This window comes from Subtercola boreus, assembly GCF_003399625.1.
GTDB lineage: Bacteria > Actinomycetota > Actinomycetes > Actinomycetales > Microbacteriaceae > Subtercola > Subtercola boreus_C.
This window is the reverse complement of the sequence record NZ_NBXA01000025.1, coordinates 1-51,508: the sequence shown is the minus strand read 5'-3', so window position 1 is coordinate 51,508 and position 51,508 is coordinate 1. Positions and strand designations below refer to the sequence as shown.

General features: G+C 67.6%; 47 protein-coding genes and 1 tRNA gene. 26 read left to right on the top strand and 22 right to left on the bottom strand.

Annotation, left to right across the window (positions count from 1 at the left end; all coding sequences use genetic code 11):
* Positions 1 to 240 precede the first annotated feature (240 nt).
* Positions 241 to 645, bottom strand: a complete 405-nt coding sequence (locus B7R21_RS19740) for a hypothetical protein (RefSeq protein WP_147305889.1) — start codon at positions 643 to 645, stop codon at positions 241 to 243.
* 58 nt (positions 646 to 703) lie between these two features.
* On the opposite strand from B7R21_RS19740, the gene B7R21_RS13385 reads away from it, so the two are divergent.
* From B7R21_RS13385 to B7R21_RS13375, 3 genes are all read left to right on the top strand, one after another.
* Entirely contained in the window at positions 704 to 1,909 is a 1,206-nt protein-coding gene (locus B7R21_RS13385) for a Fic family protein (RefSeq protein ID WP_116283756.1), read from the top strand.
* Between the two features lie 107 nt (positions 1,910 to 2,016).
* The gene (locus tag B7R21_RS13380; RefSeq protein ID WP_116283755.1) at positions 2,017 to 2,241 is read left to right on the top strand and encodes a helix-turn-helix domain-containing protein; all 225 of its coding nucleotides are present in this window, start codon (positions 2,017 to 2,019) and stop codon (positions 2,239 to 2,241) included.
* Complete coding sequence (locus B7R21_RS13375) at positions 2,238 to 3,533, top strand: HipA domain-containing protein (RefSeq protein ID WP_116283754.1); 1,296 nt, start codon at positions 2,238 to 2,240, stop codon at positions 3,531 to 3,533. The genes B7R21_RS13380 and B7R21_RS13375 overlap by 4 nt, the downstream gene beginning before the upstream one ends.
* Here B7R21_RS13375 and B7R21_RS13370 read toward each other — a convergent pair.
* On the bottom strand, positions 3,520 to 4,080 hold the full coding sequence (locus tag B7R21_RS13370; RefSeq protein WP_116283753.1) for an ATP-binding protein: 561 nt from the start codon (positions 4,078 to 4,080) through the stop codon (positions 3,520 to 3,522). The genes B7R21_RS13375 and B7R21_RS13370 overlap by 14 nt on opposite strands.
* 47 nt (positions 4,081 to 4,127) lie before the next feature.
* On the opposite strand from B7R21_RS13370, the gene B7R21_RS13365 reads away from it, so the two are divergent.
* A complete protein-coding gene (locus B7R21_RS13365; RefSeq protein ID WP_116283752.1) occupies positions 4,128 to 4,325 on the top strand; it encodes a hypothetical protein in 198 nt (65 codons plus the stop codon).
* Between the two features lie 89 nt (positions 4,326 to 4,414).
* On the opposite strand, the gene B7R21_RS13360 is transcribed toward B7R21_RS13365, so the two are convergent.
* Positions 4,415 to 4,798 (bottom strand): DUF1304 domain-containing protein, encoded by a 384-nt coding sequence (locus B7R21_RS13360; RefSeq protein ID WP_116283751.1) that lies wholly within the window; start codon positions 4,796 to 4,798, stop codon positions 4,415 to 4,417.
* Between the two features lie 98 nt (positions 4,799 to 4,896).
* Here B7R21_RS13360 and B7R21_RS13355 point away from each other — a divergent pair, with 98 nt between their 5' ends.
* The 3 genes from B7R21_RS13355 to B7R21_RS13345 all read left to right on the top strand — a co-directional run bounded on the left by B7R21_RS13355 (position 4,897) and on the right by B7R21_RS13345 (position 7,585).
* Complete coding sequence (locus B7R21_RS13355) at positions 4,897 to 5,154, top strand: BatC protein (RefSeq protein ID WP_116283750.1); 258 nt, start codon at positions 4,897 to 4,899, stop codon at positions 5,152 to 5,154.
* 114 nt (positions 5,155 to 5,268) lie between these two features.
* Positions 5,269 to 6,507: a cupin domain-containing protein gene (locus B7R21_RS13350; RefSeq protein WP_116283749.1), complete on the top strand. Its 1,239-nt coding sequence runs from the start codon at positions 5,269 to 5,271 to the stop codon at positions 6,505 to 6,507.
* Positions 6,508 to 6,613: 106 nt separating this feature from the next.
* A complete protein-coding gene (locus B7R21_RS13345; protein ID WP_216364235.1) occupies positions 6,614 to 7,585 on the top strand; it encodes a sucrase ferredoxin in 972 nt (323 codons plus the stop codon).
* A gap of 13 nt (positions 7,586 to 7,598) precedes the next feature.
* On the opposite strand, the gene B7R21_RS13340 is transcribed toward B7R21_RS13345, so the two are convergent.
* Entirely contained in the window at positions 7,599 to 8,618 is a 1,020-nt protein-coding gene (locus B7R21_RS13340; protein WP_116283748.1) for an NUDIX domain-containing protein, read from the bottom strand.
* A gap of 229 nt (positions 8,619 to 8,847) precedes the next feature.
* Between B7R21_RS13340 and B7R21_RS13335 the strand changes: the two genes are divergently transcribed.
* Positions 8,848 to 12,486 carry an AAA family ATPase gene (locus tag B7R21_RS13335; protein WP_116283747.1) on the top strand — a complete coding sequence of 1,213 codons (3,639 nt, stop codon included), beginning with the start codon at positions 8,848 to 8,850 and terminating at the stop codon, positions 12,484 to 12,486.
* Between the two features lie 128 nt (positions 12,487 to 12,614).
* Here B7R21_RS13335 and B7R21_RS13330 read toward each other — a convergent pair whose 3' ends face one another.
* The 4 genes from B7R21_RS13330 to B7R21_RS13315 form a co-directional block, all read right to left on the bottom strand.
* Positions 12,615 to 12,848, bottom strand: a complete 234-nt coding sequence (locus B7R21_RS13330) for a hypothetical protein (RefSeq protein ID WP_147305888.1) — start codon at positions 12,846 to 12,848, stop codon at positions 12,615 to 12,617.
* Positions 12,845 to 13,306: a large conductance mechanosensitive channel protein MscL gene (mscL, locus tag B7R21_RS13325; RefSeq protein ID WP_116283745.1), complete on the bottom strand. Its 462-nt coding sequence runs from the start codon at positions 13,304 to 13,306 to the stop codon at positions 12,845 to 12,847. The genes B7R21_RS13330 and mscL overlap by 4 nt, the downstream gene beginning before the upstream one ends.
* 25 nt (positions 13,307 to 13,331) lie before the next feature.
* Entirely contained in the window at positions 13,332 to 13,673 is a 342-nt protein-coding gene (locus B7R21_RS13320) for an FmdB family zinc ribbon protein (protein WP_116283744.1), read from the bottom strand.
* Between the two features lie 62 nt (positions 13,674 to 13,735).
* A complete protein-coding gene (locus tag B7R21_RS13315) occupies positions 13,736 to 14,314 on the bottom strand; it encodes a 5-formyltetrahydrofolate cyclo-ligase (protein WP_116283743.1) in 579 nt (192 codons plus the stop codon).
* Positions 14,315 to 14,398: 84 nt separating this feature from the next.
* Between B7R21_RS13315 and galU the strand changes: the two genes are divergently transcribed.
* From galU to B7R21_RS13295, 4 genes are all read left to right on the top strand, one after another.
* Positions 14,399 to 15,289 carry a UTP--glucose-1-phosphate uridylyltransferase GalU gene (galU, locus tag B7R21_RS13310; RefSeq protein ID WP_116283742.1) on the top strand — a complete coding sequence of 297 codons (891 nt, stop codon included), beginning with the start codon at positions 14,399 to 14,401 and terminating at the stop codon, positions 15,287 to 15,289.
* 39 nt (positions 15,290 to 15,328) lie between these two features.
* Positions 15,329 to 15,982, top strand: a complete 654-nt coding sequence (locus B7R21_RS13305) for a GNAT family N-acetyltransferase (protein ID WP_116283741.1) — start codon at positions 15,329 to 15,331, stop codon at positions 15,980 to 15,982.
* 154 nt (positions 15,983 to 16,136) lie between these two features.
* Positions 16,137 to 17,339: a hypothetical protein gene (locus tag B7R21_RS13300; RefSeq protein WP_116283740.1), complete on the top strand. Its 1,203-nt coding sequence runs from the start codon at positions 16,137 to 16,139 to the stop codon at positions 17,337 to 17,339.
* A gap of 73 nt (positions 17,340 to 17,412) precedes the next feature.
* A tRNA-Ala gene (locus B7R21_RS13295) sits at positions 17,413 to 17,485 on the top strand.
* Positions 17,486 to 17,547: 62 nt separating this feature from the next.
* On the opposite strand, the gene B7R21_RS13290 is transcribed toward B7R21_RS13295, so the two are convergent.
* Positions 17,548 to 19,371 (bottom strand): M1 family metallopeptidase, encoded by a 1,824-nt coding sequence (locus B7R21_RS13290; RefSeq protein ID WP_216364234.1) that lies wholly within the window; start codon positions 19,369 to 19,371, stop codon positions 17,548 to 17,550.
* Positions 19,372 to 19,920: 549 nt separating this feature from the next.
* Complete coding sequence (locus tag B7R21_RS13285) at positions 19,921 to 20,949, bottom strand: alpha/beta hydrolase (protein ID WP_253259812.1); 1,029 nt, start codon at positions 20,947 to 20,949, stop codon at positions 19,921 to 19,923.
* 129 nt (positions 20,950 to 21,078) lie between these two features.
* Here B7R21_RS13285 and B7R21_RS20155 point away from each other — a divergent pair, with 129 nt between their 5' ends.
* Both B7R21_RS20155 and B7R21_RS13270 read left to right on the top strand, forming a co-directional pair.
* Complete coding sequence (locus tag B7R21_RS20155; protein WP_172592174.1) at positions 21,079 to 21,948, top strand: DNA adenine methylase; 870 nt, start codon at positions 21,079 to 21,081, stop codon at positions 21,946 to 21,948.
* Between the two features lie 72 nt (positions 21,949 to 22,020).
* The gene (locus B7R21_RS13270) at positions 22,021 to 22,452 is read left to right on the top strand and encodes a hypothetical protein (RefSeq protein WP_116283737.1); all 432 of its coding nucleotides are present in this window, start codon (positions 22,021 to 22,023) and stop codon (positions 22,450 to 22,452) included.
* A 29-nt stretch (positions 22,453 to 22,481) separates the two neighbouring features.
* On the opposite strand, the gene B7R21_RS13265 is transcribed toward B7R21_RS13270, so the two are convergent.
* Positions 22,482 to 23,321, bottom strand: coding sequence for a helix-turn-helix transcriptional regulator (locus tag B7R21_RS13265; RefSeq protein WP_116283736.1), 840 nt, complete (start codon positions 23,319 to 23,321; stop codon positions 22,482 to 22,484).
* Between the two features lie 102 nt (positions 23,322 to 23,423).
* Between B7R21_RS13265 and B7R21_RS13260 the strand changes: the two genes are divergently transcribed.
* Positions 23,424 to 24,176 (top strand): SDR family oxidoreductase, encoded by a 753-nt coding sequence (locus tag B7R21_RS13260; RefSeq protein ID WP_116283735.1) that lies wholly within the window; start codon positions 23,424 to 23,426, stop codon positions 24,174 to 24,176.
* A 507-nt stretch (positions 24,177 to 24,683) separates the two neighbouring features.
* Here B7R21_RS13260 and B7R21_RS13255 read toward each other — a convergent pair.
* Positions 24,684 to 26,054 carry an LLM class flavin-dependent oxidoreductase gene (locus tag B7R21_RS13255; RefSeq protein ID WP_116283734.1) on the bottom strand — a complete coding sequence of 457 codons (1,371 nt, stop codon included), beginning with the start codon at positions 26,052 to 26,054 and terminating at the stop codon, positions 24,684 to 24,686.
* 143 nt (positions 26,055 to 26,197) lie between these two features.
* Between B7R21_RS13255 and B7R21_RS13250 the strand changes: the two genes are divergently transcribed.
* Genes B7R21_RS13250 through B7R21_RS13240 form a run of 3 tightly spaced genes read left to right on the top strand, consistent with a single transcriptional unit; the run spans position 26,198 to position 28,732 of the window.
* A complete protein-coding gene (locus B7R21_RS13250) occupies positions 26,198 to 27,043 on the top strand; it encodes a MetQ/NlpA family ABC transporter substrate-binding protein (protein WP_116283733.1) in 846 nt (281 codons plus the stop codon).
* 4 nt (positions 27,044 to 27,047) lie between these two features.
* Positions 27,048 to 28,049, top strand: coding sequence for a methionine ABC transporter ATP-binding protein (locus B7R21_RS13245; RefSeq protein ID WP_116283732.1), 1,002 nt, complete (start codon positions 27,048 to 27,050; stop codon positions 28,047 to 28,049).
* On the top strand, positions 28,046 to 28,732 hold the full coding sequence (locus B7R21_RS13240) for a methionine ABC transporter permease (RefSeq protein WP_253259811.1): 687 nt from the start codon (positions 28,046 to 28,048) through the stop codon (positions 28,730 to 28,732). The genes B7R21_RS13245 and B7R21_RS13240 overlap by 4 nt, the downstream gene beginning before the upstream one ends.
* A gap of 36 nt (positions 28,733 to 28,768) precedes the next feature.
* Here the strand turns inward: B7R21_RS13240 and B7R21_RS13235 are convergent, their stop codons facing one another.
* Positions 28,769 to 29,635: an Fpg/Nei family DNA glycosylase gene (locus tag B7R21_RS13235; RefSeq protein WP_116283731.1), complete on the bottom strand. Its 867-nt coding sequence runs from the start codon at positions 29,633 to 29,635 to the stop codon at positions 28,769 to 28,771.
* Between the two features lie 387 nt (positions 29,636 to 30,022).
* Positions 30,023 to 31,021, bottom strand: coding sequence for an LLM class flavin-dependent oxidoreductase (locus B7R21_RS13225; RefSeq protein ID WP_116283730.1), 999 nt, complete (start codon positions 31,019 to 31,021; stop codon positions 30,023 to 30,025).
* 204 nt (positions 31,022 to 31,225) lie between these two features.
* Here B7R21_RS13225 and B7R21_RS13220 point away from each other — a divergent pair, with 204 nt between their 5' ends.
* The 5 genes from B7R21_RS13220 to B7R21_RS20150 are packed head-to-tail and all read left to right on the top strand — an operon-like array spanning position 31,226 to position 37,860.
* Positions 31,226 to 32,569 carry a biotin/lipoyl-binding protein gene (locus B7R21_RS13220; RefSeq protein WP_172592173.1) on the top strand — a complete coding sequence of 448 codons (1,344 nt, stop codon included), beginning with the start codon at positions 31,226 to 31,228 and terminating at the stop codon, positions 32,567 to 32,569.
* Positions 32,562 to 33,299, top strand: a complete 738-nt coding sequence (locus B7R21_RS13215; RefSeq protein ID WP_216364232.1) for an ABC transporter ATP-binding protein — start codon at positions 32,562 to 32,564, stop codon at positions 33,297 to 33,299. The genes B7R21_RS13220 and B7R21_RS13215 overlap by 8 nt, the downstream gene beginning before the upstream one ends.
* Entirely contained in the window at positions 33,296 to 34,528 is a 1,233-nt protein-coding gene (locus tag B7R21_RS13210) for an ABC transporter permease (RefSeq protein WP_116283727.1), read from the top strand. The genes B7R21_RS13215 and B7R21_RS13210 overlap by 4 nt, the downstream gene beginning before the upstream one ends.
* 51 nt (positions 34,529 to 34,579) lie before the next feature.
* On the top strand, positions 34,580 to 35,647 hold the full coding sequence (locus tag B7R21_RS13205) for a hypothetical protein (protein WP_116283726.1): 1,068 nt from the start codon (positions 34,580 to 34,582) through the stop codon (positions 35,645 to 35,647).
* On the top strand, positions 35,644 to 37,860 hold the full coding sequence (locus B7R21_RS20150) for an HlyD family efflux transporter periplasmic adaptor subunit (protein ID WP_172592172.1): 2,217 nt from the start codon (positions 35,644 to 35,646) through the stop codon (positions 37,858 to 37,860). Before B7R21_RS13205 ends, B7R21_RS20150 begins: the two co-directional genes overlap by 4 nt.
* 84 nt (positions 37,861 to 37,944) lie before the next feature.
* Here B7R21_RS20150 and B7R21_RS13190 read toward each other — a convergent pair whose 3' ends face one another.
* Complete coding sequence (locus B7R21_RS13190; RefSeq protein WP_116283724.1) at positions 37,945 to 38,313, bottom strand: protealysin inhibitor emfourin; 369 nt, start codon at positions 38,311 to 38,313, stop codon at positions 37,945 to 37,947.
* Positions 38,297 to 39,445 carry a M4 family metallopeptidase gene (locus tag B7R21_RS13185; protein ID WP_116283723.1) on the bottom strand — a complete coding sequence of 383 codons (1,149 nt, stop codon included), beginning with the start codon at positions 39,443 to 39,445 and terminating at the stop codon, positions 38,297 to 38,299. The genes B7R21_RS13190 and B7R21_RS13185 overlap by 17 nt, the downstream gene beginning before the upstream one ends.
* 106 nt (positions 39,446 to 39,551) lie before the next feature.
* On the opposite strand from B7R21_RS13185, the gene B7R21_RS13180 reads away from it, so the two are divergent.
* The 3 genes from B7R21_RS13180 (at position 39,552) to B7R21_RS13170 (ending at position 43,392) form a co-directional block, all read left to right on the top strand.
* On the top strand, positions 39,552 to 39,917 hold the full coding sequence (locus tag B7R21_RS13180; protein WP_116283722.1) for a hypothetical protein: 366 nt from the start codon (positions 39,552 to 39,554) through the stop codon (positions 39,915 to 39,917).
* A 99-nt stretch (positions 39,918 to 40,016) separates the two neighbouring features.
* Complete coding sequence (locus tag B7R21_RS13175) at positions 40,017 to 41,564, top strand: HNH endonuclease signature motif containing protein (RefSeq protein ID WP_116283721.1); 1,548 nt, start codon at positions 40,017 to 40,019, stop codon at positions 41,562 to 41,564.
* Between the two features lie 274 nt (positions 41,565 to 41,838).
* Positions 41,839 to 43,392: a DUF7059 domain-containing protein gene (locus B7R21_RS13170; RefSeq protein WP_116283720.1), complete on the top strand. Its 1,554-nt coding sequence runs from the start codon at positions 41,839 to 41,841 to the stop codon at positions 43,390 to 43,392.
* Between the two features lie 16 nt (positions 43,393 to 43,408).
* Here the strand turns inward: B7R21_RS13170 and B7R21_RS13165 are convergent, their stop codons facing one another.
* The 6 genes from B7R21_RS13165 to B7R21_RS13140 form a co-directional block, all read right to left on the bottom strand.
* Positions 43,409 to 44,857: a threonine/serine ThrE exporter family protein gene (locus B7R21_RS13165; RefSeq protein ID WP_116283719.1), complete on the bottom strand. Its 1,449-nt coding sequence runs from the start codon at positions 44,855 to 44,857 to the stop codon at positions 43,409 to 43,411.
* A gap of 71 nt (positions 44,858 to 44,928) precedes the next feature.
* Entirely contained in the window at positions 44,929 to 45,711 is a 783-nt protein-coding gene (locus tag B7R21_RS13160) for a dienelactone hydrolase family protein (protein ID WP_172592171.1), read from the bottom strand.
* Between the two features lie 10 nt (positions 45,712 to 45,721).
* Positions 45,722 to 47,467: an ABC transporter ATP-binding protein gene (locus tag B7R21_RS13155; RefSeq protein ID WP_116283717.1), complete on the bottom strand. Its 1,746-nt coding sequence runs from the start codon at positions 47,465 to 47,467 to the stop codon at positions 45,722 to 45,724.
* Positions 47,464 to 48,522: an ABC transporter permease gene (locus B7R21_RS13150; protein WP_116283716.1), complete on the bottom strand. Its 1,059-nt coding sequence runs from the start codon at positions 48,520 to 48,522 to the stop codon at positions 47,464 to 47,466. The genes B7R21_RS13155 and B7R21_RS13150 overlap by 4 nt, the downstream gene beginning before the upstream one ends.
* Positions 48,523 to 48,524: 2 nt before the next feature.
* The gene (locus B7R21_RS13145; RefSeq protein ID WP_116283715.1) at positions 48,525 to 49,625 is read right to left on the bottom strand and encodes an ABC transporter permease; all 1,101 of its coding nucleotides are present in this window, start codon (positions 49,623 to 49,625) and stop codon (positions 48,525 to 48,527) included.
* 102 nt (positions 49,626 to 49,727) lie between these two features.
* A complete protein-coding gene (locus tag B7R21_RS13140) occupies positions 49,728 to 51,368 on the bottom strand; it encodes an ABC transporter substrate-binding protein (RefSeq protein ID WP_116283714.1) in 1,641 nt (546 codons plus the stop codon).
* Positions 51,369 to 51,508: the final 140 nt, after the last annotated feature.

Sequence of the window (51,508 nt, the reverse complement as noted above, 5' to 3'; positions counted from 1 at the left end):
AACCGCCGCCGACGCCAACGAGCGCTCGGAAAACTCACCCCCGTCGAGTTTGAGACAATTTACACAACCGCAAACGCGGCCTGAAAACCATCAACCCCCAGTGACAACCAAACTCTGGGCAGACCCGAAGGCCAAGAGAAAGAACCGGCTTCGAACTCTGAAGCCCGGCCCGCACCTGCGGATGAATCGAGCCCGACAGCTTCTGTTGACGAGCCATTCCACCGACAGGTCGGGTTCTCTTCATGCCAACGCAGTTTTCACCGTCTTCGGATCTCGCCCCATCTTTCGCCCGATCGCATTCAGCGAAAGCCCCTGACCGTGAAACTCTCGAGCCTGAGTCACCTCACTGCAATTGAGCGGTTGTTTCCCAACCTGCAAGCCTCGCCTCTTCAGGTGGAAGGCGATCGTAGAGCGATGAACTCCATGACGTTCTTGTAGCTCATAGACCGTCGCGCCATCTCGGTATTCATTGACGAGTTGATCGAGCAACTCGGGAGAGACACGTGTTTGAGACACGAAACCGGTCCGTTGCTCTAGAGGTTGCTTTACAAGCAAAGCGCTGAATTCTGCCGAATCCACGAGCCTCAGCAGTGAAATAACAGGGGTCACCGGGTTCTGAAGCGCCTCGCTTAGGGGCACCTTCACGACAACGTGGATCTGTCTTACCGATGGTTGTGGTTGTAACCATCGGTAAGATACGAGAATGATGACGGTAGATGGACCCGGGTGGCCTGCGGTCGGCTTCGAATCCGTCGAGTGGCACGCTTCGGTTGAACCGGGTGTGTCCCGGCGTGCCGCGCTGAAAGCCCGAGGGCCGTACGACGCGGCGATCCCCCCTCTGATCGCGGGCCTGCCCATTCCGCCGCTCGACTCCGAAACGGTGACTGCCGCCGAAGACGCTGTGCTCGAACTGGCCCGGTTCGACAGTGAGGTCGGGGCGATTGCGGCTCCGTTCTCCGTTATTCTCCTCAGGAGCGAGAGCGCTGCGAGTTCGGAGATCGAGAATCTGACAGCGTCTGCGAAGAACATCGCCCTGGCCGAGCTCGGCCGGAAGACCGGGGGCAACTCGCGCCTCATCGTCGGCAACGTGCGCGCCATGGAGGCAGCGATCGAGATGGCCGAAGAGCTCGATGTCGCGACCATCATCAGCATGCAGTCGGCGCTTCTGCGAAACGACCAGCCTGAACACACGGGCGCGTGGCGCGATCAGGCCGTCTGGATCGGCGGGGGGTACGCGAACAGTCCGCATTCCGCGTCGTTCGTTCCGCCCCGGCACGAACGCCTGGCTGAACTCATGGACGACCTGGTTGCGTTCGCTCGGAGAACAGACCTGCCTGCGATGGCCCAGATCGCGATCACGCACGCACAGTTCGAGACCATTCATCCCTTCCCGGATGGCAACGGGAGAACAGGGCGAGCGCTGATCCAGGCCATGTTGAACAGGCTGGGCGTGACGCGGCAGGTCACCGTGCCCGTCTCAGCGGGACTACTGCGCGACACATCCGCGTATTTCGCAGCGCTCACCGACTATCGCGCAGGACAGGTCGTGCCGATCATGCGTGCTGTCACCGATGCCTCGCTGGAGGCTGTGGTGAACGGGCGGAGACTCGTCGCCGATCTCACCGCGATTCGTGCGCGCTGGGAGCGGGATGCCACCCCTCGAGCGGGGAGTGCGGGCCGCCGGCTGCTCGATTTTCTGCAGCAACAGCCCGTCGTCGACGCACATGCGGTCGGAACTGCCCTCGGGGTCAGCGAGCGGAATGCACAGAACGGTATCGACCGGCTGGTCGGTGATGGCGTCCTGCACCAGATCGGATCCGCCTCGCGGATGCGCGCGTACGAGTCGCGCGAGGTGCTCTTCGCCCTTGACGCGTTCGCGGCGCGGGCGAAGCGACGAGGCCGACCCTGACGGGTGGCGAACGTCTGTGGGGTCATCGGGTGTGCGTACGGCGACATCTGATAATGTGTGCGTACGGCGATAAATCGAATTGACGCCGTACGGCGACAGGAGTTCGGATGAGAACCGTTCGGGAGGCCGCAGCCGTGGTGCGCGAGCTGCGCGAACAGCAGCGCCTGACGCAACAGCAGCTTGCCGGTCGGGCCGGAGTGTCCCGGTCGTTCATCGCGGACCTTGAAGGCGGCAAGCCCACTGTCGAGGCGGGCAAGTTGATGGATGTGTTCCAGGCGCTCGGATTTGAGATGTCGCTCCGGGTCGAGTCATCCGGCGAGGTGCGCTGGTGACGGTGCTGGACCTCTACCTCGATGGAGCGCTGTGCGGTTCGATCGAACAGGCAGGGGGAGGCAACCTCCTCTTCCACTATGACGCCGGCTACCGGGTTAGGCCCCACCCGACGCCGCTCTCGTTGTCGATGCCCCTTGCGGCGGGAGTTCACAAAAAGCGCACCGTACTTCCCTTCCTTCAAGGACTCCTGCCGGACAACGACGAGGCGCTTGGGGCGATGGCCAGACGGTTCGGTGTCTCAGCCCGAAGCCCGTTTGCCCTGCTCGAGCATGTCGGCTCTGACGTTGCGGGCGCGGTCGAGATCGTCGGTGCGGGAATCGATGCAAGTGACGCCGATCAAGGGGGTAGCCGGGTGCGACCTGTTGACCGTGCAGAGATCGGCCTGATGCTCTCCCATGTGGTGTCTGAATACACCGACGGCGTACCGTACGACGATCCGGCCGGCCGATTCAGCCTCGCGGGAGCCCAGCCCAAGATCGCCTTGCATCGCTTCGGCGACGGCAGTTGGGGTGTTCCCGAGGATTCGACGCCGACCACGCACATCCTGAAACCTGCGGTCGGGCAGATCCGAAGACTCGACGTCGTCGAACAGCTGACCATGCACGCTGCAGCGTACCTGGGACTGGATGTCGCGGAGACTGAGCTCGAAACCATTGCTGGGTGGGACGTTTTCGTGACGCGCCGTTACGACCGCGCGTATCGGGATGGTGTCTGGCGGCGCCTTCACCAGGAGGATCTCTGCCAGGCGTTGGCAGTCACGCCGGCGAAGAAGTACCAGCACCGTGACGGGGGACCCGGTCTCTCCGAGATCGCCAAGCTGCTTCGCTCGTTGCCCTTCGAAGCGGATCGGCGAGCTGCGGGTCAGGCTTTCTACCGCGCATTCGTCTTCAACGTCGTGGCCGGCTGTACGGATGCTCATGCCAAGAACTACTCGCTGATGCTCGAGGGAGCATTCGTTCGCCTCGCGCCGCTGTATGACCTAGCGACGTACGCGCCCTACTGGAATGGTGTGTCGCCCCTGAACAGTGCGATGAGTGTCGGCGGGGAGTATCGATTCGATCGGATAGGCGGGCAGAATCTGGCGGCGGCAGGTAGACAGTTCGGGGTATCGCCGGAGGATGCCCGGGACATTGTGGAGGCAACCCGCGAGGGTGTAGTTGAGGGTTTCGAGTACGCGATCGCGCACCTCGCGGCAGTCGGACCCGAAGTCATGCTCGCTGTCGATGACCTGATGCGGGGGCTGCGCCGGCTGCCGCTGGTGCCCGCAGCGGGAGGCCTCAGGGCTCGGTGAAGACGACGTCGGCGAGGGAGCGCGGGTTCTCGCGGGCGAGGAAGGCGCGCTCCTGGGTTGCCCAGCGCTCCCAGTGCGGTGCGTAGGTGTCGCCGTCGCGGGCGAGGGCACGCTCCTTGCGGGTCGCGTCGTCGAGCTCGACCCAGATGCGAAGCGTGGCGAGTGAGGCGTTCGCTCGGCTCAGACTGCCTGCTCCCTCGACGATGAGCGGCACGGTGGGATCCACCGGCGTCCATTCCGTGCTGAGTCCCGAGATCCAGTCATGGCGCTGCCAGCGAGGCTCGGCTGCGGCGAGGATGTGATCGTGAACGTGAGTGGTGGCGGCGTCGAGCCCGTCCCATCCGGGATAGATATCGTCGAGACGCACGAGGGTGACGGGGCCGGGCCATCGGGCGGCGAGGGCCGTCGCCAGCTCCGACTTACCCGATCCGGAGCGGCCGTCGATCAACACGACGGGGACCCGGAACACGGTGGACGCAGAGGCCGTGAAGAGTCCCGGACGCGAAAGCAGTGCATCCGCCCTCTCTTCCGCCACCTTTACAGTCATATGAGCAAAGATTACCCGACTAGCCGATCTTCATGAATAATGGCTGGGTGCCATCGACGACTCGTAGAACGACCCGCAGATCCCGCTCCTCGGGGCGCCAGAGCCGCCCCGACTTCTCCCGCCCCGAACTCACCACACCGTGGCAGAAGTTCACCCGCAACACCGCTGTGCGAGTCATCGCCGCGCTGGCGCTGGTCGGCGGCACCGGCACGCTGACCTGGATCGCGGTCAGCACCACTCTGTAGAGAGAGCGCATGCCCGGACGATAGTGATTCACCGGGCTCTTCGCAAGGCTGAACGGGCGACCCGTGGGCTCTCGACCGGCGGGCCGGGCTCAGCCGGCCAGGAGAAGGAAGACCAGGCCGAGTAGCGCTGGCGTGCCCTGAAGCAGAGCGGAGCGGAGCCGGTCCCGGCCCGTCGAGAGCAGAACCACGGCCGCGAGCAGGATCGAGGCCATCGTGAAGACGGCAAGCGTGAATCCCGCCTCGTGCGCGGGCGTGTAGAGCAGCACCACTCCGAGCGCGGCACCGATCGCGAGGAAAAGGTTGTAGAAGCCCTGGTTGTACGCGAGCGGCGCGGTTGTGTCGGCGTCTGTTTGGGATGCGAGACCGAAACGTTTCCAGACGCGCGGCTGGCGCCACTGGATGCTTTCCATCACGAAGATGTAGACGTGAAGGAGCGCCGTGATGCCGACGAAGACAGACGCAAGGATACTCATCTCGCCAGTCTAGGCAAGCACTTCTCGGTGTCGGATGATCGGCGTAGGCTGAAGCCGCTTCCGGCAAAGACCGCCGGGCGGTACCGAGAGGATGACCTATGGCTATCGACGACGACGACATCACCACCGAACAGGGAGCGGGCGGAGAGGGTCCCGCGGATGGCGGCGCAAACCCGAACGGGCACGATGGCGGAGCCGATGGTTCTGCCGACGCAGGAGAAGGTCCAGCTGACGGGGGCGCGAACCCCGGTGGCCACGACGGCGGAGCCGATGGCTCAGCCGATGAAGGGGAGGGTACCGCCGATGGCGGAGCCAACCCCGGTGGCCACGACGGCGGAGCCGACGGCTCGGCATAGTGCCTGACTTCGAGCGCGGGCCGGGGAACTGGTCCGCGCTCTCTCACGTCTGAACGAGCGATCCGTTCCCGGGCGGGCAGGTGCAGCCAGCCCCGTGTCACACAGGAGAGACCGATGGATGAACGCCCCGCCCTGGCCCGGATGGTCGGCGATGAGGCTCCGCAGTTCGCCGGGGAGTACTGGGCGAGAAAGCCCCTCCTGAACGAGGCCGGTTCGGGAGAAAAGCATCGTTTCGACGACCTGTTCACCGCCGCCGCGGTCGACGAGCTCGTGTCGGAGCGCGGACTCCGCACGCCCTTCATGCGCATGGCGACCGAAGGCTCGGTGCTTGCGCCGAAGTCCTTCACGGCCCCCGGTGGTTTCGGCGCCGAGGTCGGTGACCAGGTGTCGAGCGAGAAGGTGTTGGCTGAGTTCGCCGCCGGCGCGACGATCGTGTTGCAGGGGCTGCACCGCACGTGGCCGGCCCTGGTCGACTTCACGCGCGCGCTCACCGACGACCTCGGGCATCCGGCGCAGGTCAACGCCTACATCACCCCGGCCTCGAACCGGGGATTCGATCCCCACTACGACGTACATGACGTGTTCGTGCTGCAGATCAGCGGGGAGAAACACTGGCGCATCCACGAGCCGGTGCATGTCGCGCCCCTTCGTGACCAGCCGTGGAGCGATCACCGCGAGGCCATCGCATTGCGGGCCTCCGGAGCCGCGTACATCGACCATGTGCTCCGGCCCGGTGACGCGCTCTACCTCCCGCGTGGCTGGATCCATTCGGCCGAGGCCCTCGGCGGAACGACGGTGCACCTGACGATCGGCGTGGCGGCGTACACGCGCGCCGACGTCGCAACCGCGCTGCTCTCGGTCATCGGCGAGACGGAAGCGCTCCGCGCGTCGCTGCCCCTCGGGCTCGACTTCGGTGATGCCGCCGAGCTCGGCCCGATCGTCGAACAGGTACTGGGATCGCTTCAGGCTGCGCTGGCGGTTCCGGATGATCGCGCGGCGGCAGAACGACAGGTCGACGCCGTGGCGGCGGCGCTCTCGAGGCGTCTCGCTGCGGACACCCGGCCCGAGTCGGTGTCGCCGCTCAGAACGGTCGAGGCGCTGGCGACTCTCGGCCCCGACACCGTTGTGCGCCTGAGGCGCTCGCTGCGAGCCCGCATCGAGGTCGCCGGTGAGAACGTGCGGATCGTCGCCGGGCCGAAGACGCTCTCGCTCCCCATTGAGGCGAAGCCGGCGCTGGAGCGCCTGCTCACGGGGGAACCGGTTGTCGTCTCGGATCTCCCCGGGCTCGATGCCGGATCGGCGGTCGTGGTTGTGCGCCGGCTGCTCCGTGAGGGAGTCGCGGTGCCGGCGTGAGCCGTCGCGGAGTGCGGGACGTTCGGGAGGAGCTGCAGGTTCGGCACCCTCGGCGAGTGCGGCGAGTGCGGCGGATGCGGTGTCGAACCCGTGACGGACGAGGGCTGTGACGCCGGGTCTGGAGGTCCCGCTCTCGTCGACTCGTGAACTCGGGGCCGGACTTCCCGAGTGGCGACCGTGCAGCGACCGGTCGCGTGAGCGGCAGGATCCGCTCTGGGCGACAGGCTCCCGTGGGCTGCAGTGGTTCCTCGTCGAGATCGAGGGCGCGTGGGGCGCGAACGCCTTCACCTCCTCTGCCCTCGGGCGCATCCTCGGCCAGCAGCTCGTGTCGCGCATCGAGGCGGCAGGTCTTCGGCCGCTCGCGATCCGGCAAACGGGGCGACGGGATCCCGGAGCGCCGACCCGCTGGCGCTGGGCGTTCGTCGATTCCCGGCCCGGCTTCGAGGAGGTGCGGTGGGGGGAGGTGGATGCTCCGCAGGAGCTGCTCGATGTTCCGCTCGACGGGTCGTCGGGCATCCACTCGGCGGAGCCGATCTACGCGGTGTGCACGCACGCGAAACACGACCGGTGCTGCGCCGTGCGCGGGAGGCCGGTCGTGGGGGCCCTCGCGGCGACGTTCCCCGACGAGACCTGGGAGTGCTCGCACCTCGGCGGGGACCGGTTCGCCGGCACGATGGCGATCTTCCCCGAGGGTCTCTACTACGGGCGGGTCGACGATGCGTATGCGGTGCGGGTGGTGGAGCTCGCGAGGGAGGGCCGGGTCGAGGAGCGATTCTTCCGCGGCCGCAGTTCTCTGACGCACCCGGTGCAGGCCGCGCAGCACTTTGCGCGGGTGCAGTCCGGGATCGACCGGCTCGGGGCGTTTGCGCCCCTCGCCGAGCGCCCGGGTGCGGTGGATGGCGTCACGGTCGTGACGCTCGCGATGGTGGCGCCCGGCGCCGATGAGGTGGACGCCCCGGATGCCCGGATCGAGGTGACCGTCGCAGAGAAGCTCTCGCAGCCGCTGCTGAGCACGTGCGGTACGACACGCTTCGGGCGGGTGCGTGAATACACGCTCGTGTCGCTGACGGGCACGTGACCCGCGGCACGACTCAGGTTTCGTCGAGCAGGGCGAGCAGCCAGCCGGGGCCGAGCACGCTCGCGCCGAGCGCGGTCACGCGCGCGCCGAGTTCGCGATCGGCCGTCACGACGAGGATGCGCGCAGCGGCTCTGACGGCGGCCGCGGCTGAGACGGCATCGACGATTGCCTGGTCGCCGTCGTGCTCAGCGGGCAGGAGTCGGATGCTCGCCGCGATGTCGGCCGCCACCGTGCCGTCGGGAGATCGCGGGGCTCCGGGCCCCGGGGCCCCGCGATCGTCGAGTCGTGCGGCGCGGGCCTGGCCCTCGGTGACGAGAACCGTGTCGGGCCACCAGTGGGTGCCAGCGAGGCCGTCGTCTTCGACACCAGCGCCGCCGCCGAGCCCCAGCGCCGCGGCGCTGAGCCCCCGCCGCGCAAGCAGCGACAGGCGGCCGGCCAGGCGCTCCGTGGCGCCCACCCGGTCTTTCCACCAGCCGTCGGGGCGGGATCCCACCACATTGGCCGAGTCCACGATGAGAACGGTGCGGCGCTCGAGCTCGGCCTGCAACACTGGCCAGCTCGCCTCGAAACCGGGGTGGAGCGGCAGGGAGGCGACTTCGGCAACGGGAACCCAGCGCACCTCGATGCTCTCGGCGTCGGTGACGGCAGCCTCGAACGGGGTCGTGACGTCGACGACGACGGTGGTGTAGCTCCAGAATCCGAGGTCGAGGGTCGACGTCATCCGGATGCGGAGGGCACCCGCGTCGATGCCGGCCTCCTCGGTGGCTTCGCGCACCGCGCCCTGAACGGCCGTCTCGCCCTCGTGGCGGGCGCCGCCCGGCAGGCCCCACGTTCCGCCGAAGTGGCTCCAGTTGGCACGGTGCTGCAGCAGGATGCCGCGGCCCGGGTCATGCGCGAGCAGGCCCGCGGCGCCGAACCGGCCCCAGAACCTCCGGCCCGTGCCGTCTTCGACCCATCCGTCGCCACTGCTCGGAGCAGGGGGGAGCCGGGGCGGTACGAACGAGTGTGGCGAGGGCGGCCCCTGCTCTGTCATGACCCAATTTTGTCACGCCCACGGCGGCGCCCCGCACAAGACGACACGCAGACCTCGCGAAACTCTGGCCCGCCTCCCGGGAATACGGGCGTGTCGCGCATAAGGTGCTTGTGTGTGGCGTGCCGATAAGAAACGAGAATCAGACCCTCAAGAGTCTGGCACCGACGAAGCGACGTCGGCGTGGAGTCGCCGCGCCGACTCCGGAGCCCCCGGCAGAGGTGAGACGGCGATGAAGACTGGTTCGATCATCTCGACCGACGACCTGGTCGAACCGACCCGCGAGGCGTGGCGTGAGCAGCTCGCCGCGGTCGGTGGCGCCAGCCCGCTCATCCACTTCGACGACTCACCGCGTTCGCGGGTCGACCTCACGTCGACGCACCCGAGTGGCCTCGCCCAGTTCATCACCGGCAATGCGACGCTGCTGTCGAGCCTGATTCGCGACGAGCTTGCCCTCCGCAGCGCCCGCATCGCCGCCGGTGCCATCACCGACAAGGGAGTGGAGCTCCGGGCCGTGCGCGGCATCGACTCCGTGCACCTCGCCATCGGTCTCGCCCAGTGGAAGCTCGACGAAGAGGAGTTCACCGCCCCGCTCCTGCTCCGCCCGCTGTCGGTGCGCCGCTACGGCCGCGACTTCGAGTTCACTCTCCGAGGTGCCCCCTTCGTGAACCCCGAACTCGCCCGGGCCCTTCGCGACCAGTTCCAGATCACGCTCGACGCCGACACGGTCGTGGCTCTCGCTGCGACCAACGGAGTGTTCAAGCCGCAACCGGTCATCGACCACCTGCGGGGCATCACTTCGCACCTGCCCTGGTTCAGTGTGCAGCCCCGGCTCGTGGTGTCGTCGTTCGCCGATGTCGCCACCTCGATGGTCTCGGATGCCCGGCAGCTCGATCATCCGGTGCTCGACGCCGTGGCGGGGAGCCTCACGGCCCGTCGCGCGGTGCAGGCGTCGTACCACCCTGTGGAACCGAGCCCGCAGGATTCGCGCACACCCTCGACCGACACCCTCCTCCTCGACGCGGATGCCGAGCAGGAGAACGTGGTCGCGCAGATCTCGGAGGGCAACTCCCTCGTCGTCAAGACGCTTCCGGGCACCGGTGGAACGCAGACCATCGTCAACGCGGTCGGGGCGCTCGTCGCCCAGAACAAGCGTGTGCTCATCGTGAGTCCTCGCCGCCTCAGCCTCCGTGGCATCGCCCGGCGCCTCAACGATGTCGGCCTGCCCGGGGCCGCCGTGTCTCCGCGCACGCTCCGGCGCGACCTGATCCAGTCGATCAGCCGCAACGAGAAGGCCATGCAGCCGCATGTCTCCGACGTCGACGAGGCTCTCGTGCGGCTCCGCCATGTGCTGCTCGACTACCGCCAGTCGCTCTCCCGCGTCGACCCCCTGCTGAAGGTCTCGGTTCTGGATGCCCTGCGGGAGCTCGCACGCCTGTCTCTGCTGCCCCAGCCGCCGGCCACCACCGCACGCCTCGACCGCCCGTCGCTCGAGGCGCTCGCCTCGGGGCGCGGCAGGGCGGCGAAGACGCTGATCAAGGCGGCGGCGCTCGGTGAGTTTCGTTACGGCCCCGGCGACTCGCCCTGGTACGGGGCGACCTTCGACACCGCCGAGGACGCAGCAGAGGTGCACGCGACCGCGAAGCGCGTCCACCGCGTCGACCTGCCGAACCTGCTCACGCGTGCCTACGATCTCGTCGGGCAGACGCACATGCGCCAGTTCCAGACGATCTCGGAGCTCGGGTCGTACCTCCGGTTGCTGCTCGACCTGCGGGAGACCCTCGACAAGTTCCTTCCCGTGGTGTTCGACCGCTCGCTCACCGACATCATCGCGGCCACGGGTCCGCGCCGTGATTCGGCGCAGATGACCGGCACCTCGCGTCGGCGCCTCCGGAGCCTGGCGAAGGAGTACGTGCGCCCCGGGGTGCACATCAGCGACATCAACGCCTCGCTCCGCCGCATCCAGCAGCAGCGCACCCTCTGGCACCGTTTCGCCGCCGCGGGAATCCCGCCGGAGGTGCCGACCGGGCTCGACGACGTGCAGGTCGCCTTCCAGCGCGTGAACGAGGATCTGGCGAGGCTGGATGTGCCGCTCGGCCTCTCGGGAACCGCCCGCCAGCTGACGGAACGGCCGGTCAGTGAACTCATCCCGCTGCTCGACGGGCTCGCTGCCGACTCCGAGGTTCTCGCGAACCTGCAGGAGCGCACGGCCCTCCTCGACACGCTGCGGGAGCTCGCCCTCGACCCTCTGCTGACCGACCTCTCCCAGCGCCACATCCCCGAGGATGCCGTGGCCGACGAACTCGAGCTGGCCTGGTGGCAGAGCGTGCTCGAACTGATGCTCGCGAACGACCGGGCCCTGCTCGGCGCCAACACGGGCATCCTCGACCGGCTCGAATCGGACTTCGTGCTCGTCGACGAGGCGCATGCGTCAGTGAGTGGGCAGATCCTCTCCTGGCAGCTGTCGGAGACGTGGAGCGTCGGATTGGTCGACCACGCCGACGAGGCCACCGCGCTCAAGGCGCTGCTGCGCGGCGACCGCGTGACGTCTGCCACACTGCAGCGGGCCGCCCCCTACCTCAGCCGCGTGCTCGCTCCGGTGTGGCTCGCGTCGCCCTACGAGGTGAGTGAGATCACCGACGAGATCGTGTTCGACGCCGTCATCCTGGTGGACGCCGGCGCAACGACGCTCGCCGAGAACGCGGGCGCGATCCGCCGCGCCAAGCAGGTCGTCGCGTTCGGAGACCCTGTCACGCAGACGCCGTCGCACTTCGAGATCGCCGTGGCCGCCGTGGTGCAGCCTGCTCCGCGGGGCGCCGTGGTCGACACGGAGACGGTCGAGCAGCTGGCCGGCGAGTCGGCGATGGCCCGCCTCGCCGAGATCGTGCCGACACTGTCGCTCACCCGCAGCTACCGCGCGGGCGGCGAAGATCTCGCCGAGCTCGTGAACCACCGCTTCTACAACGGCAAGATCGACTCGCTCCCCTGGGCGGGAACGTTCCTCGGACACGGCAGCCTGACGCTGCACTACCTCGAGGGTGCGGGCGGGATGCCCGACAGCGAGACCGGTGCCGTCGAGAGTGTCGACGCCGAAGTCGAACGCGTCGTCTGGCTTGTCATGGACCACGCCCAGAAGTACCCGCGCGAGTCGCTCATGGTCATCACGGCCAGCGCCAAGCACGCGGTGCGGCTGCAGCAGGCTGTGCTCGGGGCCTTTGCGAAGCGCAGCGACCTGAGTGACTTCATCCTGAAGGACCGCGCTGAGCCGTTCATGGTGGCGACGCTCGAGCAGTCGGTGGCGCAGAGCCGCGACCGGGTCATCTTCTCGGTCGGCTACGGGCGCACCCCGCACGGCCGTGTGCTGTCGAACTTCGGGCCGCTGGGCAAGCCGGGTGGCGAGCGGTTGCTCGCCGTCGGCATGACGCGGGCCCGCCGCTCGATGGACATCGTGAGCTGCTTCAAGCCGACCGACATCGACGAGGAGCGGATGACGTACGGAGTCGTGTCGCTTCGGCAGATCCTCACCGAGGCAGAGAACGGGCCCTCGCCCGACACCTTCTCGAGCCCCGGGGATGCCCTGCTCATCGACCTCGCCCGGCGCCTCGGCTCCCGGGGCCTCGAGGTCGCGTTCGAGCACCGTGGCAAGCTCACCCTGGTGGCCTCGTACGAGGGTCGTGCGATCGTCGTCGAGACAGACGCGGTGGTGCACTCGATGAGTCTTCGCGAATCGCTCCGCCTCCGCCCCGACATGCTGAAGCGTCTCGGCTGGCACTACCTGCGGGTGCACAGCTTCGAACTGTTCACCGACCCTGAGGCCGTGGCGACGCGCATCGCGTCGGTCATCGGCGTGCGGCAGCTGACCGCGGTCTGACTCCGCTCGAGCGTCGTGCGGACTCCGCCCGTGGAAGAGGATGAGGACGCCCTGGAGGTCGTAGGCGCGCTACCGGGGCCCGCATCCTCCCTTACGTAGGGGCGGAGATGACAGAGCGGCGGGGCGCGTCAGTAGTGCGGCGGCACGTCGGCGCGGAGGCGCGATTCGTTGTCGTCGGGGGCGTCGCCCCAGGCGGCGGGCGTGTCCTCGTCGGCGACGGGTGCGCGGAGGCCGGGCTGCCGGGCAGCAGAGGCCTGCGGCTCTGCGTCCGAACCGGGAGCAGGCGCGGTGCTGACACGGCGCCGCCCCACCCGTTTCACGGGCAGGGCGGCGGCGCGGTCATCCGGTGGGCTGTGGGTCACTCGTTGGGGAACGGCGGGCCCGCGGGGGTCTGGCTGGCCGACGTGGCGCCGAGGTAGCGCTGGGCGGCGAGCAGGTCGCGGATCTCGGCGAGCAGTTCGGCCTCGGTGGGGGGAGTGGCGGCGGCCGCTTCGGTGGGCGGGCTCTGCTGTCCCTTGAAGAACGCGACCTTCTTGAGGTGGTTGATCGGCAGCACGAAGACGAAGTACACCACGAGAGCGATGATCAGGAACTGGATGATCGCACCGATCACCAGTCCGAACTTCACGTCGGAGCCGTTCACCGTCACGATCAGAGCGTCGTCCATAGAGCCGGACGTGAAGATCGCGGCGATCAGCGGGTTGAAGATTCCTGTGACGATCGCTGTCACGACGGCGGTGAACGCCGCCCCGATGACGACGGCGACTGCGAGGTCGATGACGTTTCCGCGGAGGATGAACTCCCTGAAACCCTTGAACATGTGTGCTCCTGTCTTGATCTGGTTGTCAGGCGGCCGCGCCGGGAGCGCTGGCCGGCTTGGACGGGGCCGATGCCGGCTTGCTGTCCGACGAGAACGAGGACGACGACGACGACGACGAGTCCGAGGACGAGGATGACGAACCGCCGCCCTCGCCCGACGACTTCTTCGGGCCGTCGGTCGACGTCTTCGTCGCCCTCGAGTCATTGCGGTAGAAACCCGATCCGTTGAACGTGACGCCCACAGCGCCGAAGACCTTGCGGAGCTTGCCGCCGCACACGGGGCAGACCGTCAGGGAATCGTCGGTGAACGCCTGCTGGATGTCGAACGCGTTGTCGCATTCGGTGCAGCGGTAGGAATAGGTAGGCAAGAAGTGCTCCAGGTGCTCTGTGGTTCGTGCGGGGTGTTGCCAGGAAGTCAGGAAGTCAGAAGTCAGAAGGTCAGGATGCGGGTCGGGGTGACGACGCCGTCGACGGGCTGGTCGTGCACCTCACGCGGAACCGAGTCCATCAGTTCGTCATCGTAGATCACAGCGTAGACGGGCGGGCATTTCTGCATGGAACCGAGAGTCTTGTCGAAGTACCCGCGCCCCCAGCCGAGGCGCATGCCCGTGCTGTCGACAGCGGCAGCCGGGATGATGATGAGGTCGACATCGTTGATCGCGATCGGCCCGAGCAGTTCCCCGACGGGCTCCGGCATGCCGAACAGGCCCACAGCCTCGGTCTGGCCGTCGCCCTGCGCCCAGTCGAGCAACCCGTCTTCACGGGTGATCGGGAAGAGCGTGCGCACCCCGTTCGCGAACGCCCAGTTGAGGTAGGGGCGGGTGTTCGGCTCAGTGGGAGCCGAGAGGTAGCAGGCGACCAGTTTTGCGCCGTGCTCTGTCGTCAGGGCCATGAGGTTCTGGGTGAACGCGTCGGTCGCAGCGCCCCGTTCCGTGGAGGTGCGGTTGCGCCGTCGTTCACGGAGCTCCGCGCGCAGGGCGCGTTTGACATTGCTCGTTTGCGACAGCATGTAATGATTTTAGGTGGTGTCACATGACGCCGGTGTTTCAGAACTCCACCGATGGGCCTCCGATTTTTGGATACCCTCATAGCCATGACCTCATCCATCACCAAAGTTGTGATTCCTGCAGCCGGTCTCGGAACACGATTCCTGCCCGCGACGAAGGCAATGCCGAAAGAGATGCTGCCCGTCGTCGACAAGCCGGCCATCCAGTATGTCGTCGAGGAGGCGGTTGCCGCCGGCCTCGTCGACGTGCTCGTCATCATCGGGCGCAACAAGAACGCGCTCGCCAACCACTTCGACCGCAACACCGAACTCGAGCACACGCTCGAGCAGAAGGGCGACGACAAGAAGCTCGCCCTCGTGGCGGAGGCGAGCCAGCTCGCCGACGTGCACTTCGTGCGGCAGGGTGACCCGAAGGGTCTCGGTCACGCCGTGCTGCGCGCCAAGGCGCACGTGGGAAACCAGCCCTTCGCGGTCATGCTGGGCGATGACCTGATCGATGCCCGCGACGTGCTCCTGACCAAGATGCTCGACGTGCAGGACACCCGCCAGGCCAGCGTCATCGCTCTGATGGAGGTCGAGCCGTCGCAGGCACACCTCTACGGGATCGCGTCGGTCGAGCCGACCGACGAGGAGGACGTGGTGCGGATCACGGGCCTCGTCGAGAAGCCCGAACCCGGAACTCAGCCGTCGAACCTTGCCATCATCGGCCGGTATGTGCTTCGTCCCGAGGTCTTCGACGTGCTCGAGACGACGCAGCCGGGCAAGGGCGGCGAGATCCAGCTGACCGATGCTCTCGAGACCCTGGTCGAGAAGCCGGAGCTCGCGGGCGGTGTCTACGGTGTGGTCTTCCGCGGTCGGCGGTACGACACCGGCGACCGGCTGGACTACATCAAGGCGATCATCCGGCTCGCGAGCGAGCGCGAAGACCTCGGTCCCGACCTCCGGCCCTGGATCAAGGAGTTCGCCGCAGGGCTCTGAGACGTCCGGGTGCCCCCGGTGCGGTGATTATCATTGGCTATGTTCGTTCCGACCCTGCTCGACGGCGCCATCAGCATCCGTCCCATCCGCGTACGCGACTCCAAGGCACTGGAGGGCGAACTCATCTCCAATCGGGGATGGCTTCGCAAGTGGGAGGCCACGAGCCCGAATGCTCCTCTGTCGTTCGACACCCGGGCGAGCATCCGTTCGCTGCAGCAGAATGCTCGTGCCGGGTTCGGCCTTCCGTTCGTGATCGAATACAACGGGCAGCTGGCCGGGCAGCTGAACGTGTCGTCGATCAGCTATGGATCGGTCTCCTCGGCGAGCATCGGCTACTGGGTGGCGGAACGGTTCGCGGGGCTGAACATCACGCCCACGGTGGTGGCCCTCGCTGCCGACTACTGCTTCACCGCGGTGGGGCTTCACCGCATCGAGATCTGCATCCGGCCCGAGAACGCACCGAGCCTGCGGGTCGTCGAGAAGCTGGGTTTCCGCTACGAGGGACTGCGGCGACGATTCATCCACATCAACGGCGACTGGCGGGACCACTTCTGTTTCGCCCTGGTGGGCGAGGAACTGCCGGCGGGGGTGCTGCGGCGCTGGCACGAGGGACTGGTGCCGGCAGGTCAGGGGAGCGTGCCCGAGGCGGACAGGCTCGATGCGCTGACACCGATCGCGACGCGCAACCGCTGAGCGTCTGCTGAGCGGCTGCTGCTGCTGCTGAGCGGCTGCGGCTGCTGCCGCGGGGGCTCCGGATGGGCGCGCGGGTGGTACGCATCCGGAGCCCGCGGCGACACGCGCCCCCCGGTTCAGCCGAATACGGCGCCGGGCCTCATACCGTAGACCCATGACAACGGACTGGCTCGGCGGAGGCCTCATCGTCGCCCTGGCCGCTGTGCTCTGGCTGATCTACCTTCTGCCGACCTGGTTCAGGCGGAACGAATACCTCTCGACCGAACGCAACACCGTGCGGTTGCAGCAGACGCTCCGCATTCTGGCGGAGACCAGCGAGGTGCCCGACGAGGTGCGCGTCGAAGCGAATGCGCGAAGCGTTGCCGAACAGCAGCGCGTGCTGAAGAAGGCAAACGCCCAGAACCTGCTCGCCGAGCGCGCGGGCCTCCAGACGCTGATCGAGCAGGGTCTTGCGCTTCAGGCGGCGACGCGCGCCAGCGAGGAGCGCACCGGGTCCGAAGACTACGAGACCATCGTGCTGTCGCCCCGAACCCCAGCCCCGACTCTTCGACAGGCCTCGCTGAAGTTGCGGCGCGCGCGAGCGGCCGCCTCGGGCATCCTGCTGCTGGCGCTCGTCGTCACCGTGCTCGGCGCCGTTCAGGTCGCGATCAATGGTGCCTGGGTGGTGCTGGTGGTCGGGCTTGTGGCTGCGACGCTCTGCGTGACGCGCCTGGGCAGGCTGGCGCGTGACGCGCGGTCGTTGCGTGCGCGAACGCTGCGCGAGAATCCCCACGTCGCGGGGGGTGATGCGCGGCAGGCCGCCGGCGCTGGGCGGAACATCCGTCTGCGGGCCGCAACGCCTGCCGGCACGTCGTCTGCAGAGCCAGACGACCACGACTACGACATCGACCTCGCCTACGCAGAGTCGGACGACGCAGCGCGCCTACCCTCCGACGGTGCCGCCCAGACGGGTTCGGCCGCGCCTGCGGGAGATGCGTCGGTGGCCGACGCCGCGGGTGCCTCCGGATGGACGCCCGTTCCCCTGCCGAAGCCCCTGTATGTCGGCAATCGCCGAATCGACGGGGCCATGCCTGTGGCGGCATATGCCCGCCAGGCCGCGGAGCGGGCCGAGGAGGCCCTCCGTGCGGCTGCCAGGAGCTCGGAAGAGGCTCTGCGCGCCAGCCAGCTGGCCGACGCGGCTCCGGATGTCACGGCAGCAGCCCGGCGTGCTGCGACTCCCGGAACGACCCCTGCGCCCGCTGCCCTCTCCACGCCCGCTCCGGCGCCGAGCCGCTTCGCCTCGATGGGTGTCGTCGACACGGCCGAGACGGGCGCTTTCGATGTGGATCTGATCCTCGCGAAGCGCCGCGCAGGCTAGCTTCGGTCCGGTTGCGCCGACCCGTTGGTTCGACGTCACCGTCGGCACGTGATAATCTGGCGAAGCAGTTTTCGGGGCTATGGCGCAGTTGGTAGCGCGCCTCGTTCGCATCGAGGAGGTCAGGAGTTCGAATCTCCTTAGCTCCACACCCGCACTGCACAGAGAATCCCCCCGGCCGGTCCGGGGGGATTCTCTCGTTCTGCAGCACTCAGCCGAGCGCGGGCTTCGACGGGGAGTAGAGCCAGGCGTCGAAGAAGCGTGCCAGATCCTGCCCGGAGACCTTCTCGGCGTAGGCGATGAACTGGGCCGTCGTGACCGAGTGTCCGGCGTTCTCGGCCGCCCAGCCCTTCAGGATCCGGAAGAACGCCTCGTCGCCGACGGTGGTGCGGAGGGCCTGCAGGGTCATGCCTCCACGGGTGTAGACGGCACTGTCGAAGATCCCTGCGGCGCCCGGATCGGCGACCACCGTGCTCCAGAATGCCGCGTCATCCGCCGGGTTGTCACTAACCGTGGGGTTCGCGTAGGCGGCGTCGAACGACTGCTGGGTCGTCGGCCCGCCGGTGTGTTCGGCCCAGAGCCACTCGGCGTAGGTGGCGAATCCCTCGTTCAGCCAGATGTCCGACCAACGCTCCATCGAGACGCTGTCGCCGTACCACTGGTGCGCGAGCTCGTGCACGACGACCGAGGCGTCGGCGTCGGCGGGGAACGCCCAGCTCGGGTAGATCGGCCGGGTCTGGTTCTCGAGCGCGTACGGGAGGTAGTCATCCGGTGTCGGACCGAAGTCGGCGATCGCGATGCCGCCCGCCTCGCTGAACGGGTACGGCCCGAACGACTTCGAGAGGAAGGAGATGACCTCGGGCTCGTCGTCGAAGATCGACGTCGCGACGTCGCCGACGAAGACCCCACCACCGGCATCCTGGCTGAACAGCGCCGGCGCCACCGCGTTGTAGTAGGCGATACCACCCTCATCGTGCTCGGTGATCGTGTAGTCCCCGACGGTGGCCGTGGCGAGGTAGGTGGCCATGGGCTTCTCCATCTCCCAGTCCCAGGTGCTCGAAGCGCCGGTCGTGGTGTGCGAGGCGAGCCGCCCGTTGCCGATCACCTGGAGGCCGGCGGGAACGGTCATCCGGGTGCTGAAGGTCGCCTTGTCGGCCGGATGATCGTTGGAGGGGAACCACGTCGCGGCGACCCTGGGCTGGCCGACGACGACGGCGCCGTCTCCCGTCTGGAACACGCCGGCCGGGCCGAACGCGTCGCTGATGGTGATCGGGATTCCCGCGTAGGTGACAGCTGTCGTGATCGTCGCGCCGATCGGGATGCCCGCCGGCGGTGTCACGGTGAGTTCCGTCCGCGGGGGAGTGGCGTCGCCGTCGGTGCTGCCGGGAGACTGCGGCTGGCCGGTGCTGTCGCTGATCTGGGTCGTGGCGAGGCTCCAGGCGGCGGCCGATCCGTCGACCGTGAGGGCGCTGATGGTGATCGCGTCGGAGCCGTCGACGGCGCGGGTGTCGAAGTCGAGGTTGAAGGCTGAGAGATTCTGCGTGGCGGTGGCGGTGATCGTCGCCGTGCCCGAGAGTTCGTGGCTGGCCGGGTCATAGGCCAGGTCGAGGTCGTAGTGGGTGACGTCGTACCCGCCGTTGCCGTCGAGAGGGAAGTAGGCGTCGCCGATCCCGGCCGTACCCGGCTGGAAGTCGACGGGGGTGGTCGTGCCGGTCGGCGTCGGGGTCGAGGTCGGCACCGGAGTCGCGGTGCCGGTGGGTGCCGGCGCAGGCGCCGGCGCGACACCCGGCGGCGGTGCCATCGCGCCCGTCGGGCAGGGAGCCGTGAGTGATGCGGCGGAACTTGCCGGCGGCGTCGCAGCGCCCGACGCGAGCAGCGCCAGCACCAGAAGAGGCGCGGCGGCGAACATCGCCCCGCGACGGCGCCCGGTGCGGAGCATCAGCGCGGCGACGCCGATCCCCACGGCGACGAGCGCCACCGCAATGAACATTGGCCAGGCATCGAAGCCGGTGGCGGCCAGTTCGCAACTCTGCATGGTTCCCCCGTATCAGAACGTCCGCCCACTGTAGCGCCCGGGTGTTTCCGCGTGGTTTCGGATTCAGCCCGATCACCGGCGATCGGCGTGGCTCACCTTGGCCAGCACGGCCGCCGCGAACCCCGGCAGGGTGTCGGCAGCCGTCGCCGTAGGAACCCCCAGCTCCACCCAGCCGCCGTCGATGAGGACCAGCAGCTGATCGTCGCTCGCGAGTCCTGCGCAGGTCGATGCTCCGGTGAGGGTCGTGCCCTGCGGCTGCCAGAGGGGTACCGGGGCGGGGAAAGCTTCGACCGCTGCGACGAGTGCGGTGAATGACTGGCGGACCGAATCCTTCTGCCCGGTGGTGAGATCGTTGGTTCGAGGAAGATTCTCGCCTGTCCGAACACGCGGTCGCGGTGTGCGTCGAACAGCGTCCCGAAGGCCGATGCGTCACCGGAGGCGGCGCGGATCCACGTCGCCGCTTCGTCTGTCGTTCCTGTCCCCATACCCCCTAATGTCCGGCACGGCGGGAATGGTTCCCTCATCGACCGCGCCCGGGACGGGGCCTGCTCAGGCGGTCTGGCTCGTCACGCTGTTGACGAACGTGGTCACACGCTGCCAGACGTTCTGCGATTCGGGGAAACGGTAGTTCTGCTGCCAGGTGTGGCGCGTGTTGGCGTTCTCGCTGCCGTAGATGATCGTCTCGACCGGAACGAGGGCCGCGCGCAGGCGCTCGACGAAACGGAGGTTAGATTCGTAGAAGTAGTCGCGGGCGGAGGTCGTCACGAAGACGGCCGGATGCCCGGGCCCGATCCACTCGATGGGTGAGAGGTAGGCCGCCGCCTTCCGCAGGCTCACGCGACGGTCCGGTGCGGAAGCGGAGCTCCTCGGGTGCAGGAGTCGCACAAAACCCCGGCCGAGGATGGGAGCCCTGGCGAAGAACATCGAGAAGTCGACGGCGCTGCAGTGCAGAACGAGACCCCGCACTCGGGGCGCTGCGTGCCCTCGGGCCATTCCGAAGTGTGCGCGGAGTTCCGGGCTGTCGGATGTCGCGGTGAAGAGTGCGGCGATGTGACCGCCGGCGGAGTCGCCGCCGAGCACCAGCCTGTCGGGGTCTCCGCCGTGGACGGAGATGTTGCCCCGAACCCAGCCGACGGCGGCACTGGCATCCTGGAGCTGGTGATCCATCTGGAAGCGCCCGGCCCGGCGGTAGTTGACGTTCACCACGACCATCCCGGTGGCCGCCTGGTGTGCGCAGTACTTGGTGACCGTGGACTTGTCGCCGGAGGTCCAGCCTCCGCCGTGGAAGTAGACGTAGACGGGCAGGAGGGGGCGGTCATCCGCGGCGCCCACCCCGCCGGGAGCGACGGCGGCCGGTGCCATCACATCGAGCCGGTGCTCCGGATGCCCGTCGCCGGCGTAGTCGATGTCATCGGTGTGCAGCACCCCTTCGACAGGCTCCTCGTTCATGCGCCTCACTTCGGAACGCTGGATGAGGAACATGCCTGCGCGAAACGCCCACACCGGGGTTCCCCGGAACAGCGACCGGGCCGCCAGATGCAGTCGTGGCACGCTTGCGGCTGCCTCGTGTTCCTGCATGAGTACACCGTACGTCTCGCGGCGGCCGCGGCGCTGTGCGCGAACCCTGTGGGCGCTGGGAATCGTGCACGAGAGTGTCCAGGCGGGGCGGTGTACCGGGGTGGCCGGTCGTCCGGGCGAGAATGGAATGTGTCCCCGCGCTCCCGGCCCCTCCACCCGCCGTACCTCCACCCGCGGGGCTCGCGCCGGTTGGCCGACTTCGCGCTGGAGTGCGTTCCGGAGTACTTCGGCGAGTACTACGAGCCGTTCCTCGGTGGGGGAGCGGTGGCGATCGCGTTGATGGAGCGGAAGCCCGGCACGACCTTCCGTCTGTCGAGCGATCACTCCGAACTGGTCATCACCTGGCAGATTTTGCAGTCGGATGTCGGTCGACTGGTGCAGCTGGTCGCGCAGCACCGCGACCGGCACGACCATGTTCACCGGGCGGCAGTCGTGGCCCAGGCAGATCCGGAATCCGCCGGCGGGAGCGCCGGGAGCGCCGGGAGCCCGGGGAGCCCCGGGAGCGCCGGGAGCGCCGGGAGCCTTGCGAACCTCGGTGCTCTTGCGTCTCTCTCGCCGGTCGAGCGGGCCGCCCGGTTCGTGTACCTCCGCGGCAGCGCGGGCCGCGACACGGTCGCGTTCGACGAGGCAAACCTCCGCGGGGTCTCGCGGCTGCTCATGAACCGTGACGTCACGATTCGGGAGAGGCACTTCTACGACATCGTCGCCGAGGTCAGGGAGGAGGACCTGGTCTTCTTCGACCCGCCTTTCGCCGGCGCTGGTTCCGGCACCGGCTCCGAATTCGTGCGCGAGACGCGCAGCCTCGCCGACACCCTGACGGCCCGTGGAGCCTATCTGCTGGCGCCCGAGCCGGCCGCCCCGGAGGAAGGCGCACCCGCGGTCTATGCCGGCTGGAAGACGATGGCGGTCGCGGCTGACCGCGGCGACGGCGACCGGCTCTGGGCGAATGGAACCCTCGACCGCGTGCTCCGCCGCGCCGCGCGCCGCCGGGACGGCTGAGGGGGGCCCTGCGACCACTCGGCGCATCGCGTGCCGCGGGCGGTTCCCGGGCACGCCTTGTAGAGTTCGAAGATGGATGCCTGCGCCGAACTCGCCGCGCTCGCGGGCCGTGTCGGAGCAGAGGCCAGCAGCCCGCGCGACTTCCTCCTCACGCTCGGAACGGAGGCTGCGGGCATCCGCCGCGGACCGCTCTGGATGCTCGACGCCGCGCTCGCGGGCCGGAATCGCCTCCCCGGGCGCGGGTTCGCCCCACCGTTCGACGACGGTTCGAACGGGCAGGCCAGGCACTTCGCCGGAACCGCCGTCTCGGCAGCGCGCCTGGGCGCATCCGTGACTCGTTGGGTGTCGGTGCGCCTGCGGCGGGATCCGCTCGACTCGGCCGACGGGCGGCTCGGCGAAAAGGCCATCACGTTCGCAGGGCTGGTGCTGACGGGCGAGCTGCCTGTGTCGGACACGCCCGGCTGGATCGCCGAGAACCTCTGCGGCGAGCATCCACCCGCCTGAGAGGAGCCGCTCCCGGCCCGGTTGGGGCCTCAGGCGCTGAACTGCTGCGTGCCGAGCACCGAGAGCAACTGCAGCTTCTCGGAGCCCTCCGTGCCGGGTGACGCGGTCAGCACCAGGAGGGTCTGCGCCTGGTTCTCGGTGAACAACGCCTGGCAGTCGACCTCGATCTCGCCGAGCTCGGGGTGGATGAGCGTCTTGTGGTCGTCGAACCGGGTGCGCACCTCGTGCCGTTCCCACACCTCGCGGAACTCTGGGCTCGACGCTTCCAGCTTCGCCACGATCTCGGTTGCGCGCGATTCGCCCCCGCCGACCGAGATCGCCGCCCGGAGCCCCGCGGCCTGGATCGAGCTCTGGCGTGCGTGGTCCCGTTCGGGGTAGCGCGCTCGTTCGGCCGGGTCGGTGAACCAGCGGTAGAAGGCGCTGCGGTCGAGCCCGGTGAACGCGCTGTGGTCGCCGAGCAGGGCGACGGCGAGCCGATTCTCGGCGAGGGTGTCCCCGAGGTCGGAGAGCACCATCGCCGGGCTGTCGTCGAGCCGGTCGAGCACGCGGAGGAGCGCGGGGCTGACATGCTCGGTGCGGCGCTGGCGGTGGGGCGCAGTGTGGCCGGCGAGACGGAAGAGGTGGTCCCGTTCATCCAGAGTCAACCGGAGGCCCCGCGCGATGGCGGCGAGCATCTGCTCAGAGGGCTGCGGCCCGCGCTGCTGCTCCAGGCGCGCGTAGTAGTCGCTCGACATGCCGGAGAGGCTCGCGACCTCCTCGCGGCGGAGCCCGCTCGTGCGGCGTCGGGCACCCGGCGGCAGCCCGACATCGCTTGTTTGCAGCGCCTCGCGGCGTCGGCGCAGAAAGTCTGCGAGCCCGGGTCTGTCCATGGCTCCATCATGCCGCGTGCACGGAGGGTTCAGGCAGGGACTGTCGATCCGTGGCTGAACGCTCCTCTTTTACTGCTGTTCGACAGGCCGCACGCTGGAGACATGAACATTTCAGGGAACACCATCTTTCTTCCGGGCGGCACGTCGGGCATCGGCCTGGGGCTCGCCCAGCGGTTCGCCGCGGCCGGCAACACGGTCATCGTCGGCGGGCGCCGGCGTGAGCTGCTCGACCAGATCGGCCGCGACAACCCCGGCATCGAGGGCGTGTACATCGACACGGCCGACGCGCAGTCGATCGTGGATGTCTCGGCCGAGGTGCAGCGCCGCTGGCCGGCCACGAACGTGCTGATCGCGATGGCCGGAATCATGCGCCCCGAGGATCTGCAGAGCGGGGAGTTCCTCGCCGCGGCTGAGGCGACGGTGACGACCAACCTGCTCGGGCCGCTCCGGCTCATCGCGGCGTTCTCGTCGTTCCTGGCCGGGCAGCCGGAGGCAGCGATCATGACGGTCTCGTCGGGCCTCGCGTTCACGCCGCTCGCCCACACTCCGACCTACAACGCCACCAAGGCGGCCATCCACTCGTTCACGGAGATCCTCCGCCTGCAGCTCGCGGACACGTCGGTGCAGGTCATCGAGCTGGTGCCGCCGGCCGTGCAGACCGAGCTGCAGGGGGCGGCCTCGGCGACGAACCCGCACGCGATGCCGCTCGACGCGTTCCTCACCGAGGTGATGGGGCTGCTCGCGTCGCAGCCCGACGCGCCGGAGATCCTCGTCGAGAGCGTGAAGCCGCTGCGCTTCGCCGCGGTGAACGGCACCTACGACCAGGTGGTCGGGATGCTCGCGGCCTCGCACTAGCGCCGTGTCTGCCGCCTGTGGCCGGCTGACTGCACCCGCTCCCGCGGTCCGCGGTCGCCCCCCGCCCGCGACCGCCCGCCGCCCCCACCTCGGCGCCGTGCAATCGGCGGCCGTGGCGCGATCCGTCGTGCGCGGCGTTGGAGTCGGCGGTCGCGAGCTCGACCAGCAGGGCGAAGAACTGAGGCAACGGGCATCCGGAACCGCCGTATTCGACCGGAACGCGGAAGGCTGTGAACCCGGATCGCTTCAGCGCCTCACGGCGTCGTGGGCGAGCTCACGTTCGAGGTCCCTCCGCACGGCTCCGTCGGCGATGTCCGCGAACACGTCGGCGAAGCGCCCGGCCTGCGCGGCGGAGGATGCGTCCGCATCGTTTCCCCATGCCGGACCCGTTCGCGACACCCCGCTCGGGAGGAGCTGGGGCGATCCGACCCGCTATGGGGCGAGGATCGGCCCAGCTCCTCCCGGGCGGGACCCCCGGCGCGGCATCTTCACTCATGCTCACTGCCCTCAGTGATTGCCCGAGAACGCCCCGCGGAACTGGCGCCCGTAGTGCGTCGGCAGAAGCTGGTCGTGGCCGAACAGCTTCTGCCGCAGGGTGCCCGCCACGGGCTCCTCCTTGGCGAGCCCGCGGCGGCGGAGCGTCGGCATGACCTCGTCGATGAACAGCTGGTAGGAGTTCGGGAGGGTCCAGTTCATCACGTTGATGCCGTCGACGCCGGCCCGCTGGAACTCCTCGAGCCGGTCGGCGATCTGCTCGGGCGTGCCCACGAAGCGGCCGCGCACCTTCGCGGTGATCTTCGCGAGGTCCCGCACCGTCGGTTCGCGGTCGGGGGATGCCTCGCGGAGCCATTTGGTGTGCGAGAAGCCGCCCTCGTGCTTGATGTCCTTCAGGGGCATGTCGGGGTCGAGGGGAACCCCGGTGGCCTGGTCGAGGCCGAGGTTGATGTGTGCGAGGAATCCGTCGGTCGAGATGTACTCGTCGATCTCGGCCTCGTTGCGCTTCGCCTCCTCCTCGGTGCTGCCGATCACGAAGGTGAGGCCCTGGAAGAACTGGATGTCCGAGGCCTGGCGGCCGTACTCCACCGCCAGTGCCCGGGTCGCAGAGATGTCTCCCGCAGCGATCTCGGGTGTGGGCGACAGGATGAACTGCGCCTCGGCATTGCGCGCGGCGAACGCCCGGCCCGCGGGGGAGGATCCGGCCTGGAAGATCACCGGCGTGCGCTGCGCCGAGGGAGAGGGCAGGTGCGGCCCCTCCACCTGGTAGCGCTCGCCGGAGTGATTGATCTTGTGGATCCTGGTGTAGTCGGCGTAGACCCCGCTCGCCTTGTCCTTCAGCAGCGCGCCATCATCCCACGAGCCCTCCCAGAGCTTGTAGACGACATCCATGTACTCCTGGGCCCAGCGGTAGCGCTCGTCGTGCTCGATGAGGCGGTCCATCCCGAAGTTGCGAGCGGCGTTCTCGAGCGAACTGGTCACGACGTTCCACCCGATCCGGCCGTTCGAGATGTGATCGAGCGTCGAGACCTTACGGGCGAAGTCGAAGGGGTGCGACTGCACGATGGAACTCGTGAACGCCAGCCCGAGGTGCTCTGTGCTCACCGCGAGCGCTGAGAGCAGCACAGAGGGGTCGTTCGACGGGATCTGTAGTCCCTCCCGCGCGTTCACCTCGTACGAGCCGTTGACGGGGCCGTAGAGGCCCACCACGTCGGCGAAGAACATGGTGTCGAAGCCGCCGGCCTCGAGCGTCTTCGCGAGCCCGATCCAGAGGTTCACGTCGTTGAAGTCGGCCTGCTGGGCGGTGGGGTGGCGCCAGAGACCGTGTTGGATGTGCGAGTTCGTGTTCATCACGAACGCAGAGAAGTGGAGGGGTCGGGGCATGCCCCGATTCTTCCGGGTCGGGCCGCCGCGCGCTGCCGGTCAGCGTCACATTGCGTAGCATGCCGGGCCTGCTTTAGGCCCGTTCCAGCGGGTCTCCTAGGGTTGAGGCCGCACCCCCCGCCTTCCCCTCTGGAGAGAACCCCATGCGTTCCAAGAAGTTCCTGATAGCCGCAGCGATCCTGTCGACAGTCGTCGTCGGCGCCACCGGATGCTCGTCGTCCTCGGGTTCGTCCGATGCCGCTGTCGGCGCCACTGCGGGGGGCGTGACCACCATCCGGGTCGGCTCGACCTTCCCGGGCGACGACATCCTGAACTACGTCGAGCAGTCGCAGGCCGCGGCCGCCGGGCTCGACATCCAGGTCACCTCGTTCACCGACTACACCACACCGAACACCGCGCTCGAAGACGGCTCGCTCGATGCGAACCTCTACCAGCACCTGCCGTTCCTGAAGAACTTCAACACGAACAACGGCACGCACATCGCCCCGGTCGGCAAGGTCTACTTCCCGGCCCTCGCGCTGTACTCGAAGCAGGTGAAGAGCGTCGACGACATCAAGGACGGCGACACCGTCAGCATCCCGAACGACCCGACCAACGAGCTCCGTTCGCTGAACCTGCTCGCCAAGGCGGGGCTCATCACGCTGAACGAGGGCGCGACCGGCGTCGTCGGCGACATCGCGACCAACCCGAAGAACCTCGTGTTCCAGGAGCTGGATGCGGCGACCCTGCCCCGGGCCCTCGATGAGAACGTCGCGGGCATTGCGAATCTCAGCTTCGCCCTGCCCGCCGGCCTCACCGGTGACGAGCAGATCCTCAAGGAGGATGTCGACGGCACGCTCTACACGAACCTCCTCGCCGCCAAGGAAGGGCACGAGAACGATCCGGCTGTGCAGAAGCTCTACGAGCTGCTGACCTCGAAGCAGACCCAGGATTGGATCACCGCCCAGTACAAGGGCCTGGTCATCCCGGCGAGCGGACCTGCGTCCTAATACTGTGATCACGATTACCGACCTCCACAAGTCCTACTCGCCGCGGAACGCCAGAGGCACGACCGTCGAGGCCCTGAAAGGCATCGATCTGACGGTCGCCGACGGCGAGATCTTCGGCGTCGTCGGGCAGAGCGGAGCAGGCAAGTCGACGCTTCTGCGCTGCGTCAACCTGCTCGAACGGCCCACCAGCGGCTCGATCACCGTTGCGGGGCAGGATCTGACCACGCTCGGCGAGGCCGACCTGCGGGTCGCCCGGCACGGCATCGGGATGGTGTTCCAGCACTTCAACCTGCTGTCGTCCCGCACCGTCGCCGAGAACGTGGAGTTCGGGCTCGAGATCACGGGTGTCGACCGGGCCGCGCGCCGGGCCCGGTCGGCCGAAGTACTCGACCTCGTCGGGCTCGGGGACCGGGCATCCGCCTACCCCTCGCAGCTCTCCGGCGGGCAGAAGCAGCGCGTCGGCATCGCCCGGGCGCTCGCCGGCAATCCGAAGGTGCTCCTGAGCGATGAGGCCACCTCGTCGCTCGACCCCGAGACGACAGACTCGATCCTGCAGCTGCTGAAGGAGCTGAACCGCACGCTCGGCGTGACGATCATGCTGATCACCCACGAGATGGAGGTCGTCAAGCGCATCTGCACGTCGGCCGCACTGATCGAAGGCGGACGCATCGTCGAGTCGGGCAACGTCATCGACCTGCTCAACACGCCGAAATCGAAGATCGCCCACGCGCTCTTCCCGCTGGGCGAGAGCCGCGGTGAACCGGGCAACACGGTGATCGAGATCATGTACGCCGGGCATCTGGCCGATGAACCGATCGTCGGTCGGATGTCGCGGGAGTTCGGCATCGACGTGAACATCCTGGGCGCTGCCGTCGAGGTCGTGAGCGACCATCGCGTCGGCCGGATGCGGCTCGAACTGCCCGGAAGCGTGGAGTCGAACGCTGTACCGATCGCCCGGCTGAAGGACAGCGGGCTGTACGTCGAGGTTCTGGAGGGGGCGCTGTGAACATCAACTGGGGCGTCATGATCCCGATCCTGGCGAAGGCCATCGGCGAGACGTTCCAGATGATCGGGATCGCTCTCGTCTTCACGATCGTCTTCGGGCTGCTGGTGGGTGTGCTGCTGGTGTCGACCGATGAGGGAGGCGTCTACGAGGCGCCCTTCGGATCGCGGCGGCTCGGAGCGATCATCCACGCGGTGCTCGGTTTCATCGTGAACATCGGGCGTTCGCTGCCGTTCATCATCCTGATGGTGGTGCTGATCCCGTTCACTCGGCTGATCATCGGCACGTTCATCGGGCCGACGGCGGCAGCCGTGCCGTTGACCATCGCCGCCATTCCGTTCTTCGCCCGGCTGGTGGAGATCGCGCTCCGGGAGGTCGACACCGGCCTCGTTGAGGCGGCCCGCTCGATGGGTGCGACGCGGGGCACCATCATCTGGAAGGTGCTGCTCGCCGAGGCGCGACCGAGCATCGTGCTCGCACTCTCGACGTCGGTCATCTCCCTGCTGAACTACTCGGCGATCGCGGGCACGATCGGTGCGGGTGGCATCGGTGACATCGCCATCCGGTACGGGTACCAGAGGTACGACAACTCCTACCTGTTCACGACGATCATCATTCTGATCGTCATCGTGCAGATGGTGCAGCTGGTGGCGAGCGCGGTGGCGCGGAGGCTGTCGCACCGCTGAGGCCGGCGCGGCAGCTGTTCTACTTCGGCAGCCGTTCTACTTCAGCAGCCGGGAGAGCACCCGGTCGGCGAGGATCTTGCCGCCGGTCTGGCAGGTCGGGCAGTACTGCAGGGTCGAGTCGGCGAAGATCACCTGGCGCACCGTGTCACCGCAGACCGGGCACGCCTCGCCGGTGCGACCGTGCACCTGCATTCCGAGCTTCTTCTCCTTCTTCAGCTCGGAGGCGGCGAGCCCGTCGGCGCGTTGAAGTGCGCCCCTCAGCGTCAGCTGCAGGGCAGCGTAGAGCTCTGCCACCTCGTCGGCCTCCATCGAAGCGGGCTTGAACGGCGACATCCGTGCCGTGTGCAGAATCTCGTCGGAGTAGGCATTGCCGATGCCGGCGATGTTCGACTGGTTGCGGAGCACCCCCTTGATCTGGGCTCGACCCGCCGCTTCGAGGATGCGCGCGAAGACGTCCTCAGTGAACGCCGGGTCGAGCGGATCCGGCCCCAGCCGGGCAATCCCGGGCACCTCGGCCACCTCGTTCACCAGGTAGATCGCGAGGCTCTTCTTGGTGCCCGCCTCCGTGATGTCGAGGCCCGAGTCGTCGGGCTGCATCACCAGGCGCGCGGCCAGGGCACTCTTGCCCGGCCTCCCGCTCGCCGGCGGCGGCGGCCCCTCGCGCCAGCGGATCCAGCCCGCGCGGGCCAGGTGCATCACGAGATGCAGATCGCCTATCTGGAGGTCGAGGAACTTGCCGTGCCGAGCGACTCCGAGCACCTGCTGGCCTTCGAGGGCGGAGGCCGGCGGGGAGAACGTCTTGAGCGCAGCGAACGAGAGCACATCGAAGCGAGCCACCGTCCGCCCCGTGAGCTTCGCGCCCAGATCGGTGACGAGAGCGTGGACTTCGGGCAACTCGGGCATGGCACCATTGTGCGCCCCGCCGCAGACAGCGTCCAGAGCCTGCCGCCCAGAAGCTCCTTTCAGGCCCGCCCGTATTTGCGGTGCGCGGCCTGCCGCGAAGTTCCGAGAACCAGTCCTATTGCTTCCCACGAATCACCGGCGGCTCGTGCCCGGCTGACAGCCCGACGGAGATCCGCTTCCGCATTGTCCAGTGCGGAGAGGGCATTGCCGATGTTCCTGAGGTGCCGACCATCTTTCATCGGTGTGTTCGCCGGATCGCGTGGGCAATGTCGGCGTCTTCGATGCCGTGCTTGCGTGCGCTGTTCCCTATTTCCATTTTGTCATCATAGTGATGACAAAGGCAATAACCGTGAGGTCAGTGAATATTGATCACTTTTCCGCAGCGGGTCAGACCGAGGCGAGCTGCATCGCACCGGCCGTCAGCTCGACCGAGTGCAGCCGGGCGGCGATGTCCTGCGACTGGTGCGCCACGATGAGCTCGTCGGCGTGGGCCGATGCGGCGAATTCCTCGAGGAAGTTCCGCACCTCATCCGGAGTCCCCGAGACCGAGTAGCGCATCATGTTGGCGATACCGCGCCCGCTAGCAGTGGTGAGGAACGCGTCCACCTGCTCGTCGGAGTACTCGGTGCCGGCCGGGCCGCGCGAGAGCATGCCGCGAACCCTCGCCCGGCGGGTGACGGCGAACTGGTGCCGGGCATCCGCCTCGTCGTCCGCGGCGATCACGTTCACGCCGGCGAGCACATACGGTTCGTCGAGCTGGGCGGAAGACTTGAAGTCGCGGCGGTAGATCGCGACGGCCTCGTGCAGGGCGTCGGGGGAGAAGTGGGAGGCGAAGGCGTACGGCAGTCCGAGCATTGCGGCGAGCTGAGCGCCGAAGAGCGAGGATCCGAGGATGTAGAGCGGCACGTTCGTTCCGGCGCCGGGAACGGCCTGCACGCCGGGGATGCGGGACTCGCCGGCGAGGAAGGCCTGCAGCTCCAGCACGTCTTCGGGGAACCGGTCTGACGACATCGCGTCACGCCGCATGGCGCGCATGGTCTCCTGGTCGCTGCCGGGTGCACGCCCGAGCCCCAGGTCGATGCGGCCGGGGTAGAGGCTCGCCAGGGTGCCGAACTGCTCGGCGATCGTCAGCGGGGCGTGGTTCGGGAGCATGATGCCGCCGGAACCCAGCCGGATGGTCGAGGTCTGTGCCGCGACATGCCCGATCAGGATGCTCGTGGCGCTCGATGCGATGGTGGGCATGTTGTGGTGCTCGGCGTACCAGACACGGCGGTAGCCCGCCTTCTCAGCGGCCTGCGCCAGGGCGACGCTGTTCGCGATGCTGTCGCGCACGGTCTCGCCGGGTGCGATGGGGGCGAGGTCAAGGATGGAGAGCGGAGTCGACATGACAGGTACAACGCGGGCGCGGTCGGAATCGTTCCCGTCCTCTCGCTCACAGGGCAGAAATGTGCAGCACGTCTCCACATTCTGCTGAGTCGGGCGTCGGAGCTGATGGCGGATCGATAGCTTCGTCCAATGATCGCGATAGCCGGAGTTCCTACTCTCACTGTGAGGCGCAGCCCGCGCACGATCAAGGTGGCTACGGAGAAAATGAAGCTTACGAACTACGTCTCGCGGATGCGCAGGCGCACCCTCGTCATATCGGGGGCTCTGATCCTGCTGATTGCGGCCGGATCGGTCTACTGGTTCGGCTTCGCCATGCCGGCCTCCTCCTCCCAGGCCGCCCAGGCGCCGGTCACCCGCACCGTGCAGGCGAGCCTCCAGACCATGGAGAAGAGTGTGTCGACAACGGGAACACTCACCCCGACGGTGCAGCAGACAGCCGGTTTCACCGTTTCGGGCACCGTCACCGCGGTGAACGTGGTCGCCGGCCAGACCGTCACGGCGGGGCAGGCGCTCGCCACCGTCGACACGATGACTGTCGACGCGGCGCTGCTGCAGGCGAAGGCCACCCTCGCAACGGCTGAGGCCAAGCTGGCCGATGCGACCTCTGCCAGCGACGGGAGCGACGCGGCTGTGGCCCAGATCGCCGCGGACCAGTCGTCGGTCGACCTGGCCTCTGCCGCCGTGACGGATGCCGAGACAGACGTGACCGATGCAACGCTCACCGCGCCGGTCGCCGGTCTCGTGACGACCGTCGGCGTCGCTGTGGGTGACAGGGTGTCGGCGGGATCGTCCTCCGGTTCCTCGACGTCATCGTCTTCGGGTGCGGGCACGACGGGCGCCGGATCGACCGCGGGAACATCGGCGGCGACATCCGGAACCACCACGACGGCCAGCACCTCGGGATTCACCATCGTGAGCACCGATTCGTGGCAGGTGAGTGTGGCCGTCTCGGAGTCCGACATCGCCAACGTCGCCAAAGACGACCAGGTCGAACTGTCGCTCACCGGCGGCACGGCCTTCTTCGGCACGGTCGCGTCTGTCGGCCTCCTGCCGTCCGCGACCTCAGGAGCCGTCACCTACCCCGTGGTCGTCTCGGTCACCGGTTCCCCCGCAGGGCTCTACGACGGAGTCTCCGTCACGACAGCCATCGTCTACGAGCGTCGCACGAACGTGCTGACCGTGCCGAGCGAGGCAGTGACGACGGCTGCCGGCACGAGCACGGTGACCACTCTCGATGCGGAGGGTGCAGAGGTGAAGACGCCGGTCGTCGTCGGCGAGACGGTGGGTACCCTCACCGAGATCACGAGCGGGTTGGCGGAGGGGGACAGCGTCGTGGTGACGGTCTTCACGCCCGGTGGCACCGGAACGGGCGGGCAGACCGGCGGTACGGGAACCGGTCGCCAGACCGGCGAGTTCCCGGGTGGCGGAACGGGAACCTTCCCCGGAGGCGGCACGGGCACGATCCCCGGCGGTGCCGGTGGCGGAACCGGCGGTACCACCACCGGCACCACGCGCAGCACGACGCGGAATGGCGGGGCCAATGGTTGAGCCGGTCATCCAGAGCCGTGTCGAGCCGACATCCGGGAGTACCGAGCCGGTCATCGCCCTGGCGGCGGCCCGCAAGGTCTACCGTTCGGGTTCTCTCGAGTTCGAGGCCCTCCGCGGCATCGACCTCGAGATCGTCGAAGGCGAATACGTGGCGATCATGGGCCCATCCGGCTCTGGAAAGTCGACGATCATGAACATCCTGGGCTGCCTCGACACCCTCTCCAGCGGCACCTACCGGCTGGGCGGCGACGACGTGAACGACCTCGACGAGATCGATCTCGCCCAGATCCGCAACCAGCGCATCGGGTTCGTCTTCCAGCAGTTCAACCTGCTTCCGTCTCTTTCAGCGTGGAGGAACGTCGAACTGCCGATGATCTACGGCAAGGTGCACCGCGACGAGCGGAAGCTCCGTGCCCAGCGCGCCCTCGAGCGGGTGGGACTCGGCGACCGGCTCGCGAACCGGCCGGGGGAGCTGTCGGGTGGCCAGCAGCAGCGTGTCGCCGTGGCGCGGGCCCTGGTCGGTGAGCCGACGATGATCCTCGCCGACGAACCGACGGGGAACCTCGACTCCGTGTCGACGCGGGATGTGCTCGGTCTCTTCGACGAACTGCATGAGCTCGGCCGCACGATCGTGCTGATCACGCATGAGATCGAGGTTGCCGAACGCGCTCGCCGCATCGTCCGGGTGCGCGACGGCGAGATCGTCACAGACGAGGTGAACGCCGCATGAGCTGGATGGAGACGTTCCGAACGAGTTGGTCGGCGGTGCACTCGCATGCACTTCGTTCGCTGCTCACGGTTCTCGGCATCCTGATCGGCATCGCCGCGGTCATCCTCACCGTGGGGCTGGGGCTCGGCACCCAGAAGGATGTCAGTTCGCAGATCAGTTCGCTCGGCAGCAACCTGCTCATCGTCACACCGGGCAGCACAACAGACACCTCCGGTGTGCGCGGTGGCTTCGGCACCAGCTCGACGCTGACGATCTCGGATGCCGCGGCCCTCGCCTCAACGGTCAACTCGCCCGACATCGCCGGGGTGGCCGCCGAGAAGTCGACCTCGCTCTCGCTGGTGAACGGTGACACGAACTGGACGACGACGGTCACGGGCACCACACCGTCGTGGCTGGATGTGCGTTCCCGCACCATCGCCTACGGCTCCTTCATCACCGATGCCGAGAACGCCGCGTCTGCCTCGGACATCGTTCTCGGGTCGGAGACGGCCGACGAGCTGTTCGGCACGCAGAACGTGGTCAACCGCACGGTGACGATCTCGGATCGCACGTTCACGGTGGTCGGTGTGCTTTCCTCGGCGGGGTCGAGCTCGTCGGACAACCTCGATGACATAGCGATCGTTCCGTTCTCGACGGCGGCCACACGCCTCATCGGCGGTACGTCGAGCAACAGTGTGTCGACGATCTACGTGCAGGCGGCCTCAGCAGGCCAGCTCTCGGGGGCATACCAGGAGACCCAGACGCTGCTGGCGAACCTCCACTCCCTCTCGGATGTCGCGGATGCGGACTTCACCATCGCCAGCCAGGACGCCCTCGTCGGCACGGCGACAGCGATCTACCAGACCCTGACCGTGCTGCTCACCGGTGTCGCAGCACTCTCCCTCCTTGTGGGTGGTATCGGCGTGATGAACATCATGCTCGTCTCCGTGTCGGAGCGCACCAGGGAGATCGGCCTGAGAAAGGCGCTGGGGGCGCCTCCGTGGGCGATCCGACGGCAGTTCCTCATCGAGGCGGCGATCCTCGGGCTCTCGGGTGGTCTGCTCGGCGCAGTGCTCGGCATCATCGCGGCCCTCACCCTGCCGGCCGCCCTCGGCAGCTCGATCGTGGTCTCGGTGCCGGCAGTCGTGCTGTCGATCGGAGTCGCGGTCGCCATCGGCATCGTCTTCGGCGTGTATCCGGCCACCCGAGCGGCCCGGCTCGCTCCCATCGATGCGCTGCGCAGTGAATAGCCGCGCACTCTCGCTCTCAGCTCCCCTCCAACGCTCAACAGAAAGTCAGTCATGAACAGCACACTTCGCAGGTACCGGATGCCCGTGGGCGCCCTTCTCGCCCTCGGCGCCCTTCTCGCGCTGAGCGCGTGCTCCTCGAGCGCCGCATCGTCCGACACGTCGGCCGCCTCCTCCGCTGACGGTTCGGGCCGGGTCGGCGCCGGCACCGGTGGCACCGGTTCGTTCGGCGGCGGTGGAATCTCCGGCCTCATCGCCGCGGCCAGCGGAACGATCCTCCAGGTGCAGGACACCTCCACCCAGACCGCTGTCAGCTACACGGCGAGCACGGCGATCTCATCGACCGTCTCTGCTGCCCTCGGCGACATCGCGGTCGGCAGCTGCGTGAGTGTGACGAGCGCCACGGCAGCAGCCGACTCATCCACGGGCACCTCGACCACCACGTCGACCGATGCCTCGGCGCCCATCACAGCGACGACGATCGCCATCAGCGACGCCGTCGAGGGAACCTGCGCGAGCGGTTTCGGCGGGGGCGCCGGTTTCGGCGGGGGTGCCGGCGGCACGGCGCCCGACGGCGTGGCTCCCACCGGTCTACCGAATGGTGCGACAGGCGGCGGGGGAGCATCCGGAACCACGCCCACCGGCACGCCGAGCGACGGAGCGGGCACGGGTACCGGCGCCGCCGGTGGGTTCGGGGCCCGCGGCGGGTTCACCATCGGACAGGTGACGGCCGTCTCCGGTTCCACGCTCACCGTGACGGCAAGCGTTCCCGCCATGCCCGCGGGCAGGACGGCAACCTCGAGCGCGACCGATTCTGCTGCAACGGCACCGACTGCACCGGCACCGACCGCCTCGGCACCGACCGCGTCGGCCACGCCGGTGAGCGTGATCGTCGACGCGGCCACCACCTACACGAAGACCATCGCCGCAGACAGTACGGCGCTCGCCGTGGGGAGCTGTGTCGCCGCACAGGGAACCTCGAACACCTCCGGCGGGTTCGACGCCACGTCGCTGACCGTCTCGACCGCCGTGGACGGCGCCTGCACGAGCCGGGTCGGCCGCCGCGGTGGCGCTGGCGCTGGCGCGGCTGCGAACGGCTCGACCACGACGAGCGGTTCATGAACGAGGCGCCGCCCTTCGACTTCGGCGAAGCGGAGGGGGATGACGGTTCCGGTCGTGCTGGGGGTGCGACGGTCTCATCCGATGCTGCTGCAGGCAGCCCGGTAGCCCCGACCCCGTTCACTCCCCGTCAACGGGCCGCGCGGCGTCGTCGCAACCGGATCATCGCGGGGGCCGCCGTCACGGCTGTGCTCTGCGCGTCAGGTGGGGGTGTCGTCTATGCGCTGGCGCAGCCCGCCGGAACGAACTACCGCACAGCGGTGGCGTCGATGGCATCGGTGAGCGAGTCCCTGGCCGTCTCCGGAACCATCGCCTCCGCAACGCGTCGCGACGAGGCATTCTCAGTGGCGGGAACGGTGAACGCCGTCTCTGTGGCAGTCGGCGACACCGTGACCGCCGGGCAGCAACTCGCCACCCTCGACACCACCGATCTGCAGTCGGCGATCGAGAACGCCCAGACCTCGGTGACGAAGGCCCAGCAGACCATCGACGACGATCTCGCCTCGCAGACCGCCAGTGCAACGACGACCGGCAGCTCCACGACGAGCAACACAGCGACTGACGGCGCCTCGACGGCCGCTGCGGGTTCGACGGGTTCGACCGCTGCGTCCGGATCCGGCAGCACTTCTACAGGTGCTGCAACTCCAACTCCTGCTGCTGGTTCTGCTGCTGGCACGAAGGCGGGCACAACCTCGGCGACGAACCCTGCGGTCGTCGCCGCTGCGGCAGCGGTGACGGATGCCCAACAGAAGCTCCTCGCCCAGTACAGTAGTGCGGCGCAGATGGCTCTGACCGCCACGCAGACGAGCATCGATGCCTCCACCACGACGTGCAAGCCGTTCCTCGAGGCCACCCTGGATGGCTCGACCCCCACCCCCACCTCGACCCCCACCCCCACCCCCACACCGACCGCGATGCCCACACCGACCGCGACGCCCGCGCCGACCGAGACGCCCACACCGACCGCGACCCCCACACCGACCGAGACACCCGCGCCGACGGCTACCGCTACTCCCACGCCGAGCGCGACCCTGGAAAGTGACGACTCGGACACCGGCAGCACCTCAGACGCATTGCAAAACGCCCAGGACCTGCTCGCGGACTGCCAGAGCGCCATCAGCACGGTCCAGGCCCAGCAGGAGACGAGCCAGACGGCTCAGTCCGATGTGCTTGCTCTCGTCGGCACGCTGAACTCGGCCGTCAAGGCTCTGCAGTCCGCCATCGTCGACACGGACGCAACATCTCCGTCCGCATCCACGCCGGCCACGCCGACGCCGACCACACCGACGCCGACCATCACAACCCCGGCCACTCCCGCCGCTGGCTCCGGCGGTTCGACCACCTCCACCTCCACTTCGACGCCCACCTCCACGGCTGCCACTCAAGGCTCGGCGACCACCACCGGCCCCTCCGGCTCCGCGGCCGGCGGCACCGGAACGGGATCCACGACCACCGTTGCGTCCGCCGAGGACATCGTCGCCGACCGGGCTGCACTCGACGTGCAGAACGCCGCTCTCACTGCTGCCGAGCAGAACCTGTCTCTGGCGACACTCACCGCCTCGACCGCCGGAACCGTGGCCGCAGTCTCCCTGACCACGGGTACGGCTGTGAGCGCTGATTCCACAACCGCCGCCATCACCGTGATCGGTACCGACGGCTATGTCGTCGATTCGACCGTCTCCTTGGCGAACATCGCAAAGGTCGCAGTCGGCCAGGTCGCTGTCGCCACCCTGCCCAGCACGGGCGCGACCCTCGCCGGTACAGTCAGCCGCATCGGCGTGCTCGATGTGTCGAGCTCCTCGACGCCCTCCTACACTGTGACGCTCTCGTTCGACGGTTCGGTTCCCGTGCTGAACGGTGCGTCGGCGCAGATCGCCGTGCAGGTCTCGAACGGAGATTCCGTGCTCACGATTCCGACCTCCGCAGTGCACCGCTCCGAAAGCACCTACACGGCCGATCTGCTGAAGGACGGGACATCCGACAGCACCGTGATCACGGTGGGCACGATGGGAACGGAACGCACCCAGGTGCTGACGGGCCTGGCGGAAGGCGACGAGGTGATCCTGGCGAACCTCGATACCGATGTGACAAGTACAGACACGTCGACCTCGACGACGGGGCTCACCGGTCTGGGCGGATCCACGACCCAGACGACGGGCGTCGGCAGGCAAGGATTTGGGGGAGGTGCCCCACCTGCGGGCTTCACTGCGCCGTAGGGAGGAGTATCGCAGAGCCGGGCTGGGCAGGGCAGAGCGGGGCGGAGCAACAGAGTCAGGCGGAGCAGGGCGGAGCCGGAATGCTCAGTGCGGTGGTGCCGGCGACTGCCCCGAACCTGCGTCGCCGTCGGCCTGCTGCTGCACCCGGTCGACCAGATCGCGCCAGCCGCCGGTGAGGGCGCTCTCCGGCAGGGTCTTCTCGTGCCGCACCTCAGAGTGCACGGCGATCACGATCCGGTAGACGAAACGGTCGACGCTCCGCGGATCCTCTCTCGGCGTCGCACCCCACGGAAGCGAGTCGGCAAAACCCAGCCACACGCCAACCGTCGACGGGTCGTCTGCAGTCGCCTCCCACGTTCGCTTCAACCCCGCAAAGCCGCCGGTGCGCACGACTGTGACAGCGACCTGCGGACTCGCATCTCGCAGACCGGAGGTGTCAGCCGGCTGCTCCATCCTCCAAGACTCCCACTTTCAGCCAACCTGCGCGAACGGCTTTCGTCTCAGCAGAGCCGGAACCGAAACGTGCTGTGGCCGCGGCCACCTTGGCGCGGGCGAAGGTGGCGAAGTCGACGTCGGATGCGAGGGGGCCGGTGATCGTGTCGTACCAGACCTGCCCCGCCGTCTCCCAGGCGAAACCACCGATCTCGATCGCGGCGAGTGCGAATGCGCGGTTCGGGATGCCCGAGTTCAGGTGCACTCCACCGTTGTCGTCTGTCGTGTCCACGTAGTGGGCCATGTCTGCCGGCTGGGGGTCTTTGCCGAGCATGTCGTCGTCGTAGGCCGTTCCGGGGCTGATCATCGAGCGCAGCGCCTTGCCCTGTACCGCAGCGGTGAACAGCCCTTCGCCAATGAGCCAGCTCGCTTCGCCGGCCGACTGCTTCTTCTGGAACTGCTCGACCAGCGCCCCCATGACATCGGAGTAGGACTCGTTCAATGCGCCCGACTGGCCCTGGTACTCCAGCCCGGCCGTGAACTGGGTCACCCCGTGGGAGAGTTCGTGCCCGATCACAGACACCGAGGCGGTGAAGCGCCCGAAGATCTCGCCGTCACCATCGCCGAAGACCATGCGCTGGCCGTCCCAGTATGCGTTGTCGTAGTCCTTGCCGTAGTGGACTGTCGCGAGCAGCGGGAGCCCCTTCCCATCGATGGAGTTGCGTCCGAAAGCTCTCTCATACAGCTCGAACGTCGCCCCCAGCCCGTCGTAGGCCTCGGTGACGGTGACATCGGAGGTGGCATCCGATCCCTCCGTGCGCACCCGTGTCCCCGGCAGCTGTTCCGTGTTGTGCGCGTCGAAGATCGTGCGTGAGGGCGTCGGGGTTGCCGCGACCGCTCCGGCGGCCGACTCCGCCAAAGTCCCTCCATCACGCCTCTTCACTGTCGCTGCAACCGACGGTGAGCCCCCGTGCGGAACCTCGGAATCGGGCCCCGTGCGATTGGCTTCCGCGCCTGCGGTGGCCCGGGCATCCAGAACCGAGTCTCGCGCCAGCAGCGCGCGGCGAGCCGATCGAGCAGCCCGCACCATGCGACCGTCATCGGTCTGTGCGATCTTCTCGAGAAGATAGGGAGGAACGATCGAATGAATCATGGGCACACTCTACGCGCGGCCCCCGACACCGGATCTTCTTATAACGGCTCCGCCCGACGTGTGCAACAGCCTTGTGCTGGGGCAGCCTGACGCGGAGTCTAGAAGCATGAAGAAGATCTCTTACGCCGGGGACTCCTTCGTCACATCTGATGGCGTCGCTGACGCGCTTCTTCGTTTCGTCGCGGCTCTCGGGGCGAATCACACCTCGGCGTCGGTGGAGATCCCGAGCTACTCTGCCACAGAGGAAGTCGAACTCGTGCAGCTCGTCGTTGGTCCTTCGAGCGCGATTCTCAGCCGCCCGGACTCTTCCACGGCGTTACAGGACTCGGATGCCTCGGCGGAGGATTCTGCGCGGAGCGCCGTGGCCCGTCTCGATGCCGACACAGAGGCGCTGACCGTTGCCCGAAACGTCGTCTACGCTCAGCCGCAGGGCTTCGTGGGGTACGACTTCGAAGGCATCGAGACGTTCTAACGGGTCGGCTCAGAAATCGTTTCTGAGAGTTTTGGATTTCATCCTGCGGGGACCCTGATTTACTGAGGGAATGTCAGTGGTTGGTGTTTGACTGTTGGTATGAACCAGCCAGCCTCCTCCTTTGACATTGCTTCGGTGATGGGGTGGGTTTCGGATGCCCGGGAACGGTTCGACGCCTTGTTGGCGGGTGTCGGTGGGGCTGCCGCGCCCTGCGGGCTTGCCGACGAGGACGTGATGGTGGCGACTGCGGAGGTCGAGTCGTTGGGCCGGATCATTGATGGCCTGCGTGTGCGGATGGCGGGGGAGGTGGCGGCTCTGTCTGCTGTCGAGTACGGCGATGAGGGGTTGTCGAAGTCTCACGGGTTCCGGTCTGTTCAGTTGTTTCTTGAAACGGTGACGCAGGCGTCGAAGCGGTCGGTTCAGGATCGCCTTCGGCTCGCTACCCGAACGCACACGACGATGTCTCTGGTCGGTCTGCCGAACCCGCCATTGTTCCCCCGCGTCGCGGAGGCTCTTGCGAGGGGCGACATCGGGGTAGATGTCGCGGAGCGGATCACCACCCGCCTCACCGACGTGGCTTCTCGGGTCGGGTTCACCGAACAGGTGGAGGAGGCTGAGGGTGGTCTGGTGTCGTACGCGCAGGATCGGGTCGGGGGGTTTGGGTATTCGGTTCGGGAGGTCGATGATCTCGCGATCAGGTACCGGGAGCACCTCGATCCTGACGGTGCCGAGCCCCGAGACGCAGACCTGTTCGAACGCAGGTATTTGACGTTGACGCCGCACTGTTCAGGGATGACGCGCATTACGGGGATGCTGACAGGCTCGATGGCCGGGATCATCGGCGCCGCCCTCGAACCGTTCACCAGCCCCCGGATTGTCTCCTTCGAACCCGACCCGGCAAGCGTCGGTGGCGACGACGGCGACGACGGCGATGACGGTAGCGACGAAGGCGGTGACGGTGTGCTGGGTGATGCTGTGACGGCGGATACGCGGAGTGCAGGTCAGAAGCGCGCCGATGGTCTGGTGCAGCTGATTGAGCTGGGGGCGAAGGACCCAGCGGTGCCGCGGTTGAATGGTGCGGCGCCGGCCGTGAACCTGCACGCCACCCTCGAGGATGTGACCTCGGGGCGGGGTGTGGGGTGGATCGATGGGCTCACCGAACCCGTCCCGTACACGACCGTTGAAACGCTCCTGTGTCACGGGGATGTCATCACGACCTTGTTCGGTGAGCACGGGCAGGTGATCCAGCACGGCAAGACCCGGCGCCTGTTCACCACCGCCCAGAACCGCGCCCTCGCCGCACGCGACGGCGGGTGCGTCTGGCCAGGCTGCAACGCACCCCCCTCCTGGTGCGAATCGCACCACGTCGACGGGTGGCTATCCCCGACCCACCCGGGTGGGCTGACGGACCTCGACAATGGGGCTCTGCTCTGTCACTTCCACCACTCAAACGTGCACAAAGCCCGCTGGATACTGACCATCCGAAACGGCACCCCCCACGTCATCCCACCCGCATCACTCGACTGGAACCAAACACCCAGACCCTGCCAACAGAACCGGGCCAGGCAGTTACCGCCCGGCCACCACCCACCAGACCATGAAGTAGACGATCAACTCCGAGACGACCAGTCCAGCGACACCGGGTAAAACGACGCCCACCACCCGGGCCCACCACTCGGGCCCACTATCGACGCCCTCACCCGCGCCCTCACCCGCGCCCTCACACGACGACGTCACAGTGCGCCCTGCACCCGGCCATCACAGCCGACCACCCATATTTCGTATCGTCGCCGACCATCGCGCACCACCGATTCAGCCATGCGCATCCAGAACCCATCAATCCGAAGGCAAGCCCGAAGGGCGCGGCAGCAGCAGAGTGCACGAGTCGAGCACGCGCTGGCGGGTGCGCTTGAATGGGGTGATGGGCTCCACTCTCACCGCCGACCTCCGCCGCGATCTGATCACCTCGTCTTTCAGCGTCGAGACGGTCGGCAGGCTGTGGGGTGAAGACGCAGCGGCTGCCCTCTTCCGCGGGCAACGGCTGCCGGCCCTCCGCGCACTGGCACGGCGGCGCGCGGAGGGTCTTCCGTTCACCCGGGCAGAGGCTCTCGCCGCGCTGTTCGTCCTGAACGAGCCGCTCGACCGAGCTGAGGTCGACCGAGCCCTTCCGCAACTCGGCAGTGCGGGTGCTGAAGCCCTCGGCCTGGTCGGCGACGCACCCGACGGCCCCGCCGCCGGACGACTCCGCGCGCTCCTCGACCTGCGACCGTACAGCTTCGTCGACACGCTCGGTGCCGGCAGCTGGTGGATTCTCTCCGATCTCGGCGAACTCGCTCTCGGACATCCGCTCAGCGAAGATCACGTGCTCGGCATCGGGGGAGCATCCACCACCCTGAGTGGGCTCATGATCAGCTCGCCCATCGACTCAGCCCTCGACCTCGGCACCGGCTGCGGCATCCAGGCGCTCCACGCATCGCGTCACGCGCGCCGGGTGGTCGCCACCGACATCTGCGAACGGGCCCTCTGGCTGGCAGGCCTGAACGCCGAGCTGAACGCGGTCGACAACATCGAGTTCCGGTTGGGGAGTCTGTTCGAGCCGATTCAGGATGAACGTTTCGACCAGATCGTCTCGAACCCGCCGTTCGTCATCACTCCGCGGCGGGAAGGCGTGCCGCTGTATGAGTACCGCGATGGCGGGCTGGTCGGTGACGCGCTGGTGCAGACAATCATCCGTGAGGCCGGCGAGCACCTGACTCCCGGCGGCACTGCGCAGCTTCTCGGCAACTGGGAGTACCACGCAGCTTCCGCCGACTCGGGCCTCGATCGGGTGCGGAGCTGGATCGAGCCGACGGGTCTCGACGCATGGGTCATCGAACGCGAGCTGCAGGATGCCGCTCTGTACGCCGAGACGTGGATCCGTGACGGCGGCACCCGCCCCGGAACCGCGCAGTTCGATGAGCTGTACGAAGCGTGGCTCGACGACTTCGATTCGCGGCACGTCACTCGGGTCGGTTTCGGCTACGTGCTGCTGCGTGCGCCCCTCACCGGCACTGGCGGGAGACTCGCGCGCTATGAGACGCTCCATGGCGGGCGGGGTGACAACCCTGCCGGGTTGGGGGAGTACTTCCAGGCGGCGCTGGAGGGCCGCGACTGGCAGGCGGCGCTGAGTGACGCCGGTCTGCTGGCCTCGGTTGTGACCTATGCCTCCGATGTGACAGAGGAACGCCACTATTGGCCGGGGCAGGAGAATCCGACGGTCATGACGCTCAGGCAGGGCAGCGGGTTCGCCCGAACTGTCTCTCTCGATACGGCGCTGGCCGCGCTGGTGGGTGCCTGCGATGGGGATCTCACGCTCGGCCAGCTCTGCGGGGCGATCGCCCATCTGCTGGAGGTGGAGGAGGACGCGCTGATCGATGATGTGCTCCCGCGCATCCGGAAGCTCATCGACGACGGGTTCCTGCTTCCGCTGAAGTGACGGGACGGGACGGGGGTCACGACCGTGGTGGGGGGAGGACGTTCAGCGCCCTTCTCGCTCGCCGCGCGCGGTCGAAGTCGCGGGTGAGACCTGTTCCGACGAGGATGCCGAGCGCGATCGAGAAGAGCGACAGTGCAGTGTTCACGATGGTGGAGGCGCTCCCGGCGCTCTCTGTTGCAGTTTCGCTGATGCCGATGAAGCCGAGGGCTCCGGGAACCAGCAGCCAGAACGAGGCAAGGGTCATGACGGTGGCCGGTGGTGCCGTTCGGAAGCGCGCGAAGAGCCGACTGATCGGCACGATCACCAGGGCCCCGACGAATCCACCGAGCTGCGGACCGATGGCGATTGCTCCGAGCGACTGGGCCCCGTAGGCCACGAACAGCGCGAGCAGGATCCAGAGGAACGATCTCTTCGGCGCCGACAGGAACAGCACGTAGCCGGCGGCGACCAGAGCGACCCCGAGCACCGAGGTCCACCAGCCCAGTTGCACGCCGACGCTCAGCATCGAGACACTCGCTGTGACCGTGAAGCCGGCGATGACCCCGAAGGTGAGCAGCAAAAGCTGGGCGACTCCGTAGACGATCCGGCTCGCGCCCGCGATGATCTGGTTGCTGGTCAGTTCGATCGAGGCGACCGTCAGGGTGAGTCCCGGCAGGAAGCTCACCAGCGCCGGGGTGATCAGCCGCAGCGGGTCGCCGCTTGCCGGCCCGGTGAGGAACAACACGGTGACGATGGTCACGATGAACGCCGCGAAGACGGGCATCGCGCTGGCGAGGGTGGGGAGTTTCCGGCCGAGGAGCAGCATCAGCCCCACGATCGCACCGAGCAGCACATAGGCGGGCACCGCCGAGAGCGTCGGGTTCAGGGTGAGCCCGAAACCCAGGCACAGCACGGTGTGCCCGATCACGATCATCCACGCCGGGAAACGCGGACGGGACGACCGGATGATCGCAAACCTCGTCGCCGCATCGTCGGGGTTCAGCCTCCCGAGCCGTGCTTCGTTCACCAGCTCGTCGATGGCGGCGGCCTGGTCGAGCCGCACGGAAAGCGAGGAAACGGTATCGAGATCGGTGCGACCGGCGCGCACGGGGTCTCCGATGCCGCTGTGTGCACTGCCGCGACCGCTCGCGGAGCGCACCTCGTCGGCAAGTCCCGCCGCGATGCGGGTTGTGCTGATGATGCCCGTGTCCACCGCCACGGAGGGGATGCTGTCCAGCTGCAACACCACGAGAGTCGGCAGCACCGCGATGCGGATTCCGGTCAGATGGTAGGTCTCGGCGATCTCATAGAGCGTCGATTCCACATCGTTCGTCGCCTGGCTCGAGGCGAGCATCGCGATCCCGAGGGTGCGGAGCATGGTCAGGATCGATGTGTCGACGGCCACGTCGTCTGGCGGCTGTTCGCTCACAGACGGAGGTTTCAGCGACCAGCCGAATGCTCGCCGTACCAGGTCGAAGGCGCTCATCCGGTCATCTTCCCCTCGGGTCGTCAGCGGGTCGGTCTGTCAGCGGGTCGGTCTGTCAGCGGGTCGTTACGTCAGCGGGTCGGCGCGAGGTTCTCGGCCAGGAAGGCGAGGCTCTTCTTCCAGGCATCCTGCGCTGCGTCCTTGCGGTAGGCGTGTGCGTTCGACTCGTTGAAGAAGGCATGACCGGTCTTCCGGTAGGCGATCGCGGTGAAATCGACGTGGGCACCTTTCATCTGCTCGGTCAGGACCGGCAGCGCCTGGAAGAGCGCCGGGTCGTCTTCGCCGACGAAGTACAGGATCGGACAGGCGATCTCGCCTAGCAGCTCCCTGGGCAGGTTCACATAGGCGTAGAAGGGGATGGATGCTCGCACCCGCGAATCGGCGACGGCGAGGCTGAAGGCATAGCTGCCGCCGAAGCTGAACCCCGTGACGGCGATCCGGCCGGCAACAGCCTCCTGCCGGTGGAGGTGGTCGACGGCGGCGATCAGCCGGTGGATGGCCCGGGTCGCGAAGGCCGGCTCCGTGATGGGGGCCATCAGCTCGCGAAGGCGTTCCTGGCCCCGAGCGAGCTCAGTCGGGTCTGCGCTGACCAGCTGCCGCTGCAGTTTCTCGGCCTCGTCGGACGACGCACCGAGGTCATCCATCAGATCGGGGGCAATGGCCAGGTACCCCTCGGCCGCGTATCGGTCTGCGACACTCCGGATGTGGTCGACGACTCCCCAGACCTCGTGGATGACGATGACGGCACCCTTGTACTGTTCCGCCGGGATCTGCGGCGTCGCAACATACGCCGTGAACTCGGCACCGGCGGCGCTGAGCATCACGGTCTGGCTGGAAGCAGGCTTCTGGTTCACGGCAGACAGTTTACGAGGTACCGGCTGCGCGGGCCTCATCGGCGCGAAGCGCCCGCAGTGCCTCACGCCGTGACGCCTGCTCGATCGGATCGGGCACGGGCAGCGACGCGAGCAGGCGCTGGGTGTAAGGGTGCTTCGGCGAGCCGAGCACCTCAGAACCGGTTCCCTCCTCGACGAGCTTGCCCTTGTAGAGCACCGCGATGCGGTCGGCCAGCAGATCGACCACGGCGAGGTCGTGGCTGATGAAGAGCGCGGCGAACCCGAACTCGCGCTGCAGCTCCGCGAAGAGTTCGAGAACCCTCGCCTGCACCGAGACGTCGAGCGCGGAGGTGGGCTCGTCGGCGATCAGCAGTGCCGGTTCCAGCGCGATCGCCCGGGCGAGGCTGGCTCGCTGGCGCTGGCCGCCCGAGAGTTCGTGGGGGTAGCGGTCGCCGTAGCTCTTCGGGAGCTGCACCGCCTCCAGGAGTTCGTCGACGCGGGCCCTGGCCTCACGTGGATTGCCGGCACGGCCGTGCACGACCAGCGGTTCAGCCACGCAGTCGGCGATGGTGAGCAGGGGATTGAAACTCGAGGCGGGATCCTGGAACACGAAGCCGATGTCGCTCCGCACCTTCTTGAAGACGCGCTCGCGGATGCCGTTCATCTCGTGGTCGAGCACCTTCAGGGATCCGCCGGTCACGCGGGTGAGTCCGCCGATCGCACGGCCGATGGTGGTCTTGCCCGATCCGCTCTCGCCCACCAGGCCGAGCACCTCGCCCGCCCGGATCTCGAAGTCGACCCCGTCGACGGCGACGAATCCACCGCGACCGAGCCGGCCCGGATACTCGATGCGAAGGCCCGAGGCGACGACGACCGGAGCGGCGTTCTGCCAGTCGGCTGCGCGAGCGGATGCCCGTTCCACCGTCTGGAGCGCCCCCTGGCCGATGTGCGGCACGGAGGCCAGGAGCTTCTTCGTGTAGTCGTTCTGGGGATCGGAGAACAGGGTGACGGCGTCGGCCTGCTCGACCACCTCTCCCTGGTACATGACCGCGACCCGGTCAGCAAGGTCGGCGACCACTCCCATATTGTGCGTGATCAGAACGATGGCGGTGCCGAATTCGTCGCGGCAGCGGCGCAGTAGGTCCAGGATCTCGGCCTGCACGGTCACATCGAGGGCGGTCGTCGGCTCGTCGGCCACGATCAGTCCCGGATCGAGCACGAGCGCCTGCGCAATGACGACGCGCTGTTTCTGGCCACCCGAGAACTGGTGCGGGTAGTAGTTCACCCGCGTCTCGGGGTCGGGGATGCCGACGCGGCCGAGGATGTCGATCGCCTTGGCCTTCGCCTCTGCACGCGTGTACTTTCCGTGTGCGCGAAGCCCCTCGGCGATCTGCCAGCCGACGGTGTAGACCGGGTTGAGCGCTGTCGACGGCTCCTGGAAGACCATCGACACGTCGGAACCCCGGATGCCGCGGAGCTGCTTCTTCGACAGGCTCAGCACATCGTTGCTGTGTGAATTGCCGGCCCCGGATGCTCCGCCGCCTTCGCGGTTCGAGAGGATGATCGTCCCCCGGGCGGTCGCGGTCTCCGGCAGGAGCCCGAGGATCGACTTCGCTGTGACGGTCTTCCCCGACCCGCTCTCGCCGACGATGGCGAGCACCTCGCCCGCGGCCACCGAGAGGCTGACCCGGTTGACGGCCTTGATCGCTCCGGCGTCGGTGGAGAAGGAGACTTCGAGATCCTCGATCGAGACGATGGTCTTGGCCTGGCCGCTCATGACTGGCGCCCTTCCGGATGGGAGGTGTTGGTGTCGGTGTCGGTCTGGGAGGTGGCGGCGACGTCGCCTGCGGTCGCTGCCACCGCGCGTCGACCCCGGAGGCGTGGGTCGGCGAGGTCGTTCAGGCTCTCGCCGACGAGCGTGACGCCGAGCACAGAGAGCACGATGGCGAGACCCGGGAAGACGGCTGTCCACCAGATGCCGCTCGTCACGTCCGAGAGCGACTTGTTCAGGTCGTAGCCCCATTCGGCCGCAGCTGTCGGCTCGATTCCGAAGCCGAGGAAGCCGAGCCCCGCGAGGGTGAGAACGGCCTCCGAGGCGTTCAGGGTGAAGATCAGGGGGAGGGTGCGGGTGGAGTTCCGGAGGACGTGCCGCACCATGATGCGGGCGTTCGAGGCCCCGATGACCTTCGCCGACTCCACGAAGGCCTCGCTCTTGATGCGCACCGTCTCCGCGCGGATGACACGGAAGTACTGCGGGATGTACACCACCGTGATGGAGATCGCCGCCGCGAGGATGCCTCCGTAGAGGTTCGACTGGCCGCCCGAGATGACGATCGACATCACGATGGCCAGCAGCAGCGACGGGAACGCGTAGATCGCATCCGCCAGCACGACGAGGATGCGGTCGAGCCAGCCGCCGAAGTACCCGGACACGAGGCCGAGGAAGACGCCGAGGAAGATCGAGAGCACAATGGCCACGACCATCACCTCGAGAGCGGTCTGCGCTCCCCAGATCACCCGGGAGAAAACGTCGTAGCCGCCGACGGTGGTGCCCCAGAGGTGCTCGGGGCTCGGTGGCAGCTGGGCGCCGAACTGGCCGTCGGGGCCGCGGAGCTGCGCGAAACCGTAGGGGGCGATGAACTGCGCGAAGACCGCGCAGATGACGAAGACGCCGGTGATGATGAGGCCGGCGACGAGCATCCCGCGTTGGAGGCCGACACTCTGGCGGAGCTGGTGCACGACAGGGAGGCGGGAGAGCAGCGAGCGTCTCGCGGGCCGGGAGACCCTCGCGGAGGCGGGCGTGGACTTCGTACGGGTCGGGGAGTTCGTCATGCTCAGTACCTCACTCGCGGGTCGATGAGGGCGGCGATGATGTCGACGATGAAGTTGGTCACGGCGACGATGACAGCGAGCAGGGCGACGATGCCCTGCACGGCGACGAAGTCGCGGGCGGCGAGGTACTGGGCGAGCTGGAAGCCGAGGCCCTTCCACTCGAAGGTCGACTCCGTGAGCACGGCCCCGCCGAGCAGCAGGGCGATCTGCAGGCCGATCACCGTGATGATCGGGATGAGGGCCGGCTTGTAGGCGTGCTTTCGCACGAGACGGAACTCGCTGACGCCACGCGAACGTGCCGCATCCACATAGTCGGTCGAGAGGGTGCCGATGACATTCGTCCTGACCAGGCGGAGGAACACGCCGGCTGTGAGCAGGCCCAGCGCGATCGCCGGAAGGATGGCGTGCAGGAGCACATCGCTGATCACCGCCGGGTCGCCGGTCTGGAAGGCGTCGATGAGGTAGATGCCCGTCTTGTTCGGCAGGAACTGCATCTCGAGCTCTGACGAGGTGGATGCCCGCCCCGCCACCGGCAGAACGTTCAGCCAGACGGCGAAGACGAGCTTCAACAGGATGCCGGCGAAGAAGACCGGCGTCGCGTAGCAGAGGATGGCGAAGACGCGGAGCACGGCGTCCTGGCCCTTGTCGCGGAAGTATGCGGCGAGCATTCCGAGCGGGATACCGACGATGAAGGCGACGATGAGAGCGTAGAACGCCAGCTCCAGCGTTGCGACCCCGTAGGTCGCGAGGATGGTCGTGATGGGGCGGTTGTCGCTGATGCTCGTGCCGAAGTTGCCGGTCACGATCTGGCCGAGGTACTCGAAGTACTGCACGAGGATGGGCCGGTCGTACCCGGCCGCGTGGATGCGCTCCTGCAGCTGCGCTCCGCTCAGGCGGCCACCGAGTGCCGCTGTGATGGGGTCGCCCGTGGCGCGCATCAGGAAGAAGACGAGCGTGACGAGGATGAAGATGGTGGGGATGATCAGCAGGAACCGCACCACGATGTAGCGGCCGAGCCCCCCACCGGGTATGCGCCGCCTGGAAGTGGGCCTGGATGTCGGGCTGGGGGCGGGTATGCCAACAGCTGGAACAGTCGCTGTCATGGGTGCCAATCGTCAGTGGTGGGCAGGCTGGTACAGAGGATACAGAGAAATGTGGGGGCGATCCGCTGGATCCGGATCGCCCCCACGAGTGGTGCGGAGTGCCTAGCTCTTCGAGAGGGCTCCGTAGCGGAACTTGAACGACGCGTCGAGCGTGTCTGCTGCACCGTTCACGTTCGAGCCGACGACGGCGACCTGCGAGCCCTGGAGGTAGGGGATCGTCGAGAGGTCGGCCGCGACCTTGGCCTGGATGTCCTCGATCTCCTTCTGGCGTGCAGCGGGGTCGGTCTCGCTGAGCTGCTTGGTGATCTCGTCCTGCACGGCGGTGTTCTCGTAGTGGTTCGCGAGGAAGTTGTCGGCGGAGAAGAACGGCGTCAGGTAGTTGTCAGCGTCCGAGTAGTCGGGGAACCAGCCGAGCTGGTACTCCGGGTAGACGTCGGCCGTGCGGTCCTTCGAGTACTGCACGTAGTCGGTGGTCTGCAGGTTGACGGTGAACAGGCCGCTCGACTCCAGCTGGTCTTTGATCAGGGCGTACTCGTCGCCTGATGAGGGACCGTAGTGCTCGGAGACGTACTGCAGGTTCAGCGTGACCGGCCCGGTGACACCAGCGGCAGCGAGGGTCGACTTCGCCTTGTCGGCGCTCGGCTTGCCCGTTCCGTCTCCGTAGAGGTCCTTCAGAACGGTGGTCGCACCGGTCAGGCCTGCGGGAACGTAGGAGTACAGCGGTGTGTACGTGTTCTTGTAGACCTGCGAGGCGATGGCGTCGCGGTCGATCAGGTCGGCCACGGCCTGGCGTACGGCGAGCGACTTGGCCGGGTCGGCTTCGGAGGTGGTGGAACCGTAGGGCATCGTGTTGAAGTTGAAGACGATGTAGCGGATCTCGCCGCCGGGACCGTCGACGACCTTCACTTTGCTGTTCGTCGACAGGTCGGCGATGTCGGTGGCCGAGAGGCTGCGATAGGCGACGTCGATGTTGTTCTGCTGGATGTCGAGCTTGAGGTTCGGAGCCTCGGCGTAGTACTTGACGTTGACGGTCTCGGTCTTCGGGGCTCCGAGCAGTCCCTGGTAGTTCGGGTTCGCCTTGTACTGGATGGTGTTGTTGAAGTCGTAGCTCGAAATGTCGTACTGCCCGGCGAACGGGTGACCCTTGACGATGTCGTTGTCGGGGGTCAGCGCGGTGGGCGAGAAGACCTGCTCGTCGACGATCGGGCCGGCCGGGCTCGAGAGCACCTGGGCGAAGGTCTGGTCGTTCGCGTTCTTCAGGGTGAAGACCACGGTGGTGGGGTCGGGTGCTGCAACGCTCGCGAGGTTGCCGAGCAGTGACGACGGGCCGTTCTCATCGGCGATCGCGACGATGCGGTCGAAGCTGAACTTGACGTCGGAGGAGGTGAGGTCGTTGCCGTTCACGAACTTCAGCCCGGGCTTGAGCTTGACCGTGAACTCGGTGGGCGAGGTGAAGTCGGCCGAGACGGCGATGTCGGGCTTCACATCCGGGCTGCCGAGCGGGGAGTTGACGAGGAAGGGGTAGATCTGGTTCTCGACGGCGAACGAACCATTGTCGTAGGAGCCGGCCGGATCGATGGTGGTGATCTTGTCGGTCGTGCCGATGGTGATCGAGCCGGAGGACGAGCCGCCCGAGGCGGACCCGCCGGAGTTGGCGCCGGAGCAGCCGGCCAGGGCGAGGGCCGAGACGGCGAGTGCGGCGGAGACCGCGAGCACGCGCTTTCGATGGAATGCGGAGGACATGGGTGTCTACCTCGGGTCTGCCCAGAGTTCGGTTGTCATCTGATCTGTGAGATTTGATTCTCGCTGGAAGGATGTCAGTTATGGCAAAGGCATATCCGAAAGAGTTCCGTGATGACGTCGTGGCGGTGGCCCGGAAGGGC

Excerpts from the sequence above, each read along its gene's own strand:
- B7R21_RS20150 (WP_172592172.1), top strand. The coding sequence starts at position 35,644 with ATGAACGAGGCGCCGCCCTTCGACTTCGGCGAAGCGGAGGGGGATGAC.
- B7R21_RS13290 (WP_216364234.1), bottom strand. The coding sequence starts at position 19,371 with ATGCAGAGTTGCGAACTGGCCGCCACCGGCTTCGATGCCTGGCCAATG.
- B7R21_RS13185 (WP_116283723.1), bottom strand. The coding sequence starts at position 39,445 with ATGATTCATTCGATCGTTCCTCCCTATCTTCTCGAGAAGATCGCACAG.
- B7R21_RS13385 (WP_116283756.1), top strand. The coding sequence starts at position 704 with ATGATGACGGTAGATGGACCCGGGTGGCCTGCGGTCGGCTTCGAATCC.
- B7R21_RS13170 (WP_116283720.1), top strand. The coding sequence starts at position 41,839 with ATGGGCTCCACTCTCACCGCCGACCTCCGCCGCGATCTGATCACCTCG.
- B7R21_RS13370 (WP_116283753.1), bottom strand. The coding sequence starts at position 4,080 with ATGACTGTAAAGGTGGCGGAAGAGAGGGCGGATGCACTGCTTTCGCGT.
- B7R21_RS13145 (WP_116283715.1), bottom strand. The coding sequence starts at position 49,625 with ATGACAGCGACTGTTCCAGCTGTTGGCATACCCGCCCCCAGCCCGACA.
- mscL (WP_116283745.1), bottom strand. The coding sequence starts at position 13,306 with ATGTTCAAGGGTTTCAGGGAGTTCATCCTCCGCGGAAACGTCATCGAC.
- B7R21_RS13250 (WP_116283733.1), top strand. The coding sequence starts at position 26,198 with ATGCGTTCCAAGAAGTTCCTGATAGCCGCAGCGATCCTGTCGACAGTC.
- B7R21_RS13380 (WP_116283755.1), top strand. The coding sequence starts at position 2,017 with ATGAGAACCGTTCGGGAGGCCGCAGCCGTGGTGCGCGAGCTGCGCGAA.
- B7R21_RS13155 (WP_116283717.1), bottom strand. The coding sequence starts at position 47,467 with ATGAGCGGCCAGGCCAAGACCATCGTCTCGATCGAGGATCTCGAAGTC.
- B7R21_RS13180 (WP_116283722.1), top strand. The coding sequence starts at position 39,552 with ATGAAGAAGATCTCTTACGCCGGGGACTCCTTCGTCACATCTGATGGC.
- B7R21_RS13255 (WP_116283734.1), bottom strand. The coding sequence starts at position 26,054 with ATGCCCCGACCCCTCCACTTCTCTGCGTTCGTGATGAACACGAACTCG.
- B7R21_RS13355 (WP_116283750.1), top strand. The coding sequence starts at position 4,897 with ATGGCTATCGACGACGACGACATCACCACCGAACAGGGAGCGGGCGGA.
- B7R21_RS13235 (WP_116283731.1), bottom strand. The coding sequence starts at position 29,635 with ATGCCCGAGTTGCCCGAAGTCCACGCTCTCGTCACCGATCTGGGCGCG.
- B7R21_RS13260 (WP_116283735.1), top strand. The coding sequence starts at position 23,424 with ATGAACATTTCAGGGAACACCATCTTTCTTCCGGGCGGCACGTCGGGC.
- B7R21_RS13265 (WP_116283736.1), bottom strand. The coding sequence starts at position 23,321 with ATGGACAGACCCGGGCTCGCAGACTTTCTGCGCCGACGCCGCGAGGCG.
- B7R21_RS13225 (WP_116283730.1), bottom strand. The coding sequence starts at position 31,021 with ATGTCGACTCCGCTCTCCATCCTTGACCTCGCCCCCATCGCACCCGGC.
- galU (WP_116283742.1), top strand. The coding sequence starts at position 14,399 with ATGACCTCATCCATCACCAAAGTTGTGATTCCTGCAGCCGGTCTCGGA.
- B7R21_RS13335 (WP_116283747.1), top strand. The coding sequence starts at position 8,848 with ATGAAGACTGGTTCGATCATCTCGACCGACGACCTGGTCGAACCGACC.
- B7R21_RS13315 (WP_116283743.1), bottom strand. The coding sequence starts at position 14,314 with ATGCTGTCGCAAACGAGCAATGTCAAACGCGCCCTGCGCGCGGAGCTC.
- B7R21_RS13140 (WP_116283714.1), bottom strand. The coding sequence starts at position 51,368 with ATGTCCTCCGCATTCCATCGAAAGCGCGTGCTCGCGGTCTCCGCCGCA.
- B7R21_RS13215 (WP_216364232.1), top strand. The coding sequence starts at position 32,562 with ATGGTTGAGCCGGTCATCCAGAGCCGTGTCGAGCCGACATCCGGGAGT.
- B7R21_RS13205 (WP_116283726.1), top strand. The coding sequence starts at position 34,580 with ATGAACAGCACACTTCGCAGGTACCGGATGCCCGTGGGCGCCCTTCTC.
- B7R21_RS13190 (WP_116283724.1), bottom strand. The coding sequence starts at position 38,313 with ATGGAGCAGCCGGCTGACACCTCCGGTCTGCGAGATGCGAGTCCGCAG.
- B7R21_RS13210 (WP_116283727.1), top strand. The coding sequence starts at position 33,296 with ATGAGCTGGATGGAGACGTTCCGAACGAGTTGGTCGGCGGTGCACTCG.
- B7R21_RS13165 (WP_116283719.1), bottom strand. The coding sequence starts at position 44,857 with ATGAGCGCCTTCGACCTGGTACGGCGAGCATTCGGCTGGTCGCTGAAA.
- B7R21_RS13150 (WP_116283716.1), bottom strand. The coding sequence starts at position 48,522 with ATGACGAACTCCCCGACCCGTACGAAGTCCACGCCCGCCTCCGCGAGG.
- B7R21_RS13300 (WP_116283740.1), top strand. The coding sequence starts at position 16,137 with ATGACAACGGACTGGCTCGGCGGAGGCCTCATCGTCGCCCTGGCCGCT.
- B7R21_RS13220 (WP_172592173.1), top strand. The coding sequence starts at position 31,226 with ATGAAGCTTACGAACTACGTCTCGCGGATGCGCAGGCGCACCCTCGTC.
- B7R21_RS13175 (WP_116283721.1), top strand. The coding sequence starts at position 40,017 with ATGAACCAGCCAGCCTCCTCCTTTGACATTGCTTCGGTGATGGGGTGG.
- B7R21_RS13305 (WP_116283741.1), top strand. The coding sequence starts at position 15,329 with ATGTTCGTTCCGACCCTGCTCGACGGCGCCATCAGCATCCGTCCCATC.
- B7R21_RS13285 (WP_253259812.1), bottom strand. The coding sequence starts at position 20,949 with ATGCAGGAACACGAGGCAGCCGCAAGCGTGCCACGACTGCATCTGGCG.
- B7R21_RS13350 (WP_116283749.1), top strand. The coding sequence starts at position 5,269 with ATGGATGAACGCCCCGCCCTGGCCCGGATGGTCGGCGATGAGGCTCCG.
- B7R21_RS13340 (WP_116283748.1), bottom strand. The coding sequence starts at position 8,618 with ATGACAGAGCAGGGGCCGCCCTCGCCACACTCGTTCGTACCGCCCCGG.
- B7R21_RS13360 (WP_116283751.1), bottom strand. The coding sequence starts at position 4,798 with ATGAGTATCCTTGCGTCTGTCTTCGTCGGCATCACGGCGCTCCTTCAC.
- B7R21_RS13270 (WP_116283737.1), top strand. The coding sequence starts at position 22,021 with ATGGATGCCTGCGCCGAACTCGCCGCGCTCGCGGGCCGTGTCGGAGCA.